The sequence below is a fragment of the Blastococcus sp. SYSU D00820 genome (assembly GCF_054050695.1).
In genome coordinates this window covers 172,068-229,738 of record NZ_JBJGZW010000001.1, presented here as the reverse complement: position 1 = coordinate 229,738, position 57,671 = coordinate 172,068, and the positions used below count along the sequence as shown (strand labels likewise).

Here is a 57,671-nt window from a genome sequence, read left to right as displayed (position 1 = left end):
GACGCCCCTCACCGGTGACTCCGGTGCCGTGGTGGGCGCCCTCTGCGTGTTCAGCCCGGGGCCGCGGACCTGGTCGGACACCGACGTCGCCACCCTCCGGCAGCTGGCCGCCTCGGTGGTGACCGAGCTGGAGCTCGCCGCGCTGACCGGCGAGTACGAGAACGACCGGGTGCGCCACCGGCTGGCCGCCGAGGCCGCCGGCGTGGGCACCTTCGACTGGGACCTGCGCACCGGCGAGCTGGTGTGGGACGCGCGGCTGATCCGGATGTTCGGCTACTCCCCCGAGACCTTCGACTCGACCATCGACGCCTTCAACGAGCGGCTGCACCCCGACGACCTCGTCCGGGTCACCGAGGCCCTGCGGGCGAGCATCGACACCCTCGGGGACTACGAGGCCGAGTACCGCGTCGTCCTCCCCGACGGCAGCACCCGCTGGGTCCAGGCGCGCGGACGCACCCTGGCCGACGACAACGGCACGGCGATCCGCGTGCTCGGGGTCGCCTACGACACCACCGAGGCGCGCGCGGTCGACTTCCGCGTCGCGCGGGTGCTGGAGTCCATGCCGGCCGGCTTCTACTCCCTCGACCACGAGTGGCGCTTCACCCACGTCAACGCCGAGGCCGAGCGGTTGCTGGGCCGCACGCGCGAGGAGCTGCTCGGCCGGGTGCTGTGGGAGGCCTTCCCCGCCGCCGTGAACAGCGCCTTCGAGGACAGCTACCGGGAGGCGGTGCGCACCGGGCGCCCGGTGTCCTTCGACGCCCACTACCCCGCTCCGCTGAACGGCTGGTACGAGCTGCGCGCGTGGCCGAGCCCGGAGGGCCTGTCGGTCTACTTCCTCGAGGTCACCGAGCGCCGGAAGGTGCAGGACCGCGCCGAGCAGGCCGCCCAGCGCCTGGCGCTGCTCGCCCAGGTCAGCGCCGAGCTCGCCGGCAGCCTCGACGCGCAGGTGGCGATCACCCGGCTGCCGCGGCTCGTGGTCCCGGCGCTCGCGGACTGGTGCATCGTCACGGTCGTCGACGAGGACGGCCGGCCCCGGGACGTCGGCTCGTGGCACACCGACCCGGCGATGCGCGGGCTGGTGGAGCGCTACGCCGCCGGCCGGCTCGACGTCATGCCCATGACCGGGCCGGTGCCCCGCGCGCTGCTGACCGGCGAGCCGGTGGCCGCGCCCGCGACCGACGTCCTGGCCCTGCTGCCGCCGGGCGAGGTCCGCGACGTGCTGACGGCGCTGCGCCCCGGCGGCGGCATCGCGCTCCCGCTGCGCGGACGGGGCCGGACGCTGGGCGTCCTGAGCCTGTTCCACCGTAAGGGCTGGCAGCCGCGCCAGGAGGACCTCGCCGCGGCCCAGGACGTCGCCGACCGCGCCGGGCTGGCGCTGGACAACGCCCGGCTGTACGCGCAGCAGCAGCAGCTGGCCGAGGGGCTGCAGCGCAGCCTGCTCACCGAGCCGCCGGAGCCCGATCACGCCGAGATCGCGGTGCGCTACCTGCCCGCGGCCGAGGCCGCCCGCGTCGGCGGCGACTGGTACGACGCCTTCCTGCAGCCGGGCGGGGCCACGATGCTGGTCATCGGGGACGTCGTCGGGCACGACACCGCGGCGGCCGCGGCCATGGGCCAGCTGCGCGGCCTGCTCCGGGGCATCGCGACCTACAGCGACGCCGCGCCGGCCGAGGTGCTGCGCGGCCTGGACGCCTCGATGGCCGTGCTCGACACCCGGGTGCTGGCCACCGCGGCCGTCGCCCGCTTCGAGCAGACCCCCGACGAGCTCGCCCGCGGCGTGACCCGGATGCGGTGGGCCAACGCCGGGCACCTGCCCCCGCTGGTGATCAACCCCGACGGCAGCGTGGCCGAGCTGGCGTCGTGGAAGGGCGACCTGCTGCTGGGCGTGGATCCCGGGGCCCGCCGGCTGGAGTCGGTGGTGACCCTCGACCGCGGCGCGACCGTGCTGCTCTACACCGACGGCCTGGTGGAGCGGCGCGACGCCGACCTCGACGCCGGCATGGTCCGGCTGCGCGAGGCGCTCCTGGAGTGCGCCGGGCTGCCGCTGGAGCAGCTGCTGGACGAGGTGCTCGAGCGACTCGTGGACGGCCGCCCGGAGGACGACGTCGCCCTGGTCGCCGTCCGGCTGCACCGGCAGGACCGGCCGCGACCGGTCGAGGCCGGCCCGAACGTCGTGCCCGACGTCGTCCCCCCGGACCTCGCGAGCTCCTGAACCTCTGCCAGGCTCGGGCGGTGAGCGACGACCTCTGCCTGCGCCCCGCGACCGAGCTGGCCGCCCTGCTGCGCACCCGGGAGCTCTCGGCCCGCGAGCTGCTGGAGGCCCACCTCGAGCGGATCGAGCGGGTGGACCCGGCGGTCAACGCGATCGTCACCCTCGACGCCGAGGGCGCCCGTGCCGCCGCGGACGCCGCCGACGCGGCGCTGGCCGGCGGCGAGCCGGTCGGCCCGCTGCACGGCCTGCCGGTGGCCCACAAGGACACCCACGCGACCGGCGGGATGCGCACGACCTGGGGCTCGCCGCTGCACGCCGACACGGTGCCCGAGCGCGACGAGCTCGTGGTGGAGCGGCTGCGCCGGGCCGGCGCCATCCGGATCGGCAAGACCAACGTGCCGGAGTTCGCCGCCGGCTCGCACACCTTCAACACCCTGTTCGGCGCCACCCACAACCCGTACCGGCACGGGCTGTCGGCGGGCGGGTCCAGCGGCGGGGCCGCCGCCGCGCTGGCTGCGGGGCTCGTGCCGCTGGCCGAGGGCAGCGACATGGGCGGCTCGCTGCGCAATCCGGCGGCCTTCTGCAACGTCGTGGGCCTGCGCCCGACGCCGGGCCGGGTGCCCACCTGGCCCGCGCCGCTGGCCTGGTCGACGCTGTCGGTGCAGGGCCCGATGGGCCGCACCGTCGCCGACGTCGCCCTCACGCTCTCCGCCCTGGCCGGCCCGGACCGGCGGGTGCCGATCGCCCTGGACGACGACGGCGCCGGGTTCGCCGCTCCCCTGCCGACGGAGCTGACCGGCCTACGCGTGGCCTGGGCGCCCGACCTGGGGGGCCGGGTGACCGTCGACCCCGCCGTGACCGCCACGCTCACCGCGTCGCTGGGCGTCTTGGCCGACCTCGGCGCGACGGTCGAGGAGGACTGCCCCGACCTGGGCGGCGCCGACGAGGTGTTCGGCACCCTGCGCGCCTGGCTGTTCGAGGCCTCGTTCGGGGAGATCTCCCGCCGCTCGCCGGAGCAGGTCAAGGAGTCCATCCGCTGGAACGCCGAGATGGGGGCACGGCTGACCGGGGCCGACGTCGCCCGGGCCGAGCAGCTGCACACGCAGCTGTACGAGCGGGTCGTCGGGTTCTTCGACCGCTACGACGTTCTCCTGGCACCGACCACCCAGGTGCTGCCCTTCCCCGTCCAGCAGGAGTACCCCACCGAGATCGCCGGCGTCCGGCTGGACAACTACCTGGAGTGGATGCGCTCCTGCACGCTGATCTCGGCCACCGGCTGCCCCGCGCTGTCGGTGCCGGGCGGGTTCACGCCCGACGGGCTGCCGGTGGGCCTGCAGGTGATCGGCCCGCCGCGGGCCGACCGGCGGGTGCTCGAGGTGGGGCACGCGTTCGAGCAGGCGACCGGCTTCGGCCGGCGCCACCCCGACCTCTGACGCCGTCTACGGCTCTCTAGCGGCAGGACGAGACAGGCGCAGACAGGTGCATCGAGGCGGCTACCGCCGTCTGGCGCCGTCTGGCCGCCTGGCTAGACGGCGCTAGAGATCCGCAGACGGACCTCGCTACGGCCCGTCCGACCCGGCCGGGTACTCCTGCAGCGGCACCTCCCCCGCCTCCCACGCGGCGAGGATCGGCTCGACGATCCGCCAGCACTCCTCGGCCTCGGTGTCGCTGATCGAGAGGGTGGTGTCGCCCGCCAGCAACTCCCGCAGGAGCAGCCCGTAGGCCGACAGCCGGGCCGGGGGCAGGTCGAAGTCCAGCGCGCGGCGCTCGAGGTCGAAGGGGTCCCCGGCGCCGTTGACGTTGATCTCCAGCGAGACGGCGTCGGGGTCCAGCCGCAACCGGAGGACGTCGGGCTCGGCCGGCTCGGCGAACGGCACGTGCGGCGCCGGCCGGAAGCGGAGGACGATCTCGTGCCGGTCCGCGCCCAGGGCCTTGCCCGAGCGCAGCCGGAACGGAACCCCGCGCCAGCGGTCGTGGTCGATGGTCACCGTGTACTCGGCGAGGGTCTCGGTGCCGCGGGCGGGGTCCACGCCCTCCTCGGCGGCGTAGTCGGGCAGCTCGCGACCGGCCACGGTGCCGGCCGTGTAGCGGGCGCGGAGGGTGTCCCGGGCCATGTCCTCCGGGGCGCGCACCGCGCGCAGCACCGCGGTCCTGGCCGCCGCCAGGCTGGGCCCGTCGACGGCGGCCGGCGGCTCCATCGCCACGACCGCGAGCTGCTGCAGCAGGTGGTTCTGCAGCATGTCCCGCAGGGCGCCGGCGGTGTCGTAGTAGCCGGCCCGCCCCTCGAGCCCGAGGGTCTCGTCGAAGACGATGTCCACCCGCTCGACGTGCTCGGCGTTCCACAGCGGCTCGAACACCCGGTTGGCGAACCGGAGCCCGAGGATGTTGAGGACGGTGGGCATGCCGAGGAAGTGGTCGGTGCGGAACACCCGTTCCTCGGGCACCAGCCGGTGCAGGACGGCGTTGAGCCGTACCGCGTCGGCCCGGTCGCGGCCGAACGGCTTCTCCACGGCGACGACGGCGCCCTCGGGGAGCCCGGCCTCCTCCAGTGCCTCCAGGGTGGGCAGGAAGACCGTGTTGGGCAGCGCCAGGTAGAGCACCGGCGCGGTCCCGGCGCGCTCGAGCGCCCGGCCCAGGTCGCCGGCGTCGGTGACGTCGCCCTCCACGTGGGACAGCCGGTCCAGCACCGCCTGCCGGACGTCCTCGGGCACGCGGCCGCCGTGCTCGGCCAGCCGGTCGGCGGCCCAGCCGCGGTACTCGCCGTCCGACCACTCCTCCCGGCTGACGGCGAGCACCGCCAGCCCGTCATCGAGGTCGCCGGAGCCGCAGAGCTCCGCGAGGCCGGGCAGCAGCAGCCGGCCGGTCAGGTCACCGGTGCCGCCGAGGACGACGAGCGTGCGTGTCACCCGGGCTGGCTGCCCATCCGTCGCACGTCCGAACCGGGGCGTTCCACCACCGCCTCCGCCGGCGGACGGCGCAGCAGGCGACGGCCCGGCGGAATGCCCGGCGAGGGCTCCCAGCAGATCTCCTCACCGGTGTCGGCCAGCCGCCACACCGAGACCGGCCGCCGTCCCCACCGGTCCACGTGCGCCGCTCGACCGGCCGGGCGAGCTGCGCGGCGAACCAGGCGTGCGCCTCGTCGGCCAGGGTCGCCGGGGTCCGCGACGCCCCGGCGAGGTCGACCTCCTCGAAGAGGTCCAGGGTGTATCCCCACGTCTCCCACGTCACCGCCCGGAACGGCCGGGCCACGTCCACGCCGACCTGGAGGGTCGGCCGGGCCTGCGTCGCCGTCAGGCCGGGGACCTCGACCACCACCGCCAGGCAGTCGAGGCGCTCGCAGACCTCCGCGCGGGTGGCCGTCGACGGTGCGTCGGCCAGGCCCCGCTCCGTGCACGCCGCCCGCAGCCGCGCGAGGAACGCCTCGTCGGCATCGCCGCGCCCCCGTCCGGCGAACCAGGGACCGGACACCGCCGGGCCTCAGCCGGTGCGGCGCAGGCCGCGCAGCGTCCGGACCGCGACGATCAGCTCGGCGAGCTCCTGCCGGTCCCCCGCGGCCAGTTCGGCCAGCTGTGCGGCGGCCCGGCGCTGGCCTGCGTCCCAGCCGTCCACCCACGCCGCGACCAGCCGCTCCGCCGACGCCTCCCCCGCCGCCCGGCCCACGACCTCCGCGGTGAGCGCCGCCTCCTCGCTCGACAGGTCGTCGCGCAGGCTGGCCCGGGCCATCGCCGGCCACCGGCGGTCCCGCGGCAGCGCGATCACCCGCTCCCGCAGCGGCACCAACCCGAGCCGCTCGGCCAGGCACTGCTGCACCTGCCCGGCGAGCTCGATCGGCGCCCCGGTGCGCTCGGCCACGACCGCGAGGTCCAGGGCCGCGGGCAGCAGCGGCGCGGCGGCGACCTCGGCGGCCAGCTCCGCCGGCACGCCGGCCCGCTCCAGCCGCGCCGACCGCTCGGCGTACCCGGCGGCCTCGGCCCCCAGCAGCCAGCCGGGCAGGCCGGCGCGGACCGTCGCCACCGCGGGGGCGAACCGGTCCGTCACGTCCCCGATCGGCGCGGGCTGCTCGGCGGCGAGCGCCGGCAGGCGCAGCAGCCAGCGGGTCGCCCGCTCGGCCAGCCGGGTCGCCTCGGTGCGCAGCTCCACCTGGACGGCGGCCGGCACCCGGTTGTCCAGCGGCCGGACGGCGTCCCACAGCCGGTCGACGTCGAAGACGGCCCGGGCGACGGCGTGCGCCCGCACCACCCCGGCCAGGCCCACGCCGGTCTCCTCGCGCAGCCGGAACAACCCGGTGATGCCCGCCGTGTTGACCGTCCGGTTGGTGAGGACGGTCGCGACGATCTCCCGGCGCAGGGGGTGCCCGGTCAGCTCCCGGGGGAAGCGCCGGCGCAGCGCCTCCGGGAAGTACTCGACCAGCAGGTGCTCCAGCGCGGGGTCGTCCGGGAGCTCGGAGGCGAGCACGGCGTCCCCGGTCTCGAGCTTGGCGTAGGCCAGCAGCACCGACAGCTCCGGCCCGGTCAGCGCCTGGCCGCTGCGGCGCCGCTCGGCCAGGGCCCGGTCGTCGGGCAGCGCCTCGACCGCGCGCACCAGCCGCCCGGAGCGCTCCAGCGAGCGGAGGAACCGCTCCCCCGCGTCCAGCAGGCTGCGCGCCGCGGCGACCTCGCCGGCCAGCGTGGCGTTCTGCGCGTGGTTGTCGGTGAGGACGGCGGCGGCCACCTCGTCGGTCATCTCCCCGAGCAGCGCGGCGCGCGCCTCGGCGTCCAGCTCCCCCCGGGTGACCGCGCCGTTGAGAGCGATCTTGATGTTCACCTCGTGGTCGGAGGTGTCCACGCCCGCGGAGTTGTCGATGGCGTCGGTGTTGACCTTCCCGCCGGCCAGCGCGAACTCGACCCGGCCGCGCTGGGTCAGCCCGAGGTTGCCGCCCTCCCCCACGACCCGCACCCGCAGCTCGCGGCCGTCGACCCGGACGGCGTCGTTGGCCTTGTCGCCGGCGTCCAGGTCGCTCTCCGTGGACGCCTTGACGTAGGTGCCGATGCCGCCGTTGAACAGCAGGTCCACGGGCGCCAGCAGCACCGCGCGGATGAGCTCGACCGGCGACAGGCTGTCGACGCCGGCCGGGAGGCCGAGGGCGGCGCGCATCGGCTCGCTGACCGGCACCGCCTTCGCCGTCCGCGGCCAGACCCCACCCCCGGGGCTGATGAGCGCGGGGTCGTAGTCGGCCCACGAGGACCGCGGCAGCCCGAACAGCCGCCGCCGCTCGGCGAAGGACGTCGCCGCGTCGGGCGTCGGGTCGACGAAGACGTGCCGGTGGTCGAAGGCGGCGACCAGGCGGATGTGCTCGGACAGCAGCATGCCGTTGCCGAACACGTCGCCGGACATGTCGCCGATGCCGACGACGGTGAACTCCTGGCTCTGCACGTCCAGGTCGAGTTCGCGGAAGTGGCGGGTCACCGACTCCCAGGCGCCCCGGGCGGTGATGCCCATGGCCTTGTGGTCGTAGCCGACCGAGCCGCCCGACGCGAAGGCGTCGCCGAGCCAGAAGCCGCGTTCCAGAGCGACGGCGTTGGCGAGGTCGGAGAAGGTGGCCGTCCCCTTGTCCGCGGCGACGACGAGGTAGGCGTCGTCCCCGTCGTGCCGGACGACGCGCTCGGGCGGCACGATGCGCCCGTCGACCATGTTGTCGGTCAGGGACAGCAGCGCGCCGATGAACAGGCGGTAGCAGGCCTGCCCCTCGGCGAGCACGGCGTCGCGGTCGCCGGAGGCCGGTGGGCGCCGGACGACGAAGCCGCCCTTGGCGCCGGTGGGCACGATGACGGTGTTCTTCACCATCTGCGCCTTGACCAGGCCGAGCACCTCGGTGCGGAGGTCCTCGTGCCGGTCGGACCAGCGCAGCCCGCCGCGGGCGACGGCACCGAAGCGCAGGTGGATGCCGGCCACCCGGGGCGAGCTGACCCACACCTCCCGCTCGGGCCGCGGCTCGGGGAGGTCGGGCACCTGCGCGGGGTGCAGCTTGATCGCCAGCGGGGCGGGCTGGGTGGCCGACATGGCGTAGTACGTCGTCCGCTGGGTGGCGAGGACGGCGGCCAGCAGCGAGCTGAGCACGCGGTCGGCGTCCAGCGACTCGACCCGGCCGATCGCCGTGCGCAGCGAGGCGACCAGCTCGTCCTGCCGGGCGGTCCGCCCGGCCCCGCGGTCGGGGGAGAACCGGGTCTCGAACAGCGCGACCAGCTGGGCGACGACGTCGGGGTGCGCGGCCAGGGTGGCCTCGACGTAGGCCATGCCGAAGGGCAGCCCCGCCTGGCGCAGCCACTGCACGTAGGCGCGGACCACGGTGACCTGCCGCCAGTTCAGCCCCGCCAGCGACACCAGCGCGCCGAGGCCGTCGTCCTCGGCGTCGCCGCGCCAGACGGCCTGGACCGCCTCGGTGAACCGCTCCGGCAGCGTCCCCGGGAACGGCAGCTCGCCCGCGGGCACGCTGAGGCCGAAGTCGTAGATCCAGGCCGGCGGTGCGCCGATCCGGTCGATCTCGTACGGCCGCTCGTCGACGACGTCCACGCCCATGTGCTGCAGCACCGGCAGGACGTCGGAGAGCAGCAGCCGCTCCCCCACCCGGTAGACGGTCAGCCGCGGCTCCCCGCCGCCGTCGCGCGGCCGGCGCAGCCGCATGCCGAGCTCGCCGGGCGGCAGGGCGTCGAGCCGGTCGAGGTCCTCGACGGCGGTCGCCGCCGAGAAGTCCTCCTGGTAGGCCGCGGGGAAGGCGTCGGCCACCCGGGCCAGCTCCCGCTCGGCGCCGGCACCGTGCCGGGCGGCCAGCGCGTCGGTGAGGTCGTCGATCCAGCTGCGGGCGGCCGCGGCGAGCCGGGCCTGCAGGTCCTCGACGTCGACCTCGGGCAGCGCCGGCACGCCGCGCCGGGGCACCGGCGGGCGGACGACGAAGTGCAGCCGGGCCAGCACCGACTCCGTGGACCGGGCGGTGAACTCGATGCTCGAGCCCCCGAGCCGCTCGAGCAGCAGCTGCTGCATCGCCAGCCGCACCTCGGTCGTGTACCGGTCGCGCGGCAGGTAGACCAGCGCCGACCAGAACCGGCCGAGCGGATCGCGGCGGAGGAACAGCCGGGTCTGGCGCCGCTCCTGCAGGTACAGCACGGCGAGCGCGACCGGCAGCAGCTCGTCGCTGCCCACCTGCAGCAGCTCGTCGCGCGGATGGGTCTCCAGGACGTCGAAGAGCTCCTTGCCGGTGTGGCTGTCGGCCGGCACGCCGGAGCGCGCGATGACCTGGGCGACCCGGCGGCGCACCAGCGGCACGTCGCGGACGCTGCCGGCGTAGGCCGAGGTGGTGAACAGGCCCACCAGGCGGTGCTGGCGCCGCGGACCGCCGTCCTTCCCGGGGAGGGTGACCGCGACCAGGTCCAGCCAGGCCCGGCGGTGCACGGTGGCCCGCAGGTCGGCCTTGGTGACGGTGAGCAGCGCGTCGCCCAGCCCCGCCGGCGCCTCCGGCAGGGCGGCGTCACCGGACATGTCGGTGTCGCTGCGCAGCATGCCCAGCCCGCTGCCCGGCACCGGCCGGGCCGCTCCCCCGCCGGCCGGCAGCTGCACCTCGCGGGCGCCCAGGAGGACGAAGGAGCCGCCGGTCAGCCAGCGCAGCAGAGCGGCCGCCTCGGCCGGGTCGGTCGCGGGATCGGCGTCGGGATCGGCCGGGCCGTCGGCGCACGCGGCCAGCCGGTCGGCCAGCTCCCGGGCGCGGGCGCGCATCCGGTCGGCGTCCTCGTCGACGGCGCGGACGTCGGCCAGCACGGTGCGCAGGCCGGCCACCAGGTCGCCGGAGGCCTCCTCGTCCAGCGGCCCGTCGAGGACGACGGCCATCCATGACTCGGCCAGCGCGTCGGGGCCGCAGCCGGCGGGCTGGGCGCTGTCGCAGAACGCGCGGATCCGGCCGGCGACGTCGCGGCGGACCACGACGATCGGGTGCACCACGTGCTGCAGCCGGAAGCCCTGCCGGACCACCTCGGCGGTCACCGAGTCGACGAGGTAGGGCATGTCGTCGGTGACCACCAGCACCATGGAGCGGCCGGCGGCCGTCCCGCCGGGCAGCGGGTGCACCTCCACCGTGGCCGAGCCCTGCGGCCGGACCGCCGCCACGCGCAGGTGGCGGAGCGCGAGGGCGGCGAGGTCGGCGGGGTCGTGGTCGAGGACCTCGGCGGCCGGCTCGCTCCAGTAGTAGCGCTGCAGCAGCGCCGGCACGTCGGCCGGGGTGCAGCCGGCCGGCAGCGAGCCGTCGGCACCGGCGACGGCGCCGGCCGCGGCCTGCTCCAGCAGCCGGCGCTTCTGCTCCTGGGCGGCCTCGAGGGCGGCCAGCTCGGTGGACTCGTCGGGATCGGCCGCGCCGGTGGTGCTGACCATGGACCGACGCTAGCCCCGCCGGTGGGCCCCGTCACTCGGGACGGGACGGCGCACCGGACCGGCGTCGTGCGCCGAACTGTCAGTCGCGGTCGAACAGCAGGTCGAAGGCCCAGCTGACCAGCGCGAGGACGAAGCCGCCCAGCAGCGCGGTGCCGAACCCGTCGACCTGCAGCCGGTCCGAGAGGGCCGCCGTGAGGCCCAGCATCGCCGCGTTGATCACCAGGTAGAACAACCCGAGCGTGAGCAGCAGGAACGGCAGCGACAGCAGCTTGAGCACCGGCTTCACCACCGCGTTGACCACGGCGAAGATGAGGGCGATCCAGAGGAAGGTGCCGGTGATGCCGAGCGGCGCGTCCTCGTTGCCCACCACGGTGATGCCGGTGAGGTACTGGGCCACGAAGTAGAACGCCGCGGCGAGGACGACGACCTTGAGCGCGAATCTGATCACTCGGCGCACGCTAGCGGGGCCGGAGCCGGCGACCGGCCGTGTCGGGGGATCTGGGGTTCTCTAGCTGGCACGCTAGACGGCCGCAGACGCCGGTCGAGAGGCTGCGGCGCGACACGCCCTACCCGGTTCTACCGATCTCTAGAGCCGCCGCTAGACGAGGCCATACGGTGCTCGACGTGGACCCCGTGCGGAACCCCTACGCCCCGGGCGCCGGCCAGCGCCCGCCCGAGCTGGCCGGCCGCGACGACGAGCTGTCGGCCTTCGACGTCGTCCTCGAGCGGATCGCCCGGGGCCGGCCGGAGCGCTCGCTGGTGCTCACCGGGCTGCGCGGCGTGGGCAAGACCGTGCTGCTCAACCAGCTGCGCTCGGCGGCGATCGGCCGCGGGTGGGGCACCGGCAAGATCGAGGCCCGGCCCGACCAGCCGCTGCGCCGGCCGGTGTCCTCGGCGCTGCACATGGCGCTGCGCGAGCTGCGCCACCCCGACCAGGAGTCGATGGACGCCGTCCTCGGGGTGCTGAAGGCGTTCGCGTTGCGGCAGGCGCCGGACGCCAAGGTGCGTGACCGCTGGCAGCCGGGCATCGACGTCGCCGCGGCCAGCGGGCGGGCCGACTCCGGCGACATGGAGATCGACCTGGTCGAGCTGCTGAGCGACGCCGCGGGGCTGGCCGCCGACGTCGGCAAGGGCGTGGCCCTGTTCATCGACGAGATGCAGGACCTGCAGGCCGACGACGTCTCGGCCATCTGCGCCGCCTGCCACGAGCTGTCGCAGCAGGGAGCTCCGCTGATCGTGGTCGGGGCCGGGCTCCCCCACCTGCCGGCGGTGCTCTCGGCGTCGAAGAGCTACTCGGAGCGGCTGTTCCGCTACCTGCGCATCGACCGGCTGGACCGCCCGGCCGCCGACCGCGCGCTCCTGGCGCCGGCCGAGCGGGAGGACGTCACCTTCGAGGCCGACGCCCTCGACGCGCTCTACGCCGCCGCGGACGGCTATCCCTACTTCGTGCAGGCCTACGGCAAGGTCACCTGGGACCTCGCCGCCACCTCCCCCATCACCGCCGCGGACGTCGCCATGGCCGCCCCGGTCGCCGAGGCCGAGCTCGCGGTCGGCTTCTTCGGCTCGCGCTACGACCGCGCGACGCCGGCGGAGCGGGAGTACATGCACGCGATGGCCGAGCTCGGCGGGCCGCAGGGCAGCGCGGTCGCGACGTCGGAGGTGGCGGTGTCGCTGGGCCGCAAGCCGGCCTCCCTCTCCCCCGCGCGGGACTCGCTGATCAAGAAGGGGCTGGTCTACTCCGCGGAGCGGGGGCAGATCGCCTTCACCGTCCCGCACTTCGGCCGGTACCTGCTCAGCCACCCCGACTGAGCAAGGACCTCCCTGCCCCCCACCGCTCGCACGCTCGCGGCGGGCCCCTGCAGGGAGGCCACGCAGGGATTCGGACGGCGGGCCCGCGGGCAGGGAGCCGCCCGTGCCGACGTGGGTGGAAGCAGGACTGTGGGGCCTGCTCGGCGGCGGTGCGCTCGTGCTGGGCGCGCTGGTCGCCTGGTTCGTGCGGGTGCCCCCGGCCGTCATCGCCACGGTGATGGCGTTCGGCTCCGGCGTGCTCGTCTCGGCGGTCGCCTTCGACCTGGTGCAGGAGGCCGCCGACACCGGCGGGCTGGGCGCCACGGCGATCGGCTTCCTGGGCGGCGCCCTGGCCTACGTGGGCGCCAACGCCCTGCTCGCCCGCCGCGGCGCCCGGCACCGCAAGCGGTCGGGCGGCCAGCAGCCCACCGAGGACGAGCAGTCCGGCAGCGGCGCGGCGATCGCGGTCGGCGCGCTGCTGGACGGCGTCCCCGAGAGCGTCGTCCTCGGGGTCGGGCTGCTGGCCGGCGGCGGGGTGAGCGCCTCGGTGCTCGCCGCGGTGTTCATCTCCAACGTGCCCGAGGGCCTGTCCAGCGCCGCCGGCATGAAGCGCAGCGGCCGGCCGGCCGGCTACGTCTTCGGGGTGTGGGGCGGCATCGCCCTGGTCAGCGGGCTGGCCGCGCTGCTCGGCTACGTCGCCCTGGGCAACGCTCCCCCGGAGGTCATCGCGGTCATCACCGCGGTGGCGGCCGGCGCCATCCTGACCATGATCGCCGACACGATGATCCCGGAGGCGTTCGAGGAGACCCGGACCTGGACCGGGCTGATCACCGGCCTCGGCTTCCTCGTGGCCTTCGCGATCGACGTGGCCGGCGGCTGAGCCGCCCGCTCAGCTCAGCAGCGCGGACGGGCTGCCGGCGGCGGTCACCACGGCGCCGGCGGGCACGCCGGAGGTGCGGACGGCGAGGACGGCGACGTCGTCCTCTGCCCCCTCCCCCAGCATCTCCGCCAGCAGCAGGTCGCACAGCTGGTCCAGCGGCGCCTCGCCGTGGCGGGCGAGCAGGGCGCGCACGCGGTCGCGGCCCTCGTCCAGCAGGATCCCGCGGCGCTCGAACAGGCCGTCGGTGAACAGCAGCAGGGTGCTGCCGTCGGGCAGCGGCGCCACGCCGTCGGCCCGCGGGCCGCGCCAGCCGATGCCCAGCGGCGGCCCGACGGGCGCGGAGAGGTCGCGCACCTCGCCGTCCGGCGTCAGCAGCAGGGGATCGGGGTGGCCGGCCGAGGACCAGCGCAGCGACCGGGCGCCGGTCACGTCGTGCTCGACCCGGCACACCAGCGCGGTGGCCATCGTGGCCACGCCCAGGCCGACCAGGGCGTGGTCGACGCGGCGCAGCACGCCGGCCGGCTCCTCGAGCCGGTCGAAGGCGATGCCCCGCACGAGGGTCTTCACCTGGCCCATGGCGGCGGCGGCCTCGATGTCGTGGCCCATGACGTCGCCGATGACCAGCACCGTGTCGCCGTCGGGCTGCAGGAAGGAGTCGTACCAGTCGCCGCCGACGGAGACACCGCGCGTGGCCGCCCGGTAGCGGACGGCGGTGTGCAGGTCCGCCTGCTGCACCGGCGGGGACAGCAGGCTGTGCTGCAGCCGCTCGGCGATCTGCTGGTTGGCGACGGCGAGCCGGGCGTTGTCCAGGGCGAGCGCGGCACGGCGGGAGGCGATCTCCGCGGTCCGCAGCTCCACCTCGGTGTGCGCGCCGCGGTCGGGGCCGTTGACGAGGGTCAGCGCCCCGAACACCTCCCCGCGGGCCACCAGCGGGAACGCCGCGACCGCCGCCGGGCGCAGCGGCTCGAGCTCGGCGCGGGCGCGCGGGTCGGCGACCATCTGCTCGACGTGGGCGCTGGTGAGCTGGGGGATGACCACCGGCCGCGCGCTGCGCAGCGCCGTGGGCACCGGTGCGGTCGGCCGGTTGGTGCGCACGCGGGCGTCGGCGTAGGCGTGCATGGCCGGGGCCAGCGCCGGGTCGCGGTGCGCGCGGCCGACGTCCCGGCGGGTGCCGTCGGGGTCGACCACGCTGACCAGGCACCAGTCGGCCAGCAGCGGCACGACCAGGTGGGCGAAGCGGGCGACGGCCTCGTCGGTGTCCAGGGTGGAGGTCATGGCCTGGCTGATGTCGCCGAGCAGCATCAGGTGCCGGCCGGTGCGCTCGGCCTCCGCGGCCGCCTCGGCAGCGGCCTGGGCGGCCGCCTCGCGGGCGGCGACCGCGGCGCTGCGCTCCTCCTCGGTGCGGCGCCGGGCGGTGACGTCGTCGTAGGTCACGACCAGCCCGGCGTCGGTCAGGAAGGCGGCGGCCTCGAACCACTTGCCCAGGGGCTCGAACCACGCCTCGGTGCTGCCGGACTCGCCGGTGGCCCGCACGCGGGCGTACAGCTCCTGGAACGGGCTGCCCACCGCCTCGGGGAACTCGTCCCAGACACCCCGGCCGACCAGCCCGCCGACGGTGCGCCCGAGGACGGCGGCACCGGCCGGGTTGATGTAGCGGAAGCGCCAGGCCTCGTCGAGGACGAAGAGGGGCCGGTCCATGCCCTCGACGGCCTGCACCAGCAGGTCGCCGGGCGGGAGCCCCGCCGTGTCCCCGTTCATGGGACCCACTGTGCCCCATGGAGTGCCGTATCCCGGCACGCCGCGACCGGACGGGCTGCGCGAGCACCCCGTGAGGGGGAGAGAACCGTCACGCCCGCTACCGATCCGGTACGCGCAGGGTTGAGCCCGCACACCGGTGGGCACCGAGGAAGCGGACCCAGACACCGGTTTCCGACGGGGGAGAGGCATGGCTCGCACTGCATGGCCACTGCGGCCGCTGCCCAACGGGCGCGGGGAGGTCTGGCGCTGGGAGCTCGGCTCGCTGGCCGAGCTCCCCAGGGCCCGGGCGGCCCTGCGCGGGCGGCTGGACGGCGTGGGCTTCCCGCCCGAGCCGGACGAGGCGGGGGAGCAGCTGATCCTCGCCTTCGACGAGCTGGCGTCCAACGCGCTGCGGCACGGTGAGCGCCCGGTGGTGGCCACGGTGATCGCCGGCAGCGGCGGGTGGCTGCTCGACGTCAGCGACCGGGCGTCGGACGTCATGCCCGCCCCGGCCGTCGACCGCGACCCGGCCCGCGGCGGCCTGGGGCTGCACCTGGTGGCCCGGCTGTCGGTGGCGCACGGCTGGTACGTCGACGACTCCTGCAAGCACGTGTGGGCCTGCCTGCCCACCACGATCGAGGACCGCGAGCCGGTCCTGGCCTGACCGGGCCCGGACGTACCGCGGCCCCCGACGCCTGAGGCTGTCGGGGGCCGCGGTGGCTCTGTGTCACGGGATGACGAGCGAGAGCCCACCCTTCCCGTACCCGGGGATCTCGACGGCGAGGTCGAGCCGGTTGAACGCGGCCAGCATGCCGGCGATGTCGCCGGGCAGCTCGTCGCCGGGGGCGTAGAGCTTGTACAGCTTCGAGTGCGGGGCGCCGGGCACGTTGAACAGCGCCGAGAGCACGTTGACGACCTCGTGCAGCGCCTCGGTGAGCATCGAGGTCAGCTCGCCGTCCTCCTCGACGGCGTCCTGGACGCCCCCGGGGGGCAGCATGGCCAGCGCGCCGCCGCTGTAGGCGGACAGGCCGAGGTCCATGACGCACAGGGCATTGATGGACAGCTGCGGGTCGACGTAGACGGCCACCGAGACCGGCGACTTCGCCGTCGGCGTGACCGGCGCGCCGGGGGCCACCGCCACCGGCTTGCCGACCAGGCCGGTCAGCATGTCCTTGACGTCCTTGTTGGCCGGGAGCACCACGGTGCCGGTGGTCATGCGATCACGCCCTCGAGCGCGTCCTGGAAGGTCTCCTCGTTGAACGGCTTGGCGATGAGGAACAGCGCGCCGGCGTCGGCCGCCTTCTCCCGCATCTCGGCCGAGCCCTCGGAGGTGACGAACCCGAACGGGACGGTCGAGCCGGAGGAGCGCAGCGCCTGCAGGCACTCCAGGCCGGTCATGTTGGGCATGTTCCAGTCCGACAGGACCAGGTCCGGGCCCTCGCTCCGGACCTTGTCGTAGGCGTCGCGGCCGTCCTCGGCCTCGACGATGTCGTGGCCGTCGTAGCCGGCCTGGCGGAGCGTGCGGATGACGATCTGCCGCATGACGCGGCTGTCGTCGGCGACCAGGATCTTCACAGGGACACCTCGTTCTGCGGGGCGGGGGACAGGGCACCGGCGGAGCCCTGCGCACGGATGGTCAGCGGCTGGCCGCGCCAGAGGACGTCGACGCGGCACGTGTCGGCCTCGGGGCCGGCGGGCGGGGTCGGCCCGACCTCGGGCAGGCCGAGGACGGACGGTCCGGGGAGGACGGCCTTGACGTTGCCGCCCACCACGTTGGCGATCTCGCCGAGGGCGTCCTCGACGTCCTCGGTCTCCAGCACCTCGGGCGCGTGCTCCTTGAGCATCGCCCGGGTGAGCTCGGCGGCGGTGTCGCGGCCACAGGTGACCACGACGCTGCCGTTCCACGGGCCGACGATCTCGACCCAGGAGCTCAGCGTCTCCGCCGGCAGCGGCGCCGGCAGCGGGACGAGCAGCTCCTCCTCGCCGACCAGGGCCGCCCACGCCTGCTCGGCGATCTCCTGGACGGTCGCCTCGTCGAGCAGCGCGCTGATCAGCGGGACGTCGGACACACTCACAGCGGAACCCCCTGGGGGAGCAGGCCGAGCAGCGCCAGCTTGTCGGCGATGGCGTCGGCGGTGAACGGCTTGATCACGTACTCGTGCGCGCCGGCCGCCAGCGCCCGCACGATCTGCCCGTGCTCGCCCTCGGAGGTGACCATCATCAGCGTCACCGCCCGCCAGGCGGGGTTGGCACGGACGGCGGAGACGAACTGCAGCCCGTCCATCACCGGCATGTTCCAGTCGATCGTGCACAGCTCGGGCACCCAGCCCTCCTGCAGCACGTCGAGCGCCTCGCGGCCGTGCCCGGCCTGGCGGGTCTCGTAGCCGAACCCCTCCAGGGTCCCGGACACGATCCGTCGCATGGCGCGTGAGTCGTCGATCACCAGAGCACGCACTGGTCAGGCCCCCTTCAGCGGGCGGTAGGCGGAGCTGCGGCCGATGACGACCCGCTCCCAGGAGTCGTCGACGCCGAGCGTGGTCTCGGCGGCTCCGAGGAACAGCCACCCGTCCGGGCGCATGAGCGCGCGGACGCGGCGGAGGATCGCCTGCTTGGTCGGCAGGTCGAAGTAGATGAGGACGTTGCGCAGGTAGACCACGTCGAACGGGCCCATCCGCGGCAGCGGCGCGGCGAGGTTGCACTCGCTGGCCGTCACCATGCGGCGCAGCGTCGGGGAGACCTCCCAGTCGGTGCCGGCCCGGGTGAAGTGCCGGACCAGCATCGGGGCGGGCAGGCCGCGGTTGACCTCGAGCTGGGTGAACCGCCCGGCGCGGGTGCGCTCGACCATCTCGCGGGAGAGGTCGGTGGCGGTGATGGAGACCCGGGCGCCGGCGTTGGGCAGCGCGTCCTCCAGCAGCATCGCGATCGTGTAGGGCTCCTGGCCGCTGGAGCAGGCCGCCGACCAGATCTGCAGCCGCTCGTGCGGGGAGCGGGCGGCCTGCAGCGCGGGCAGCACCGTGGTGGTGAGCGCGGTGAACGGGTCGCCGTCCCGGAACCACGAGGTCTCGTTGGTGGTGAGCGCCTCGACGATCCTCCGGGTGTTCTCCGGGTTCGGCCGGGTGCGGACGCTGTCGACCAGCGCGCCGACGTCGGCCATGCCCATCTGCCGGGCGATCGGCAGCAGCCGGGCCTCGACCAGGTACTCCTTGCCCGGCTGGAGCACGATGGCGCTCTCCCGGTGCACGACCTGGCGGACCCAGTCGAAGCTGGTGGCGGTGAGTGTCATCGGGTGCCTCCGGCGGCCAGCGGTGCCAGGCGGCCGGGAGCCGCGCCGGGGGCGGGCGCGATCCGGGGGCCGGTCAGGGAGCGGGTGATGGTCTCGGCGATCCGGTCCAGGGGGAGCACCTCGTCGGCGAAGCCGGCGGAGGCCACGGCTCCGGGCATGCCCCAGACGACCGACGTCGCCTGGTCCTGGACGACGACCGAGCCGCCGGCCTCGCGGATGCGCCCGGCGCCGAGCCGGCCGTCCGAGCCCATCCCGGTGAGGACGACGCCGAGCACGGCACCGTCGAAGGCGTCGACCGCGGAGCGGAACAGCGGGTCGACGGCCGGGCGGCAGAAGTTCTCCGGCGGGCCCTGGCTGAGCATGGTGGTCAGCCCGCGGGGGGTGTTCCGGATGGTCAGGTGGTGGTCGCCCGGCGCCAGGTGCACGGTGCCGGGGGCCAGCGGCGTGCCGTCGACGGCCTCGACCACGCGCAGCGCGCAGAGCCGGTCCAGGCGCTGGGCGAACTGGCGGGTGAAGACCGGCGGCATGTGCTGCACCAGCAGGATCGGCACGGGCAGCGTGGCCGGCAGGGCGGGGAGGACCTTGGCCAGGGCCTCGGGACCGCCGGTGGAGGAGCCGATGACCAGTACCGCCGGCGCCTTGGCCGGGCCGGAGCGGGGAGCCGCCGGGCGCGGGGGAGCGGCGGCGGGCGCGGGCCGGGCGGGGCCCGGGGTGACCGGGCGGCCGAGCAGCGCCTTGATCTTGGGGATCAGCTGCTCGCGGACGCTCTCCATCGACTGCGCGACGCTGCCGACGTTGGCCGGCTTGGTGACGTAGTCGTTGGCCCCGGAGGACAGCGCGTCGAGGGTGGCCGAGGCGCCGCGCTCGGTGAGCGTGCTGAACATGATGATCGGCACCCGGCTGCGGGTCGCCCGGATGGCGCGTACCGCCTCGATGCCGTTCATCTCCGGCATCTCGATGTCCATGGTGATCAGGTCGGGCTTGAGCTGGTCGAGCTTGCCCACGGCGATCCGGCCGTTGACAGCGGTGCCGACGACCTCGATGCCCGGGTCCTCGGACAGCACGTCGGTGACGATCTTGCGGACGACGACGGAGTCGTCGACCACCATCACCCGGATCGGGTTCATCCGTCCTCCTGCTCCTGTCGTGCCAGCCGACAGGGGCTGTTCGGTTGCTGTATCGGCACCAGTGACGGGCCCTTGAGACGAATCCCGGCCCGGTGCCGCGAACGTCCGGAGGCCGCTCGCTCTTCTCGCCTGTCCCAGGAGTTCTCGGCTGTCACAAACGTCTCCTGAACCGATGCCGCGCATTCGTTACGCGATTCCGCGCGACCGTTCCCCGCGGGGGCGCCTCGGCCATTTGTCGACAATTCCGGAAATGCGTCGACAGCGCGCTGAGCTGCGCGTACGCGGCCTCCGGCGGTCCGCCGCGCGTCGGTCAGCAGACCGCGGGGACGAGGTCGTCCGCGCACCACAGGAACGGTGCGGCAGGCGCTCGGCGCCCGGCGCCGCATCGGCGCACTCGGGCGGGTGCGACCTCAGCGGCGCCGGAGTGCGAGCACGAGACCGGCGGCGCCGCAGGTCCCACCCAGGACGGCGAGCGCGGCCAGCACCCACCCGAGGACGACGTCGCCCTCGGCGAAGGCGCCCGCGGCGGCGATCAGGACGCCGACGGCCATGACGACGGCTCCGAGACACAGGAGCCCGGGGCCGAGGCGGTCCACCGGCCGGGCGGGGATCAGGCGGCGGTGACCCGCCGCCACGGCGCGAGCAGCACGCCGAGCGCGCTGGCGTCGAGCAGGTCGGCCATGGCCAGGCCCTGCACGCACCCGGCGACGGCGTTCCACACGCCCTGGGCGCCGTCCCGGCCGTCGAAGCCGGCGTCGCCGAACGCCTGGACGGCGAGCAGCTGCGCGGCGGCCAGCGCGCGGGTGCGGCCGGAGACGTGCGCGGCCCACGAGGCCTCGTGCATCGCGGTCGCCCACGGACGGCGCTCCGCGCGGCCCTCGTCGACGGCCATCCGCCAGCGGTCGCGGCCGGCGGCGTCGGTGGCGGCCAGCGCGGCCAGCAGCCCGCGGACCTCACCGGTGGCCGGGCCCAGGTCGTGCTCGACGGCGGGCAGCGCACCGTCGGCCACGGCCAGCGCGAGCGGGCCGGTCAGCTGCCGGCGCACCAGCGGGGGCAGCACCTCGGCGGCCCAGGAGCCGACGGCGGCATCGGCCAGCACGTCGGCCGCGGCGTCGGCGACGTCCTCGTCGACCAGCCGCAGCGCCGGGTGCTCGGGGCCGAGGACGTCGTCGCGGAGGAGGCGCTCGAGCGCCGGCGCGTCGCCGATGGTGCCGCGCTCCAGCTGGTCGACCAGCACCGCGGCGCGGTCGGCCCCGGCCGCGGCGTTGCGCAGGTGGGGCACCGCGACGGCGAGCTCCCGCGCCCGGCGGCTGCGCACCGCGTGCACCGCCCGCTCCTCGCGCGGCCGGCCGGCCACGGGGTGCACCTGCGCCAGCGCGCCGAGCGTGGCCGCGTCGGCGCCGAGCCCGGTCAGCAGCACCTCGGCGACCTGCCGGCCGAGCGGCAGGCGGACCAGGTCGAAGCCGAGGGTCGCAGCACTGACGAGGGTGTAGGGCACGGTCGCCTCCAAGAGTGGGTCGACCCATGCTGTCCGTGATCGCCGGGACACGCCATGCCGCGGTCACCCGATCGCTGGAGCGCCCGGACGAACACTCTGCGTGTCCCCAGCACATCTGTCAGCATGCCGTCACGCGCAGTGAGCGGCTGCGCGTCCGGAACGCGCGAGACCCCCGCCGCTCCTCGGGTGGGAGCGACGGGGGTCTCGGCGGCCGCGGGTCAGGCGCTGACGGCCTTGTGCACGTCCAGGGCCAGCAGCAGCTGCCCGTCGAGCTTGAACGCCCCGCGGATCAGCTCGCGGGCGGTGCCGTCGAGGGTGTCCGGCGGTGCCTCGAAGTCGGCCGGGTCGACGTCGACGACGTCGGCGATCGCGTCCACCAGCAGGCTGACCGCCTCCCCGTGCAGCCGGACGACGATGACGACGGCGTCGGTGCCCTCGGGCCGCGGCGGGCGCCCGAGCCGCTCGCGCAGCTCGATGGCGGTGACCACCTGGCCGCGCAGGTTGATCAGGCCGGCGACGGCGGCAGGCGCCAGCGGCACCCGGGTCAGGCCCTGGCTGCGCAGCACCTCCTGCACGTGCGCCACCTCGACGCCGTACAGGTCGCCGTCCAGCCAGAAGGTGGCCAGCTGGCCCCCGACGGCGGGGGCGGCCGCCTCGGTCGCGGTGCTCACGTCAGACCTCCAGGAAGTGGGCCGGGACGGCGGCGGAGGCCGCGACGTCGGTGGGTGCGGTGTAGAAGGCCGGGTCGGCGGCGAGGATCGCGGCCCGGACGTCGAGCAGCTCGGTGACCTTGTCGCCGAGGACGGCGGAGCCCAGCAGCCCCATGTCGTCGATGTCGCTGCGGACCGCCGCCTCGCCGTCGACGATGTCGAGGATCTCCTCGACGACGATCGCGACGCTGCGGCCGTGGTCGCTGTAGACGATGACCTCGAGCACCTCGCGCTCGGTCTCGCCGTAGGCGCCCAGGTGCCGGTCCAGGCGGACGATCGGCAGGATCGCGCCGCGGTACTGGACCACCTCGCGGTTGCCGACCCGCTCGACGGACTCGGCGCGGACCTGCTCCAGGCGGGTGACGGTGTCCAGCGGGATGGCCACCCGCCGGCCGCCGCCGATGCTGGCCAGCAGCATCCGCTGCCGCTGCCCCTCGCGGTCCTGCGCGGCGGTCGCGGCGGCCACGCGGGCCTCCTGCCGCTCGGCGCTCTCGGTGCGCAGCGCCCGCCGGGCGAGGGCCTGGACGTCGAGGATCAACGCGACGGTGCCGTCACCGAGGACGGTCGCGCCCGAGTAGAGCCCGATCGCCTTGAGCTGGCCGCCGACGGCCTTGACCACGATCTCCTCGGTGTTGATGACCCGGTCGACCACCAGGCCGAAGCGCCGGCCCTCGGAGCGCAGCACGGCGATGACCACGTGGCCGTCGTGCCGGTCGGAGCGCAGGCCCAGGACGTCGGTGAGCCGGACCAGGGGGAGCAGCTCCCCGCGCAGCCGGTAGACCGGCGCGCCGCCGACCTCCTCGACCGCGGTGGCGGCCTTCTCGGCGTCCAGGCTGACCAGCTCCTGCAGGCTGATCTGCGGGATGGCGTACCGGTCGCCGGCGCACTCGACGGTCAGCGCCGGGACGATGGCCAGGGTCAGCGGGATCCGCAGCCGGCAGACGGTGCCGCGGCCGGGCTCGGACTCGACCTCGATCGTGCCGCCGATCGACTCGATGTTGGTCTTGACCACGTCCATGCCGACCCCGCGGCCGGAGACGTTGGTGACCGCGGCGGCCGTGGAGAACCCGGGCAGGAAGATCATCTGCAGCACGTCCTGCGCGCCCATGCGGGCGAGCTGGTCGGCGGTCACCAGCCCGCGCTCGACGGCCTTGGCGCCGATCCTGGCCGGGTCGATGCCCCCACCGTCGTCGGCGACCTCCACCACGACCTGGCCGCTCTCGTGCTTGGCCCGCAGGGTCAGCACGCCCTCGGCGGGCTTGCCGGCCGCGCGGCGGCGGTCGGGGCTCTCGATGCCGTGGTCGACGGAGTTGCGGACCAGGTGGGTCAGCGGGTCCTTGACCGCCTCGAGCAGGGTCTTGTCCAGCTCGGTGTCCTTGCCCTCCATCTCCAGCCGCACGGTCTTGCCGCACTGCAGGCCCAGGTCGCGGACGACGCGGGGGAGCTTGGACCAGATGTGGTCGATCGGCTGCATGCGCGTCTTCATGACGCCCTCCTGCAGCTCGCTGGCGATGAGGTTCAGCCGCTGGGAGGCGCGCAGCAGATCGGTGTCGGTGGAGCGGCCCACGTACTGGACGATCTGGTTGCGGGTGAGCACCAGCTCGCCGACCAGGAGCATCAGCTCGTCGAGCAGGTCGACGTCCACGCGGATGGTGCTGTCGGCGACCGCGCGGCGGGCCTGCCCGCCGCCCTCGGTGGCGGGGTGCTCGGCGGCATCGTCGGCCGGCTCGGCCGCCGCGCGGGGGGTGGGGACGACGGCGGCGGGCACGGGGGCCGGCGCGACGACGGGCTCCTCGACCTCGACCGCGGACAGCACGACCTCCTCCACGACCTCTTCCACGACGTCGTCCTCGACGGGCTCCTCCGCGGCCGGCACCTCGACCACCGGCACCTCGACCACCGGCGGCACAACCGCGGCGGCCGGCTGGTCCTCCATGGCGGCGCTGATGTCGGCGACCACGTCGGACACGTCGACCGAGCCCTCGCCGCCGGTCGCCTCGATCGAGGCCAGCAGCGAGCGGACGGTGTCGACCATGCGCAGCAGCACGCTGGTGCGGGCCGGGGTCAGCTCGAGGGCGCCGTCCCGCAGCCGGGAGAGCATGTTCTCCCCGACGTGGGTGACCTCCTCCAGCCGGTTGAACGCCAGGAAGCCGCTGGTGCCCTTGATCGTGTGGATCGTCCGGAAGATGCTCGACAGCCGCTCGCGCGAGTCGGGCTCCTGCTCCAGGGCGACCAGGTCGGTGTCCAGCTGGTCGAGGTTCTCGTGACTCTCGACCAGGAACTCCTCGACGATGTCGTCCAGACCGTCCACGGGGTTGCCTTCTCTCTCGCTGCGACGGGACTGCGCGTCCCGTGGGTCTTCGGCGCCCGGCCTGCCGTTGTTGAGGTGAACGGCGGCCGACGGGCGTCCGGATCGGTTATCGGCACCCGTCCCCGGCAGCCGGCATCGCCGGCCGCCGGGCGGGTGGTGGATCAGTAGGTGAAGCGGCCGACGGTGGTGCGCAGGTCGGCGGCCATGCGGGAGAGCTCGTCCACGGCGGTCCGGGTCTGGGTCAGGGCCTGGGTGGTGGACTCGGCAGCGGTGGAGACGCCGGTGATGTTGGCGGCGATCTCGCCGGTGCCGCCGGCCGCTTCCTGCACCGACCGCGACATCTCGTTGGTGGTCGCCGTCTGCTCCTCCACCGCGCTGGCGATCGTGGTCTGCCGGTCGGAGATCTGCGCGACGATCTGCGAGATCTCCCCGATCGCCGTGACGGCATCGCCGGTGTCGGCCTGGATCGCCTGCACCCGCCGCGCGATGTCCTCGGTCGCCTTCGCCGTCTCCTGCGCCAGCTCCTTCACCTCGTTCGCCACCACCGCGAAACCCTTCCCGGCCTCACCGGCCCGGGCCGCCTCGATCGTGGCGTTCAGCGCCAGCAGATTGGTCTGCTCCGCGATGCTGGTGATCACCTTCACCACGTTGCCGATCTCCGCCGAGCTCTCCCCCAGCTTCGCGACGGTGGCCGTCGTCGTCTCCGCCGCCGTGACGGCGCGCGCGGCCACCTCCGACGCCTCCGCGGCGTTGGTCGCGATCTCCCGGATCGAGGCACCCATCTGCTCGGCACCCGCGGCCACGGTCTGCACGTTCCGGCTGACCTCCTCGGCCGCCGAGGACACGACACCCGACTGCGCCGAGGTCTCCTCCGCCGACGCCGAGATCTGCGCCGACGACGCCGACAGCTCCTCCGAGCTGGCCGCCACCGCGTCCGCCGAGGCCACCACCGAGGCCATCACGCCGCGCAGCTCGACCAGCGCCGCGTCGAGGGACGCCGCCATCTGGCCCACCTCGTCGCCCTGCTGGACGCCGGTGTGCACGGTGAGGTCGCCGGCGGCCAGGCGCTCGGCGGACCACCGCACCCGGGCGAGGCCGGCCGAGACGCCCCGGCTGATCAGGACCCCGGCGAGGACCGCGGCCACGATGCCGAGGGCCAGCACCACCACGAGCACCAGGCGCGTGTCCGTGTAGGACTCGTGCGCCGCCTGGGCGCTGTCCTCCGCGGCCTGACGCTGCCGCTCGACCAGGTCGCGGAGACCGGTGTCCACGGCCTCCGACAGCGGCTGGTACTCCTCGACGATCACCTGGTTGGCGGTCACCACGTCGCCCACGGCGTAGGCCGCCGCGATCCGGTCCCGGGCGTCGAAGTACGCCGTCACGTCGTCGGACAGGGCGTCCAGCTGGGTCAGCTCGGACTCCGGGGCGATCCCGCGGAGCTCGTCCAACGCCGCCAGCACCCCCTCCTCGGCGACCCCCGCGGCCGCCATCTCCGCCTCGGCGTCCACGTCGGGCAGCAGCGACTGCACGTTGTGGAACTGGTTGTTCAGCATCTGGAAGCGGGCCTCCTGCGCGGCGGCACTGCCGAGCAGGTTGGTCTCGTACAGCTCCTGCACGGAGTCGGCGGTGCTGCTGAGGGCGGTCAGCCCCAGGACGCCGACGGTCGTGGCCGCGACGGCGCCGACCAGGGCGACGCCCAGGACCTTCACCGAGACGCGCACGTTCTTCAGGCTCAGCCGGGTGGAACTCATGGCACGGGGTCTCCGTCGTCCGGGGTGGGGGATCAGTAGGTGAAGCGGCCGACGGTGGTGCGCAGGTCGGCGGCCATGCGGGAGAGCTCGTCCACGGCGGTCCGGGTCTGGGTCAGGGCCTGGGTGGTGGACTCGGCAGCGGTGGAGACGCCGGTGATGTTGGCGGCGATCTCGCCGGTGCCGCCGGCCGCTTCCTGCACCGACCGCGACATCTCGTTGGTCGTGGCCGTCTGCTCCTCCACCGCGCTGGCGATCGTGGTCTGCCGGTCGGAGATCTGCGCGACGATCTGGGAGATCTCGGCGATCGCGGTCACGGCGTCGCCGGTGTCGGCCTGGATCGCCTGCACGCGGCGGGCGATGTCCTCGGTCGCCTTCGCCGTCTCCTGCGCCAGCTCCTTGACCTCGTTCGCGACCACCGCGAAGCCCTTCCCGGCCTCACCGGCCCGGGCTGCCTCGATCGTGGCGTTCAGCGCCAGCAGGTTCGTCTGCTCCGCGATGCTGGTGATCACCTTGACGACGTTGCCGATCTCCGCCGACGACTCGCCGAGCTTCGCGACGGTCGCGGTGGTGGTCTCCGCGGCGGTGACGGCGCGCGCGGCGACCTCGCTGGCCTCCGCGGCATTGGTCGCGATCTCCCGGATCGACGCACCCATCTGCTCGGCACCGGCCGCCACCGTCTGCACGTTCCGGCTGACCTCCTCGGCCGCCGAGGACACGACACCGGACTGCGCCGAGGTCTCCTCCGCCGACGCCGAGATCTGCGCCGACGACGCCGACAGCTCCTCCGACGACGCGGCCACCGCGTCCGCCGAGGCCACGACCGTGGCCATGACCGCGCGCAGCTCGCCGACCGCGCCGTCCAGCGCCCGGCCCATCCGGCCGAGCTCGTCGTCGGTGGTCAGGCCGCTGGTGACGGTCAGGTCGCCCGCGGCGAGGGCCCGGGTGACCTCCTCGACCCGGCGGGTGGAGCGTGAGATGCCGGCGGCGACGAACCAGCCGAGGCCGGCGGCGACGGCGATGCTCACGACCATGAGGATCAGCGCGAAGGTGCGCTGGGACTCGTAGTCCGCGCGGATCCCGTCCCGGGCCGCGGCGGCGTCGGCCATCTCGATGTCCCGGAGCTCCTGGAGGTCCGCGGTGACCTCGTCGACCACCGGGCCCACCTGGGTGTCGTTGGCGGTGACCCAGCCGCGGACGTCGGTGGCCAGGGCCAGCGGACCGAGGACGTCCTCCTGCAGCGTGTAGTACTCCTGCATCCCGGACTCGACCTCGTCGACCAGCCGGGCGCGCTCACCCCCCAGACCGGTGGCGGTGTACGCCTCGAGCGCGGCCGCGAAGTCCTCGCGGTACCCGTCGACGATCGCGAACTTCTCGAGGGTCTCGTCGGGCGTCGCCGCCAGCAGCGCGTTGCGGGTGGCCACCCGCATGTCGCTGAGGATGCCGTCGACGTCGGCCGCGGCGACCGCGCCCTGCAGGTTGCTCTCGTAGAGGCTGTCCGCGGCGTCGGCGGAGCCGCTGAGCGCCTGCATCCCGAGGACGCCGACGGCGGTGGTGGCGACCGCCCCGATGGCGACGGTGCTCAGGACCTTGGTCCGCAACCCTCGGTCACCCCACCAGGAGCTGCCGGGACGCCGGGCCGGGGGAGCGGCGGCTGCCGGGGGAGGGGTGGGGCGGTTCATGACTGTCTCCTGCGCGGGAAAGGCCGGGGAAGGGCCGGGGGGGGTCGGGCTCACGACGAGAATGGAGGGGCTACAGCAATTCCGGGGGACGCCCGTAATCGCGTGTCGTTAACGATTCGGACACGGGCGGAATCGGCCCGATGAACGGTGGCCGACGCATTGCCCGCGGCATGTCGACATGCGGCCACCGCCATTCCAGCAACCATTCCGGCGAATTGTCGACACGGCGACCCGGGCGTCGGTCAGTAGGTGAACCGGCCCACCGTGGTGCGCAGGTCGGTGGCCATGCGGGACAGCTCGTCGACGGCGACGCGGGTCTGGGCGAGCGCCTCGGTCGTCGTCTCGGCGGCGGTGGAGACGCCGGTGATGTTCTCGGCGATCTGCCCGGAGCCGCCGGCGGCCTCCTGCACCGACCGGGCCATCTCGCTGGTGGTGGCCGTCTGCTCCTCCACCGCGCTGGCGATGGTGGTCTGCCGGTCGGCGATCTGGCCGACGATCGAGCTGATCTCGGCGATCGCGCTCACCGCCGCACCGGTGTCGCCCTGGATGGCCTGCACCCGCCGGGCGATGTCCTCGGTCGCCTTCGCCGTCTCCTGGGCCAGCTCCTTGACCTCGTTCGCGACCACCGCGAAGCCCTTCCCGGCCTCGCCCGCGCGGGCGGCCTCGATCGTGGCGTTCAGCGCCAGCAGGTTCGTCTGCTCCGCGATGCTGGTGATCACCTTGACGACGTTGCCGATCTCCGCCGAGCTCTCGCCCAGCTTGGCCACCGTCGCCGTCGTCGTCTCCGCCGCCGTCACCGCCCGCGCCGCCACCGCGCTCGCCTCGGCCGCGTTCTGCGAGATCTCCCGGATCGACGCACCCATCTGCTCGGCGCCGGCCGCCACCGTCGCCACGCTGCGGGATACCTCCTCCGCCGCGCCCGACACCACGCCGGACTGGACGCTGGTCTCCTCCGCGGACGCCGCGATCTGCGTCGAGGAGGCCGACAGCTCCTCCGAGCTCGCCGCCACCGCCTGCGCGGATGCGTCGACCCCGGCCATGACGGCCCGCAGCTGCTCCTGCGCGGTCGCCAGTGCCGCGGCCATGCGGCCCAGCTCGTCGGCCGACCGCACCTCCGGGAGGACGGTCAGGTCTCCCGAGGCGAGCGCCTCGACCGATCCCTGCACCGAGCGCACGGTGCGCACCAGGCCGCGCACCACCACGACCGCCAGGGCGCCGGAGACGAGGATGCCGACCCCGACGAGGACGATGATCGTCCACACGGCGCGCGTGGCGACGGCCGCGTCGGCCGCCACGCCGACCGCCGCGGCCTCGGCCTGGGCGGAGCTCTCGCTCTTGATGCCGTCGAGCGCGTCGTCGCCGATGCCGCGCACCGACGACTGGTACAGCGCGCCGAAGGCGGCCGCCTGACCGGCGTCGGCGAGCGGGAACAGCTGGGTCGTCGCGGCGTCGACGAAGGCTTCCGCCTCCTCGCCGAGGGCGTCGACGGCGGCCGGCTCCTGCGCGTGCGGCCGGTAGGCCGCGAGCCCGTCCTCGAACTGCGCGTAGCGGTCCTCGACCTCCTGGCGCAGCGTCGCCCGGACGTCGGGCGCGGCCACCCCGTACTGCAGCACCCGCGCGCGGATGCCCTGCAGGTCCCGCTGGACGGTCGCGAGCTGGTCGGCCGGCGCGATGTGCTCCTCGTACATCGCGTGCTGGGAGTCGCTGAGCGAGGTCACCTGCTCGGCCGCCACGGCGGCCGTGGTGAGCCCGACGACGGCGAGCAGGCCGAGCGCGGCGCCGAGCTTCACCCCGACCGGGCGGTCGGCGAGCCAGCCGCCGGAGCGGTGCGGTCGGGACGGGAGGGCGGATGCGGTCATGACGGGACCCCGGATCGAGGAAGGAGGGAGGAGGGGGAGCCCGGTCCCGCGGCGGCGCGGGCATCGACGAGCGGTTGTGCGTGGGGAATGTAGGTCCCCGACCATTCCGTCCGATGCCGATCCGACGGCGTGTCGGATCGGCATCGGGGAAATGCCGGTGACCGTTTCCACCGGTGTCGACTTGGCGATGTCACGCCGTTCCGGGGACCGGTTCCGACCATTCCGGAACGCGCTGGGAATGGTCGGGTCCGCCCCGGCGGCCGGCCGGGGCCGGCCGCCGGGGAACGGGTCAGTGGACGAACGTGCCGACGGTGCTGCGGAGGCCGGCGGCCATCCGGGAGAGCTCGTCCACCGCGGCCCTGGTCTGGGTCAGCGCCTGGGTGGTGGCGTCGGCGGCGGTGGAGACGCTGGTGATGTTCTCGGCGATCTGCCCCGAGCCGCCGGCGGCCTCCTGCACCGACCGCGACATCTCCTGCGTGGTGGCCGTCTGCTCCTCCACGGCGCTGGCGATGGTGGTCTGGCGGTCGGCGATCTGGCCGACGATCGAGCTGATCTCGGCGATCGCGGAGACGGCGTCCCCGGTGTCGGCCTGGATCGCCTGGACGCGGCGGGCGATGTCCTCGGTCGCCTTCGCCGTCTCCTGCGCCAGCTCCTTCACCTCGTTCGCGACCACCGCGAAGCCCTTCCCGGCCTCACCGGCCCGGGCGGCCTCGATGGTGGCGTTCAGCGCCAGCAGGTTCGTCTGCTCGGCGATCGAGGTGATCACCTTGACGACGTTGCCGATCTCCGCCGAGCTCTCGCCCAGCTTGGCCACCGTCGCCGTCGTCGTCTCCGCCGCCGTGACCGCCCGCGCGGCCACGGACGAGGCCTCGGCCGCGTTCTGCGAGATCTCCCGGATCGAGGCACCCATCTGCTCGGCGCCCGCGGCCACCGTCGCCACGCTGCGCGACACCCCCTCCGCCGCGCCGGCGACGACACCGGACTGCGCCGACGTCTCCTCGGCCGACGCCGAGATCTGCGCGGAGTTGGCCGACAGCTCCTCCGAGCTCGCGGCGACCGCATCGGCGGAGGCCCGGATCTCGGCGACGGTGCCCGCCATGGTCGCTGCGGCGGTGTTCAGCGCACCGGCCATCTGCCCCAACTCGTCCCGGCCGCGGACCTCGAGCCGGGTGGTGAGGTCACGGGCGGCGAGCCGCTCGAGCGCCCGCTGGACGCGCCGGACGCCGCCGACGATGCCGCGCGACACGAACCAGGCGAAGCCGCCTCCGAGGAGGAGGGCGACGGCGGAGACGACCAGCGACACGGTGATCGTCTCGGACTCGGCCGCCTGGGCCTCCGCCCGGGTGCTCGCCACGCGGGCGTCCACCGAGTCGACCAGCTCGGTCATCGCCTGGTCGAGGACGTAGAACACGTCCCACTTCTCACCGGTGGAGACCGCGTCGCCCTCGTCCAGCCGGCCGGCCGCCCAGAGCTGGAAGATCTGGTCGTTGTAGTCGCTCATCTGCGCCCAGTTGGCCTCGATGGCGTCCAGGCTGTCGCGGCCCTGCTGGTCGAGCAGGTCGCGGTCGAGGTCGAACAGCCGCTCGAAGCCCTCCGCCCCGTCGCGGTAGTTGGGCACGTTGTCCCCGGTGGGCGCGGCGGCCACGGCGCCGCCGTCGACCCGGGCGCGCCAGGCGGTGATGTTCTGCCAGTTGGCCGCCCAGAGCAGGTCGTAGCGCGCCGTCTCGACGGTGCGCTGGACGTCCACGGCGGCGGTGGCCTGCGCGTCGAGGTCCGCGATCCGGGAGGCGCCGACGATGCCGGTCACCGTCGCGGCGATCAGGCCGCAGACCAGCGCGGCGCTGACCGCGGCGATCCGGGTCGCGATGCCCCGGTCGCGGTACCAGTGGCGGGCCGGCGGCCCGGTCGGGATGGTCACGGTGGGAGGTCTCCTCGGGGATCAGTAGGTGAAGCGGCCGACGGCGGTGCGGAGGCCGGCGGCCATCCGCGAGAGCTCGTCGACGGCGACGCGGGTCTGGGTCAGGGCCTGGGTGGTGGACTCGGCAGCGGTGGAGACGCCGGTGATGTTGGCGGCGATCTCGCCGGTGCCGCCGGCGGCCTCCTGCACCGACCGCGACATCTCCTGGGTGGTGGCGGTCTGCTCCTCGACGGCCGAGGCGATGGTGGTCTGGCGGTCGGAGATCTGGGCGACGATCTGGGAGATCTCCCCGATCGCGGTCACGGCGTCGCCGGTGTCGGCCTGGATCGCCTGCACGCGCCGTGCGATGTCCTCGGTGGCCTTGGCCGTCTCCTGGGCCAGCTCCTTGACCTCGTTGGCCACCACCGCGAAGCCCTTCCCGGCCTCACCGGCCCGGGCGGCCTCGATGGTGGCGTTCAGCGCCAGCAGGTTCGTCTGCTCCGCGATGCTGGTGATCACCTTGACCACGTTGCCGATCTCCGCCGAGCTCTCCCCGAGCTTGGCCACGGTCGCGGTGGTGGTCCGCGCGGTGGTCACCGCCCGGGAGGCGACCTGCGAGGCCTCCGCGGCGTTGCTGGCGATCTCCCGGATCGAGGCACCCATCTGCTCGGCACCCGCGGCCACGGTCTGCACGCTGCGGGAGACCTCCTCGGCCGCGCCCGAGACGACACCGGACTGGGCGGCCGTCTCCTCGGCCGACGCCGAGATCTGCGCGGAGTTGGCCGACAGCTCCTCCGAGCTCGCGGCGACGGCGTCGGCGGAGGCGCTCACCCCGGCGAGGACCTCCCGCAGGCGGCTCCGGGCGGCGTCGAGGGACGCGGCCATGCGCCCCACCTCGTCCCGGGACCGCACCCCGGAGGCCACCGTCAGGTCGCCGGCCTCGAGCGCCTCGGCGACCCGCTGCACCCGGCCGAGGGTCCGGGCCATGGACCGCGCCACGAGCCAGCCGATCAGGCCGGCTCCGACGGCTCCCGCGGCGAGGAGGACGACCAGCACGGTCCGGGTGTCGGCATACCGCTCGTCCGCGTCGACCACCGCGGTGCGCCCGGCGGCGGCCTCCGCCTCGGTCAGCCCGGCGAGCAACTCCTGCACCCGCGTCATGTGCGGCGTGAGGAACTCGTCGCGCGCGGCGAAGTAGCCGCGGGTGTCGCCGGCAGCACTGAGCGGGAACGCGTGGGCGACGACCCCGTCGGCGAAGGCCGCGTACTCCGCCTGCACCTCGTCGATCGCGGCGGGATCGCCGGTCTCCGTGTGCCCGGCGTAGGCGGTCACGGCCTCGGTGAACGCGGCCGCGCGGGTGTCGAAGTCCTCGGCCCACCGCTGCTTGAACGCGGGGTCGAGCGAGAACGCGTGGCTGGTGACCGCCAGCTGCGACTGCGTCATCGCCAGCTCGGCCGCGGCCAGGTCGGCCGTGCCGGCGAGGTTGTGCTCGGCGAGGCTGCTCGTGGCGTCGTGCGTGGTGGCGAGGGCGCCCAGGCCGACGACGCCCACGGTGACGGCGACCGCCGTCGACACGCCCACCGCGCTGAGGATCTTCACCGCGACCGGGCGGTCGCTGAACCAGCCGGACCGCCGGCCGGGCGTCGGGGTGGGGGACATGGCGGGACCTCCTGTGCTCGAGGCGCTGGATCGCGGTCGTGAGGGGGGGTGCGCCTCGGTGCACGGGAACGGCAGTTCCCGGTGTTACTCGTGGTGCGGAAGGAATCCTGCGCCATTGCGGATCGTCCCGATCCGCTTTCCGGGGGCGTGTCGCGATCCCCGCCGAGAATGGTCGGCGACCGTTTTCGACCCGTCGTCATGTCGACACGGAGGGCCTGCGAGGAATGGCTGCGGAATGGCGGGAGCCCACGACCCCCCGCCAGGGTCGTGGGCTCCCGTCAGGAACGGTCGAGCAAGGACTCAGAAGGTGAACCGCCCCACCGCGGTGCGCAGGTCCGAGGCCATCCGGGACAGCTCGTCCACCGCGGTCCGGGTCTGCCCCAGGGCCTGGGTGGTGGAGTCCGCGGCGGTGGACACGCTGGTGATGTTCACCGCGATCTGCCCGGTACCACCGGCGGCCTCCTGCACCGACCGCGACATCTCGTTGGTCGTGGCCGTCTGCTCCTCCACCGCGCTGGCGATCGTGGTCTGCCGGTCGGAGATCTGCGCGACGATCTGCGAGATCTCCCCGATCGCGGTCACGGCGTCGCCGGTGTCGGCCTGGATCGCCTGCACGCGGCGGGCGATGTCCTCGGTCGCCTTCGCCGTCTCCTGCGCCAGCTCCTTCACCTCGTTCGCGACCACCGCGAAGCCCTTGCCGGCCTCACCGGCCCGGGCGGCCTCGATGGTGGCGTTCAGCGCGAGCAGGTTCGTCTGCTCGGCGATCGAGGTGATCACCTTGACGACGTTGCCGATCTCCGCCGAGCTCTCGCCGAGCTTGGCCACCGTCGCCGTCGTCGTCTCCGCCGCCGTGACCGCCCGCGCCGCCACCGCGCTGGCCTCGGCCGCGTTGCTCGCGATCTCCCGGATCGACGCGCCCATCTGCTCGGCACCGGCCGCCACGGTCTGCACGTTCCGCGACACCTCCTCCGCCGCGCCGGCCACCACACCCGACTGCGCCGAGGTCTCCTGCGCCGAGGACGAGATCTGCGCCGACGACGCGGCGAGCTGCTGCGAGCTGGCCGCCACGGCGTCCGCCGAGGCCACCACCGAGGTCAGGACCGAGCCCAGGCTCCGCTGGGCGGCGGTCAGCGCCGTCGCGACCCGGCCGGCCTCGTCCTGCGGGTGCTCGCCCGCCGAGACGGTGAGGTCGCCGGCCGCCATCGCCTCGGCGGCGGTCTGCACGGCCCGCAGGCTGCGCACCATGCGCCGGACGACCACGACGGTGAGGCCCGCGACCAGGACGACGGCGACGCCCGAGGTGAGCAACAGGGTGGTGATGGCGCTGCTCGCCGCCTCGTCGGTCTCCGCGTTGCGGGCTGCCGCCTCGGCGGACTGGGCCACGCCCTCGGCCTCCAGACCGTCGGCGATCTGGGTCAGCAGCGGGCTGGAGACCTCGCGGTAGAGCTGGGCGTAGGCGGCCAGGTCGCCGCGGTCGGCGGCGGGGAAGAGCTGGGTGGCGTTGGTGGCGAGGAACTCCTCGCGGGCCGCGGCGTAGGACTCCATGGCGGCCTCGTCGACGACGTAGGGGGCGTAGTCGGCCATGGCCGCCTCGATGTCGGCGTTCTTCTCCTCCATCTCGCCGAGCAGCTCCTGGCGCCGCGCCTGGTCGGAGACGGCGTACTCCAGCACCCGGGCGCGGTGCGCCGCGGTCGCCCGCTGGACGGCGGAGAGGGCGTTGAGCGGCTGCAGGTTCTCCGCGTAGATCTCCTCCTGCCCGGCGCGCATGTCGCTGATCCGCCAGACCGCCAGCAGGTTGGTGGCGAGGACGACGACGGCGAGCAGACCGACGAGGACGCCGATCTTCACGCCGATCGGGCGACCGGCGAACCAGCCGCCCTGCCGGCCGGGCGGGGCGGGGGTGGGGGAGGGGGACATGCGCGTTACTCCTGGTGCCAGCGGGAAGCGGGGGTGCTGCCCGACACGGTGGACCATTCCGCGCCGGTCGGAACCGTTTCCCCGGGTGTGTCGCGCACCATTCCGAGAATGGTCGACGACCGTTTTCCGCCGATCGTCATGTCGACACGGTCGGCGCCGGGCGGAATGGTCCCGGAAATGGCGGGAGCCCACGACCCCCGCCAGGGTCGTGGGCTCCGCCAGGAACGGTCGCGCAGGGATCAGAAGGTGAACCGGCCCACCGTGGTGCGCAGGTCGGCCGACATCCGGGACAGCTCGTCGACGGCGACGCGGGTCTGCGTCAGGGCCTGGGTGGTGGCGTCGGCGGCGGTGGAGACGCCGGTGATGTTCTCGGCGATCTGCCCGGTGCCGCCGGCGGCCTCCTGCACCGACCGGGCCATCTCGCTGGTGGTGGCCGTCTGCTCCTCCACGGCGCTGGCGATGGTGGTCTGCCGGTCGGCGATCTGGCCGACGATCGAGCTGATCTCGGCGATCGCGCTCACCGCCGCACCGGTGTCGCCCTGGATGGCCTGCACGCGGCGGGCGATGTCCTCGGTCGCCTTGGCCGTCTCCTGGGCCAGCTCCTTGACCTCGTTGGCCACCACCGCGAAGCCCTTGCCCGCCTCACCGGCGCGGGCGGCCTCGATCGTGGCGTTCAGCGCCAGCAGGTTCGTCTGCTCCGCGATGCTGGTGATCACCTTCACCACGTTGCCGATCTCCGCCGAGCTCTCACCCAGCTTGGCCACCGTCGCCGTCGTCGTCTCCGCCGCGGCCACCGCCCGCGTGGCCACGGACGAGGCCTCCGCCGCGTTCTGCGAGATCTCCCGGATCGACGCACCCATCTGCTCGGCACCGGCCGCCACCGTCGCCACGCTGCGGGAGACCTCCTCCGCCGCGCCCGACACCACGCCGGACTGCACGCTCGTCTCCTCCGCCGACGCCGAGATCTGCGCCGCGGACGCCGAGAGCTCCTCCGAGCTCGCCGCCACCGCGTCGGCGGTGCCGGCCACCGAGGCCAGGACCGTCCGCAGGTTCTCCTGCGCCACGTCCAGCGCGGCGGCCATCTGGCCCACCTCGTCGTGGGAGCGGACGCCGGTCGGCACGGTGAGGTTCCCGGTGGCGAGGGCGTCGAGGGCCGCCTTGACCCGCTGCACCGGGCGGGTCACCGAGCGCATGGTCAGCCAGCTGAGCAGCAGGACGACGGCCAGGGCGGCGACCGCCACCACGATCGACACCGTCTCGGCCTCGGCGATGGTGTCCGCCAGCTCGACCGCCGCGTCCTCGGTCGCGGCGGCGAGGGCGTCCTTCGCCGCCGAGACGGCGCCGTCGGTGAGGTCGTTGGCGGCCTGGATGCTCTCCCACTGCGCGCGGGCCGCGGCCTGGTCGGCCACCGCGCTGTCGACGAAGGTCCTGATGCCCTCCGTGTAGTCGCCGAAGCTCGCCTGCAGCTCCGCGACCGCGGCGGCCGGCTCCCCGCTCAGCTCGATCTCGGCCAGCTCGGCGAGCAGGCCCTCGGGGGTGGCGATGTCCTCGGACAGCTCCTGCAGCTGGGTGGCCGGGTCGGCGCGGACCAGGGCCTTGAACCCGTCGACCTTCAGCTCGCTGGCCCGGGTGTCGAGCTGGAGCACGAGCACCTCGGCGTGTGCGAGGGAGTCCAACTGGACCTGGGCGTCGCGGACGGCCGCGTTCCCGACGAGCGTGCTCGTCAGCAGGCCCCCGAAGGCGAGGACGACGACGCCCACGAGGATGCCGAACTTGACGCCGAGCGGGCGGTCGGCGAACCAGCCGGCCCGCGGGCCGGGCGGCTGGCGCAGGGAGGTCGTGCTCATGGGGACTCCAGGGGAGGGGCGGCTGGGACGGCTGGTGCACGAGGAGTGTCGCGAAGCCGGCGCGCGCACCACCGGAGCCCGAAACTCGATCGGACGGATCGTTGTACGTCCGGGGGGTCACCGTCCCCGGACGTCCGACATGTCGACGTCCTCCCGTGCTGCTGCACCAGCCGGTCCGCCTGCGTCCCGGGTGGAGCCGCAGGTCACGGGGGAGGAGCAGTCGACCGGTCGACGGCCCGGACGGCCGGCGCCCGCACCGGGGAGTGCGGTCGTCCCCGGAGGCAGGCCGACACGCGCCCGGGATCAGGCCAGGAGATCGGCCAGCCGGTCGAGCAGGACGACGACCTCGGAAGGGCCGGCCACGCGGGCGCGCGCGGCGGTCTCGCCGTCCCCCACCTTGACCGTGAGGTCCCCGGGCTCCAGGGCCCGGAACCCGTCCTCGTCGGTGACGTCGTCGCCGAGGTACATCGCGGCGGACACCCCGAGCTCCGCGCGCAGGCGGCGCAGCGCGCTGCCCTTGTCCGCGTCGGTGACGGCCAGCTCGAGCACGGCCTTGCCGGGCTTGCGCGTCAGTGACGGATCGGCCAGGGCATCGGCCTGCGCCAGCAGCTGGGCGGCCATCGCCGGATCGGCGACCTGGCGCACGTGCACCGCCACGCTGGCCGGCTTGACCTCGAACCGGGCGCCGGGCACCGCGGCCACCACGGGCGCCAGCTGCGCGGCGACGGCGTCCCGCCGGCCGGCGAGCTCGCCGGTCAGCGGGCCGTCGTACTCCGCCCCGTGGCTGCCCACCCACCGGAAGGCCCCGGACAGGCCGCTGGTGCGCTGCAGGTCGGCAACCCCGCGGCCGCTGACCAGCGCGACCGTCACGCCCTCGACGGCGGCGAGCCGGCCCAGCGCCTCGGCCACCCCGGGCTGGGGCACGGCGGCGGAGGGATCACCGACCAGCGGCGCCAGGACGCCGTCGTAGTCGCTGGCCACCAGCAGCGGGCGGGCAGCGGCCAGCCCGGCCAGCGCCTGCTCGAGGTCGGCCGGCAGGGTCACGCCTGGGCCTGGAGCGCCGCGAAGAACGAGCTGGCCCAGTGCTCGAGGTCGTTCTTCGCCAGGTACCGGCGCATCGCCCGCATCCGCTTGGCGGCCTCGGCCGGCTCGATCCGGAGCGCCCGCACGAGCTGGTTCTTCAGCCCGGCGATGTCGTGCGGGTTGACGAGGAAGGCCTGCTTGAGCTCGGCGGCGGCCCCGGCGAACTCCGAGAGCACCAGGGCGCCGGCGAGGTCACCGCGCGCGGCGACGTACTCCTTGGCCACCAGGTTCATGCCGTCGCGATAGGGGGTGACGAGCATGACGTCGGCGGCGCGGTAGAGCGCGGCCAGCTCCTCGCGCGGCACGGACTGGTTTATGTAGTGGACCGCCGGGGTGCCGAGCGATCCGAAGACGCCGTTGATGTGGCCGACCTGCTGCTCGATCGTCTCCCGCATGTGCACGTAGTGCTCGACCCGCTCGCGGCTGGGCGTGGCCACCTGCACCATGACCGTCTGCGGCGCCTCGACGACGCCGTCCTCGAGCAGCTCCTGGAAGGCGTTGAGCCGCACGCCGATGCCCTTGGTGTAGTCCAGCCGGTCGACACCCAGGATGATCTTGTCGGGGTCGCCGAGCTCCTTGCGGATCTCCGCCGCGCGGGCGACCACCTCGGGGGAGGCGGCCAGCTCGTCGAAGGCGGCGACGTCGATCGAGATGGGGAAGGCGCGGGCGGTGACCGTCCGGCCGTCGTACTCGATCTGCGGGCCGCGCGTCGGCAGGTCGTGCAGCCGGCGGGCCAGCTGGACGAAGTTGGTCGCCGCGCTGGGCCGCTGGAAGCCCACCAGGTCGGCGCCGAGCAGGCCCTCCACGATCGCCGAGCGCCACGGCAGCTGGGTGAACAGCTCGTAGGGCGGGAACGGGATGTGCAGGAAGAAGCCGATGGTGAGGTCGGGCCGGCGCTGCCGCAGCATCGCCGGCACCAGCTGCAGCTGGTAGTCGTGCACCCAGACGATCGCGCCCTCGGCGGCGACCTCGGCGGCCCGGTCGGCGAACCGCTTGTTGACCTGCACGTAGGCGTCCCACCAGGTGCGGTGGTACTCCGGCTTCTCCACGACGTCGTGGTACAGCGGCCACAGCGAGGCGTTGGACATGCCCTCGTAGTAGCGGTCGACCTCCTCCTCGGAGAGCTCGACCGGGATCAGCTGCATCCCGCCGGACTCGAAGGGCTCCGGTGCCGGACCGGCCGAGCCCGACCAGCCCACCCAGGCACCGCCGCGGCCGGCGACGAACGGCTCGAGCGCCGTCACCAGCCCGCCGGGACTGCGCTGCCACCGCGTGCTGCCGTCGGCCTCGGTGACCTGGTCGACCGGCAGCCGGTTGGCCACGACGACGACCGGGCTGTCCGCCCTGTCCTGTGCACTTCCGCGCTCAGCCATACCGGTGCGACCCTACCGACCCCGCGCGCTCAGAGCGCACGGGCCAGCGCGAACCCGCCCGCCGCGGCCCCCAGGCCGAGCACCACGGTGGCCGCCAGGTAGGCCACGGCCCTCGCCACCCGGCGCTGCTCCACCAGCGCGACGGCGTCGGCGCCGAAGGTGGAGAAGGTCGTCAGCGTGCCGCAGAAGCCGGTGCCGACCAGCGCCAGCACCCACCCGGGGACGGCGGCGGCACCCAGCAGGACGCCGAGGACGGCGCTGCCGGCCACGTTGACCACCAGCGTGCCCCGCGCCGGATCCCCGCCCCGCCGGCCGGCCAGGCGGACGGCCAGCAGCCGCAGCGGCGCCCCGGCGAGCGCTCCCGCGACGACCAGCAGGGGCGTCACGCGGCCGGCTCCCCGGTCAGCGCCCGACCGGCCCGCAGCCCGGCGACCACGGCCAGCAGCCCGCCGACGACCGACGCCAGCACGTACCCGGCGGCCAGCAGCGCCGCGCCGCCGTCGGCCAGCCGGACCACCTCGACGGCGAACGCCGAGTACGTCGTGTAGCCGCCGAGCACGCCGACGGCGAGGAACGGCCGCGGCCAGCCGGCGGCGGGGGAGCGGGCGGCGAGCACGGCGGTGAGCAGGCCGATCGCCAGGCAGCCGGTGAGGTTGACCAGCAGCGTCGCCCAGGGCCAGCCGCCGTCGGGGACCGGGAGCGCGAGGGTGACCGCCCAGCGCGCCAGCGCGCCCAGCGCGCCGCCGAGCGCCGCGAGGACGTAGGCCACGGGCGGTTCCCTCTCAGGCATAGGAGGCTCTACGCACGTATCGAGCCGTCAGACGTGCGCAAAGCCTCCTATGCCCACGCTCCTTCAGCGGCGGCGTGTCTCGGGGAACAGCAGGTCGACGAACCGCTCCACCGTCGGCTGGGGCTCGTGGTTGGCCAGCCCGGGCCGCTCGTTGGCCTCGATGAACACGTGCTCGGGGCCCTCGACGTCGGGCACCAGGAAGTCCAGGCCGGTGACCGGGATGCCGATCGCGCGGCTGGCCCGCACCGACGCCTCGGCGATCGCCGGGTGCAGCCGGTCGGTGACGTCCTCGATCGTGCCGCCGGTGTGCAGGTTCGCCGTCCGCCGCACCCGGATCCGCTGCCCGCTGGGCGGGACGTCGTCCATCGCGTAGCCGGCCTCGGCGACCACCGCGGCGGTGGTGTCGTCCAGCGGGATCCGCGACTCCCCGCCGGTCGCCCGCTCCCGCCGCTGGCTGGTCCAGCGGATCAGCTCCTCGACGGTCCGCCGGCCGTCGGCGACCACCTCGGCCGGGCGGCGCACGGCGGCGGCGACCACCTGGTGGTCGATGACGACCACCCGCAGGTCGTCGCCGGCCACCAGCTCCTCGACCAGCACCTCGGGGCAGAACTGGGCGGCCAGCGCGACGGCCTTCTCCAGGGCCTCGGGGGTGCGGACGCCGACGGTGATGCCCTTGCCCTGCTCGCCGCGGGCGGGCTTGACCACGACGTCGCCGAGCTCGTCCAGCAGCGCCCGGGCCTCGGCGAGGTCGCCGTCCAGCACGACCGCGCCGCGGGCGACCCGCACGCCGGCGCGCTCCATGATCCGGCGGGTGACCCGCTTGTCGTCGCAGCGGCTCATCGCCACCGCGCTGGTGAACTCCGACAGCGACTCGCGGGTCAGCACCGTCCGGCCGCCGAGCGACAGCCGCATCTCGCCCCACGCGCCGTCGGTGACCTCGACGCGGACGCCGCGGCGCAGCGCCTCCTCGGCGATGATCCGCGCGTAGGGGTTGAGGTCCTCCAGCCCCGGCGGGCGGGAGGCGAACAGCGGGGTGTTGATCGGGTTCTTGCGCTTGACGCAGACCGCCGGCGTGCGGCCGAACCCGAGCTTGCGGTACAGCGCGATCGCCCCGCTGTTGTCGTGCATGACGGAGAGGTCGAGGTAGGCGCGGCCGCGGCCGACGTAGCGCTCGGCCAGCACCCGCACCAGCGCCTCGCCGGTGCCGGGCGGCGCGTCCTGCGCGTGCACGGCCAGGCACCACAGGCTGGCGCCGTTCTCCGGATCGCCGAAGGCCAGCACGTGGTCGACGCCGGTGACCGTGCCGACGATCCGGCCGGTGCGCTGGTCCTCGGCCACCAGGTAGGTGAAGTCACGCGTGCGGTGGTTCTCCCACATGGTCACCGGGTCGCCGGTCACCATCCCGTTGCGGGCGTAGATGTCGTTGACCATCTGCATCTCGACCTCGCTGGTCACCGTGCGCACGAAGACCCCGCGGATCAGCTCGTGCCGCGGCCGGTAGCGGTGCAGGTCGAGCCGGTAGGTGAAGCTCGGGTCGATGAACAGCTCGTCGGGCGCCAGCGACACCAGCACGTGCGGGTCCCGCGGGTAGATGCAGATGTCGCGCCGGTCGGTCTCCTCGGCGCGCAGCGCGTCGACGATGCCGCGCAGATCGGAGAAGGTCTGCCCGAAGACCAGCCGCCCCCAGCCCATGTCGAGGACGACGTCGGTCGCCATGCCGCGGCGCTGGTGGGCCGAGGGCTGCTGCCAGGGACGGCTGGTGGAGGTGGGGACGTCGGCCACCGCGGTGCGGCGGCGGTGGCCGGCCAGCCGGGGAGTCACGGTCCGCCCTCCTCAGACCCCGTGGTCCTGCAGCCAGAGCTCCAGCAGCCCGAGCTGCCAGAGCTTGTTCCCCCGCAGCGGGGTGAGCTCCCCGTTGGGGTCGGCCAGCAGCCCCGAGACGTACTCCGGCCGGAACAGCGCCCGCTCGCGGGCGGCGTCGGAGGTGAGCGCGTCGCGGACCAGGTCGAGCACCTTGCCCTGCAGGTGGGTGATCGCCGGCACCGGGAAGTAGCCCTTGGGCCGGTCGATGACCTCCGGCGGGATGATCCGCCGGCCGATGGCCTTGAGCACCCCCTTGCCGCCGTCGGCCAGCTTGAGCTCCGGCGGGCAGGCGGCGGCCAGCTCGACCAGGTCGTGGTCGAGGAAGGGCACCCGGGCCTCCAAGCCCCAGGCCATGGACATGTTGTCCACGCGCTTGACCGGGTCGTCGACGAGCATGACCTCGCTGTCCAGCCGCAGCGCGGCGTCGACGGCGGTCTGCGCGCCGGGCGCGCCCATGTGCTGACGGACGAAGTCCAGGCTGGCGTCGCTGTCCAGCGCGTAGCGGTCGCTCACGACCTGCAGCAGGTCGGCGTGCGAGCGGTCGAAGAACGCGGCGGCGTAGCGCTCGACGGCCTCGTCGCGGCCGACGTCGGCCAGCGGCGGGTACCAGTGGTAGCCGGCGAACACCTCGTCGGCGCCCTGGCCGGACTGGACCACGCGGATGGACTGGCTGACCCGCTCGGACAGCAGGTCGAACGCGACGACGTCGTGGCTGACCATCGGCTCGGCCATGGCCCCGATCGCGTGGCCCAGCGCGCCGGCCAGCTCGTCGGAGGAGACCCGGATGCGGTGGTGGTCGGTGGCGAAGTGCTCGGCGATGACGTCGGAGTACTGGAACTCGTCGCCCTCGCGGCCGCCGACGGACTCGAAGCCGATGCTGTACGTGGCCAGGCCGGTCTGCCCCTCCTGGGCCAGGAGGCCGACGATGAGGCTGGAGTCCAGGCCGCCGGAGAGCAGCACGCCGACCGGGATGTCGGCGACCAGCCGGCGCCGGACGGCCGTGCGCAGCGCCTCCTCGATCGCGTCCTCCCAGTCGCGGGCGGACCAGCCGGCGTGCTCGCTGCGCCGCTCGTAGGCCGGCTGCCAGTAGCGGTGCTCCCGGCTGCTGCCGTCGGCCTCCACGATCCGCACGGTCGCCGGGGGCAGCTTGCGGACGCCGTTCAGCAGCGTGCGCGGCGCCGGGACGACGGCGTGCCAGGTCAGGTAGTGGTGCAGCGCCACCGGGTCGATGGAGGTGTCGACGTCGCCGGCGCGCAGCAGGGCCGGCAGCGTCGAGGCGAACCGGAGCCGGCCCGGCGTCTCGGCGAGGTAGAGCGGCTTGATCCCCAGCCGGTCGCGGGCCAGCACCACCCGGCCGGTGTCCCGCTCGTGGATCACGAACACGAACATGCCGTGCAGGTGGTCGACGACGTCGGCGCCCCAGTGGTGGTAGCCCTTGAGGATCACCTCGGTGTCGCTGGTGGAGAAGAAGCGGTAGCCGTGCCCCTCGAGCTCGGCGCGCAGCTCCCTGTAGTCGTAGATGCAGCCGTTGAAGACGGCGGTCAGGCCGAGCTCGTTGTCGACCATCGGCTGCCCGCCGGCGGCGGACAGGTCGATGACCGACAACCGGCGGTGCCCGAAGGCCACCCGCCCCGCGCTCCACATGCCCTGGCCGTCGGGGCCGCGGGGGACCAGCTGGTCGACCATCCGCCCGACGGCGGTGGTGTCGGCCAGCGTCCCGTCGAACCGGATCTCACCGGAGAGCCCGCACATGCATCATGATCCAACCCGAACCCCCGGCTCCCCGCTCGGCGAGCGGCGGGGGAGGTGGCCCACCTCACCGCGGTTCCACGTGGAACCGCCCGGTCAGCGCAGCGCCGCCACCGCGGCCACCACGTCGACCAGCCCGGTGCCCTTGTCCGGCGACGTCACGTACCCGCCGGTCGACGCGTAGGCGGCCCCGTCGGCGTACCGGTACGCGGTGCTCTTCAGCGCCGCCTCGATCTCCGCAGGCGTCGCCGCCGGGTCGGCCTGGAACAGCTGGGCGACGATGCCGGCCACGTGCGGAGCGGCCATCGACGTCCCGCTGATGGTGTTGAAGGTGCCGACGTCGAGCAGGCCCGGGCCGTGCTGCGGAGCCAGGCCGGTCGCGCAGATCGGGAGGTAGGGCCGGCAGGACGACGTGATGGTGTCGCCGGGCGCGGAGAGGTCCGGCCAGGTCGAGGGGTCGGCCGCGGCGCCGCGGGAGGAGAACTCGCTGACCACGCCGTCGCGGGTGCCGGTCTCCTGGTCGGAGTAGGAGGCCACCGAGATGATCCCGCCGGTCGGGTCCTGGCCGGGCGGGTTGGTCAGCGACGCCGAGCCGTCGCCGCCGTCGTTGCCGGCCGCCCACACGGTGACCACGCCCTCGGCGGCCAGCGCCCGCTGCAGCTTCACCGTGGCCGACTCCGGGTCGAACGCCCCGCCGCCCGAGGGGCCGTAGGAGTTGTTCGTGACCCTGATCGGGGGGCAGACGTCGGCGGGGACGCCCGCGCCGCACGGGTGCTCGTGGTTCTCCAGCACCCAGTTCAGCGCCGAGTCGGCGCCGACGATGAGCAGCACCGCGCCGGTGGAGATCGACACGATGCTCGCGCCGGGCGCGGCGCCCTGCAGCCGGGTGCCGTCGGACAGGACCGTGGGCCGGCCGGCGACGATCCCGGAGACGTGCGTGCCGTGCCCGCCGACGGCGAGGGTGTCGGTGTCGACCGCCGCCGGCACCGGCACCACGCAGTCGGGGGAGGTGCTGGCCTCGACCAGGCAGAGGCTCTTCAGGTTCGCCACGACCGCAGCGCCACCGCCGGCGTCGCGCAGGTAGGGGTGCGTGGGGTCCACGCCGGAGTCGATGACGGCGACCGAGACGCCGCGGCCGTCGAGCGGCTGCCCGTCGGCGCCGGTGAGCGTCGCGACCGCCTCGGCGCCGCGGGTGGCGGTGTGCGAGGTCGCGTCGGCGAACTCGATGGGGGTGTTGCCCTCGAGGTAGGTCACGCCGGGCTCGGACCGGACCGCCTCGACCTGCGCCGCGGTGCCGCTGGCGACGACGACGCCGATCCGCTCGAACTCGGTGACGGTGCGCATCCCGGTGGCCGCGACGGCGGCGCGCGCGGCGACGGCGTCCTCGCCGTGCACCAGGACGGTCGTCGTCCCGGTCAGCGTGGCCAGCTGGTCGGCCAGGAAGGGCTGCACGCGGGCCGGCAGGGGAGCGGGGGCGGCAGCGGCGGGGCCGGCGGCGAGCACCAGCCCCGCGACCAGCGCGGCCAGGCTCCCTCCCCCCAGGCGGCGGGCGGACCGGGTCATGGGCTCTCCTCGGCGCTGGGGCGAGCGGACACGTCCCCCTACCGAACGAGCCCGGCCGCGATGGGTCACGCCCGGCCGCCGTCCTCCCTGACCGCACGGCGTCCTCCCCGGCGGCGCACGGCCCGGGAGGACCCCACACGATCAGGGCCCCTGATCGTGTGCGCGGGGCGCCCCCTCCCGGATCAGGACCAGGGCACGCCGATCCGCCGCCCGGCCAGCTCGTGCACCTCGACCTCGACGTCGAAGACCTTGCGCAGCAGCTCCGGCGTCATGAGCTCGTCGGTGGGCCCGTCGGCGAGCACCCGGCCGTCCCGCATGGCGACGATCCGGTCGGAGTAGCAGGAGGCGACGTTGACGTCGTGCACCACCAGCACGACCGTGCGGCCCAGCTCGTCGGCCAGCCGGCGCAGCATCCGCATCATCTGGACGGCGTGCCGCATGTCCAGGTTGTTCAGCGGCTCGTCCAGCAGCACGTAGTCGGTGCCCTGGCACATCACCATGGCCACGTAGGCGCGCTGCCGCTGGCCGCCGGAGAGCTGGTCGAGGTGCCGGTCGGCCAGCGCCCCGAGCTCGAAGTACTCGATCGCCTCGTCGACGTGCCGGCGGTCCTCCGCGGTCAGCCGGCCCCCCGAGTGCGGGAACCGGCCGAAGGCCACCAGCTCGCGGACGGTCAGCCGGACCGACATCGAGTTGTCCTGGCGCAGGACGGCCAGCCGGCGGGCGAGCACGGGCGACGGCGTCGTCGCCACGTCCATGCCGTCGACGGTGATCCGCCCCGAGTCCGCGGGCAGCAGCCGGGAGACGACCGACAGGAGGGTCGACTTCCCCGCGCCGTTCGCGCCGATCAGCGAGGTGATGCCGCCGGACGGGATGGTCAGGGTGACGTCGTCCACGACCCGGACGCCGCCGTAGGACTTGCAGACGGACTCGATCTCGATCACAGCCGCGACTCCCGGATGAGCAGGGCGATGAACACGATGCCGCCCACGAAGTTGATGACGACGGAGAGGGTGGTGGTGAGGCCGAAGACGCGCTCGAGCACCAGCTGCCCGCCGACCAGCGCCAGCACGCCGATCAGTGCCGCGCCCGGCAGCACCCAGGCGTGCCGGAAGGTGCCGAGCAGCTGCCGGGCCAGGTTGGCCACCAGCAGGCCGAGGAAGGTGATCGGCCCGACGAGGGCGGTGGCGACCGCGACCAGGACCGCGACGGCCAGCAGTGCGCGGTTGACCACCCGCCGGTGCTCCACGCCCAGACCGATCGCGGTGTCCCGGCCGAGCGCGACGACGTCCAGCTGCGGCAGCAACCGGACCACACCCAGCGTCACCAGGCCGACGACGACGGCCGACAGCGCGAGCAGCTGGCGGTCCACCGTGGTGAACGAGGCGAACAGCATGTCCTGCAGCGTGAGGAACTCGTTGGGGTCGATCAGCCGGGAGACCAGCAGGGTGAGGCTGGTGAACAGGGTGCCGAGCACGATCCCGACCAGCACCAGGACATAGAGGTCGCGCGCGGTCCGGCCGAACAGCAGGCGGTAGAGCCCGGCGCCGAAGAGCACGAGCGCGACGACCTCGAGGGCGAAGCGCAGCCGCGGGTCGGTGGTCGTGACCGTGGCGGCTCCGAGGAAGAAGACCCCGACGGTCTGGATGAGCACGAACAGGGCGTCGAAGCCCATGATGCTGGGCGTCAGGATCCGGTTGTTCGTGACCGTCTGGAACAGCACGGTGGAGACGGCGACCGCCACGGCGACCACCACCATGGCGCCCACCCGGCGGCTGCGCTGCTGGAGCGCGTACTCCCAGGAGCCGGCCACGTCGACGGTCATGAAGGCGGCGACGGCGACGAGGGCGAGCACCCCGAGGACGAGGAGCACCCGGCCGGTGCGCGGCCGCCGGCCGGACGCGGTCCGCACGGTGCCACCGCCGGGCTCCGCGACCCGGGTCACGCGACACCCCGCGTGCGGGCCCGCAGGAGCAGGGCGATGAACAGGACCCCGCCGACGACGCCGCCGACGGTGCCGACCGGGATCTCGTAGGGGTAGCGGATGGTGCGGCCGATGACGTCGCACACCAGCACGAAGGCCGCCCCCGCCACGGCGGTGACGGGCAGCACCCGGCGCAGGTTGTCACCCATCGCCAGGGTGACCAGGTTGGGCACGACCAGGCCGAGGAACGGGATCGAGCCGACGGTGACCACGACGACGGCGGTCACGACCGAGACCAGCGCCAGTCCGACGGTCACCACGCGGGTGTAGGCGATCCCGAGGTTGATCGCGAAGCTCTCGCCCATGCCGGCGATGGAGAAGCGGTCGGCGTAGAGGTAGGCCACCACCGTGGCGCCGAGGACGATCCAGAGCAGCTCGTAGCGACCGGCCAGCACGCCGGAGAAGTCGCCGTTGGTCCAGGCGTCGAGGCTCTGCAGCAGCTCGTACCGGTAGGCCAGGAACGTGGTGCCCGCGCTGACGACGCCGCCGAGCATGATCCCGACCAGCGGCACCACGATCATGTCGGTGAAGACGATGCGCTGGAGCAGGTAGAGGAAGAGGAAGGTGCCGACCAGCGAGAAGGCGATCGCGATCGACATCTTCCCGAACAGCGAGGTGCTGCCGAAGGCCAGCGTGGCCACCACGATGCCCAGGCCGGCCCACTCGGTGGTGCCGGCGGTCTGCGGGGAGACGAACCGGTTGCGGGTGAGGTGCATCATCACCAGCCCCGCCACCGACATCGCCGAGCCGGCCAGCAGGATCGCCAGCAGCCGCGGCACCCGGCTCTCCCACAGCACCAGCGCCTGGTGGTCGTCGGGATCGAGCAGGTCCAGCGGGGTCAGGTCGCTGATGCCGATGAACAGCGAGGCGGCGGCGCCGAGGACGAGCAGCAGCAGGGCGGCGGCGACGTGCCAGCGCTGGACACCGCGGCGACGCCGCGCCCGCTGGTCGGCGGGCGCGGCGTCGGTGGTGGTGCCTGGTGCGGTGGTGCTCATGCCGGTGTCGTCACTCGACCGCAGCAGCGATCTCCTCGACCATCGTCTCCACCGACGGCAGGCCGTTGGGGGCGATGTACCAGACGGTGGAGTCGAGGTAGTGGACGTCGTCGTTCTGCCAGGCGGTGGTGCCACGGACCAGCTCGGTGTCGAGCACCTGCTCCGCCGCCGTCCCGGACTCGCCGATGGCCGCGTCGCGGTCGAGCACGAAGAGGATGTCGGGGTCGGTCTCGGCGAGGTACTCGAAGGAGATCGCGTCGCCGTGGTCGGCGGCGGTGAGGTTCGCGTCGGCGGCGGAGACGCCCAGCTCGTTGTAGACGAAGCCGAAGCGGGTGTCGGGGCCGTAGGCGGAGAGCTCCCCGGCGTTGGTCATGACGAACAGCGCGTCGCCGGCCCCGCCCGCGGCCTCGTTCACCTCGGCGATGCGGGTCTCGAGGGCGTCGAGCCGCTCTGCGACCTCGTCCTCCTGGCCGAAGATCTCGCCGAGCGTCGCGGCGCGCTCGCTGAAGGAGGCGAAGAAGTCACTGTTGTCGACCGTGAGGTCGACGGTGGGGGCGATCTCGGCCAGTTCGGGGTACACGGCGGCGGAGCGCCCGGCGACGATGATCAGGTCTGGCTCCAGGGCGCTGACCGCCTCGTAGTCCGGCTCGAACAGCGACCCCACCTTGGCGACGTCGTCGCTCGCGTACCGCTCCAGCGACTCGGGGAAGACGGCGTCGGGCACGCCCGCCACCTCGACGCCGAGGCTGTCGAGCGAGGAGATGACGCCCACGTCGAAGACGACGACCGTCTCCGGGGCGACCGGCACGGTGGTCTCGCCCTGCGCGTGCGTCACCGTCACCTCGGTCGCGGACGACCCCGCGTCGGCACCGGCCTCCGCCTCGCCGCCGCAGGCGGAGAGCGCGAGGGCGGCGGTGACGGACAGGGACAGGGCCGCGAGCGGCCGGGGCGCGGTACGCATGGTTCTCCAGGCAGGTGAGGTTTACCTAAGTGAGTGGAGGCTAACCTGCCATACCGGCTCAGCATCGTCCACGTCGGGGGTCCCGGGCCCCGGTTGGCGGCCGCCGCCGCGGGGCACTCCCGGGGCCATGCAGATGCGCACACTCGGCGACCTGACCGTGCCCGCCATGGGGCTGGGCTGCATGGGGATGAGCGAGTTCTACGGCACCGGCGACCAGGCCGAGGCCGAGGCGACGATCCGGCGGGCGCTCGACCTCGGCGTCACCTTCCTCGACACCGCCGACATGTACGGGCCCTTCACCAACGAGCGGCTGGTGGGCCGGGCGATCGCGGGCCGGCGGGACGAGGTCGTGCTGGCCACCAAGTTCGGCAACGAGCGCGGCGAGGACGGCTCGTTCCGGAGGATCAACGGCCGCCCGGAGTACGTCCGCGCCGCCTGCGACGCCTCGCTGCAGCGGCTGGGCGTCGACGTGATCGACCTCTACTACCAGCACCGCGTCGATCCCACCGTGCCGGTCGAGGACACCTGGGGCGCCCTGCGCGAGCTGGTCGAGGCCGGCAAGGTCCGGCACGCCGGCATCTCCGAGGCCGCGCCGGAGACGATCCGCCGGGCCCACGCGGTGCAGCCGGTGACGGCGGTGCAGACCGAGTACTCGCTGTGGACCCGCGATCCCGAGGACGACGGCGTCCTGGCCACCTGCGCCGAGCTCGGCATCGGGTTCGTGGCCTACTCCCCGATCGGCCGCGGCTTCCTGTCCGGGCAGATCCGCAGCGTCGACGACCTCGCCCCCGACGACTTCCGGCGGCGCAACCCGCGCTTCCAGGGGGAGGCCTTCCAGCAGAACCTGCGGCTGGTGGACCGGGTGCGCGAGATCGCCGAGGAGCGGTCGGTGACCGCCTCCCAGCTGGCGCTGGCGTGGGTGATGGCGCAGAGCGGGCGCGCCGGCGGTCCGGCGGTCGTGCCCATCCCCGGCACCAAGCGGGTGGCCTACCTCGAGGAGAACGCCGCCGCGGCGGAGATCGAGCTCGGCGACGACGACCTCCGCCGGCTGGACGAGGCCGCGCCGGTCGGGGCGGCGGTCGGCGACCGGTACCCGGACATGTCCACCGTCCACCGCTGAGCGACGGCGGTCAGCCGGCCGCCAGCACCGCCGCGACGTGCGTCCGGGCCGGCCCGACCAGCCGGTCGGTGACCGCCGTCCAGGCGTCGGCGACGTCCTGGCCCGGCCAGCCGGCCGGGCGCAGCGCCTCGGGCAGCACCGGATCGGCGGCCAGCAGCCGGCGGAGCTCGGCCAGCAGGCCCAGGTGCAGCGCGAGCGCGGTCGGGCCGTCCGGCGCCGGTGCCGCGGCGACCTCGCGCAGCCGCGGCACCATGCGCCGCCAGGCCGCGGCCACCGCGTCCAGGTCCCAGCAGCGGGCCGCGAGCTCGGGGTCCGAGCCGCTGCCGGGGCTCACCCGCGCGGTGAACAGGTCCAGCCGGGCCACCGGCTGCCCGGCCAGCTCGGCGCGGACCTCCTCCAGCGCGCTGCCGTGCGGGGAGACCCAGGTGGCCGGGGCGAGCGGGCCGAAGCCGTGCCGGGCCAGCGTGCGCCGGACCCGCTCCCGGGCGGCCCGGTCGGTCTCCGGCACGGTGTAGGTGACCATGCGCCAGCGGCCGTCCCACGGGGCCAGCCGCCGCTCGAGCCGGGCCCGGCGGTCGCGGACGTCGGCGCGCTGCCGCTCGGTCGGCGTGTAGAGCGTCTCGCGGCCCTGGCGGGACGCGCGCAGGCGGCCGCTGCGCCGCAGCTGGGCCGTGGTGACCCGCGTGGTCGGCTCGGCGACGCCGAGGTCGTCGAGCAGGCGGACCAGCGAGCGCAGCCGCACCGGCTCCGCGGTGACCGCGTCGACGTGCTGGGAGAAGAGGTCGGCGACGGAGTCGCGGACGGTCATCCCCGGACTCCTCTCGGCCTCGGGCGGGGGCGGGCGCCGAGCGCACCGTAGCGGGCGGGAGGATGGACGCCGTGGCGCGCGTCGGGGCCCCGGGCGGGGAGCGGTGAACCAGGGGCTGGTCGTCGCCATCACCGTCGTCTCCGCCGTGGTCACCCTCGCCGGCCTGGCCTCCACGCTGGCCCGCCGGCGGATCGGGCTGGTGCACCTCGCGCTGGCCGGCCTGCTGGAGGCGCTGCTCGTGCTGCAGGCGGTGCTCGCCGGCATCGCGCTGGCGGGTGGCACTCGCCCGCCGGAGACGGCGACCTTCCTCGGGTACCTGTCCGGGGTGCTGCTGCTGCCGGTCGCCGGTGCCCTGTGGGCGCGGACCGAGACCAGCCGGTGGGCGGGCGCGGTGCTGGCCGTCCCCGCGGCGGCGGTGTCGGTCATGATCTGGCGGCTGCTCCAGCTCTGGGAGGCCACCGGTGGCTGACCGCGGCGCGCTCGGCGGCCCCGCCGAGCCCGGCTCGGCCGAGGGCCCGGGCCGGGTGCTGGTGGCCGTCTACGCCGTCTTCGCCCTGGCCGCGGGCGCGCGGGCGGTGGTGCAGCTGGCCACCCGCTTCTCCGAGGCGCCCGTGGCCTACGTGCTGTCGGCGCTGGCGGCCGCGGTGTACGTCGTGGCGACCGTCGGCCTGGCCCGCGGCGGGCGGGGCGGGCGGCGCACGGCGGTGCTCGCCTGCTCGGTCGAGCTGGCCGGCGTGCTCGCCGTCGGCACGCTGTCGCTGCTGGACCCGGCCGCGTTCCCCGACGAGACGGTCTGGTCCGGCTTCGGCCAGGGATACGGCTTCGTGCCGCTGGTGCTGCCGGTGCTCGGGCTGCTGTGGCTGCGGCACCAGGCGGAGGTCGCCGGCGGGGAGCCCACCGGCGACGGCGGGCCCGAGCCCGGCGCCCGCTGAGCCGCGGGCGCCGGGGTCAGAAGTCCCCGCCGCCGAAGTCCCCGCCGAAGTCGCCCCCGCCGAAGTCCCCGCCGTAGTCGCCCCCGCCGTAGTCGCCGCCGCCGTAGTCGCCCCCGCCGTCGCCTCCGCCGTAGTCGCCTCCGCCGTCGGCCATCTCGCCGTCCTGGAAGCCCTCGGCGTAGGCCTCCTCGTCACCGCCGCCGAACAGCCCGCCGTCCCCGAGGCCGGTGTCGAACAGCGCGTCGGCGACCGCGGTGCCGATGACCAGGCCGCCCACGGTGCCGAGCAGGCTGGCGCCGATCGCGCTGCCCATGCCCATGCCGCCCATGCCGAAGCCGCCGCCGTAGCCCCGCCCGTAACCGGGGCCGGGGCCGTAGCCGGGGCCGTAGCCGCCGCCGTAGCCGGGACCCGGCCCGTAGCCGGGGCCGTAGCCGCCGAGCGCCCGCTCGAGGGTGCCGGGCTGGCGCAGCTCGGCCCGGGTGGCCGCGCGGGCGAGGGTGCGCGGGTCGTCGGAGCGTGGCCGCTCCGACGACGGCACCGCTGCGGCCAGTTGCACCAGCACCTGCTGGCGCTGGTCGGGGGTGAGCTGCTCGAAGGCCTGCGCGTGCGCCTCCTCGATCTGGTCCGGCGGGGCGGTGCGCAGCAGGTAGCGGTAGCGCTCGATGGCCTGCTGGTCGCTCAGCTGCCCCTGCGCCGGCCGAGCGGCCGGGCGGGGCGCCGGGTACCGGTCGTCGTAGCGGTCGTCGTAGCGGTCGTCGTAGCCGCTGTCGTAGCGCTGGTGGCCGTCGTCGTACGAGCGCCGGGATCGGCCGAAGAGCCGGTCGAGCAGTCCCATGGCCTTCCTCCTCCTGCCGGGCCCGGGGGACGAGCCGCGCCAGGAGGTGGTTCCCGCTGCCGGCCCCGCCACACCTGATCGCGCCCGGACGGGGAAAGGCGCTGGTGGAGGCGGAGTCCGTGGTCCGGGCGCGCGGGTGGCCGGTACCGTCGGAGCCGTGCCGCAGGACCGGGACCGAGCAGGGACGACGGCGCCGGACCGGCAGCAGCAGGAGGGTCTGGTGCGCGTGGCCAGCGCGCTGGCCACCTCGCCGGACACCCACGCCTCGGCCGCCCTGCCCGGCGTCCTGGCCGACGTCCCGGTCGCCGTCCTGGTCATCGACCGCACCGACGCGTCGGTCACCTACGCCAACACCGCGGCGGTGGAGATGGCCGGCAACGTCCGGCTCCCGGTACCGGTCGACGTGTGGGGGGCCGCCGCCGGGCTGACCGACCTCGGCGGGGAGCCCCTGGCCGCCAGCAGCGGTCCGCTGTCACTGGTCGCCCAGGGCCAGCCGGTCGCCGGCGAGGCCGTGCGCCTGGCCCCCGGCCGCAGCACCGTCCACGCCCGGGCGGAGGCCGACGACGGATCGCAGGACCGGGTGCTGTGGGTGACCGGCTTCCCGCTCGCCCCGCCCGGCACGGGTCAGCAGCTGTCGCTGGTGGTCTTCCTCGAGGTCGAGGGGCCGGCGGACGCCGACGATCCGGAGGCGGCGCTGCAGGCCCTGCGCGAGCGGGCCGTCGTCGCCACCGACATCGCCTTCACCATCACCGACCCCCGGCAGGAGGACGACCCGCTGGTCTGGGTGAACCCCTCGTTCACCCGCATCACCGGCTACTCCTACGAGGAGTCGATCGGCCGCAACTGCCGGTTCCTGCAGGGGCCGGCCACCGACGCGGCAGCGGTGGCCGAGCTGCGGGAGGCGCTGCGGGAACGCCGTCCGATCACCATCACGCTGCTCAACCACCGCCGCGACGGCACCGCGTTCTGGAACCAGCTGTCGATCAGCCCCGTTTTCGACGGCGAGGGCGAGCTGGTCAGCTTCGTGGGCGTGCAGACCGACGTGACCGAGCGGGTGCGCGTCGAGGGCGAGCGCGAGGCCGCCTTCGCCGCCGAGCAGATCGCCCGGCAGGAGGCGGAACTGGCCCGGGCCACCGCCGAGCAGGCCCGCAGCGACGCCGAGGGCGCCCGGGTGCTGGCCGAGCAGGCGCAGAGCCGCCTGGCGCTGATGGCCGAGGCCACCAGCACGCTGATCGCCACCCTGGACATGCCCGAGGTGCTCGACCGGCTGGCCGGGCTGTGCGTGCCGCTGCTGGCCGACTGGGTGTTCCTCACCCTCGTCGACGAGCACGGCAGCACCGTGGAGACCGCCTACCGGCACCGCGACGGCCACGAGGAGCTGCTCGCCGCCTTCAGCGAGGCCCACGCCCGGCACCTGCCCGACGGATCGCCCAGCCGGCAGAGCATGCGCAGCTCGCAGCCGGTGCTCATCGACCGCGACCCGGCCCGCATCGACGCCGCGTTCACCTCGCCGGCCGCCCGCGAGGCGTTCGACCGGCTGGGCGGCCACTCGGCGCTGACCGTGCCGATGGTCGCCCGGCGGCGGACCCGCGGGGCGATGGCGCTGGTGCTGGCCGACGAGTCGCGCTCCTTCAGCGGGGACGACGTCGAGCTGGCCGTCGACCTCTGCCGCCGCGCGGCCCTGGCGCTGGACAACGTGCGGCTCTACCAGCAGGAGCACGCGGTCGCCGACACCCTGCAGCGCTCGCTGCTGCCGGAGCTGCCGGACATCCCGGGCGTCACCGCGGCGGCGCACTACGTGAGCGCGTCGGTCGCCGCGGACGTCGGCGGCGACTTCTACGACCTGCTGCACCTCCCCGACGGGGCGGTGGGGATGGTCGTCGGGGACGTCGTCGGCCACGACGTCGCCGCGGCGGCGGCGATGGGTCACCTCCGCGGGATCATCCGGGCCTGCGTCTGGGACGCCCCCGACCCCGATCCGGGCGCGGTGCTCGGGCGGATCGACCGGCTGGTGCAGGGCCTGCGGATCGCCGCGATGGCCACGCTGGTCTACGTGCGCGCGCTGCCGCCGGCCGCGGCCGGCGGGCCCTGGCGGGTGCACGTGGCCAGCGCCGGGCACCCGCCGCTGCTGGTGCGCACCCCCGACGGGGCGGTGGAGGTGCTCGACCGGGCCACCGGCCTGGTGGTCGGGGTCGACGACGGCGCCCGGCGCGACCCGGTGGTGCTGGACCTGCCGGCCGGCAGCACCCTCCTGGCCTACACCGACGGGCTGATCGAGCGCCCCGGCGTCGACCTCGACGCGGGGATCGCCGAGCTGGTCGGGCGGATCGCCGGCACCCCCGCCGGCGCCGGTCCGCAGGAGCTCATCGACGCCGCGGTCGCCGCCGGCCTCGACGGCCGGGACGACGTCGCGCTGCTCGCGCTGCGGCTGGACTGAGCGGCCGCTCCCGGGAGCGGGGCGGTCAGCCGCCCTGCAGGCCGAAGGCGCCGCGGTGGAACACCAGCGGCCGGCGGCCGGGATCGGCGCCGAGGTCGAGCACCCGCGCGGCCACCAGGGTGTGGTCGCCGCCGTCGTACTCCGCCCACAGCGTGCAGTCGATCCAGGCGACGACGTCCTCCAGCACCGGCGCGCCCTGCCGGCTGGGCCGCCAGCGGACGCCGGCGAACTTGTCGGCGCCGGAGCGGGCGAACGCCGACGCCGTCCCGGACTGGTCCTCGGCGAGCACGTTGACGCAGAACCGGCCGATCTCGCGCAGCCGCGGCCAGCTGGTCGAGGTGCGGGCCGGGGCGAAGACCACCAGCGGCGGGTCCAGCGACAGGGAGCTGAACGACTGGCAGGTGAAGCCCACCGGCCCGTCGGGGCCCACGGCGGTCACCACGGTGACCCCCGAGGCGAAGTTGCCGAGGACGTCGCGCATCACCCGCGGATCGATGACCTCCACGGGACCCTCCGGATGGGTGTCGGCCGGGCTCACGCGCCCGAGTCCATCACGCAGGGGTCGCGGCCCGGGCCGGGGCACCCGCCGACCGGGACACCGAGCGCCCGCCGGCGCGGTACAGCGAGCTGGGCAGGGCGTGCCCGACCGCCTGCTCGGTCACCCGGGCGGCGCCGAGGACGGCGTCGAGGTCCAGGCCGGTGCGCACGCCGGACTCCTCCAGCATGTAGACCAGCTCCTCGGTGGCGATGTTGCCGCTCGCACCGGGGGCGAAGGGGCAGCCGCCGAGCCCGCCGACCGACGAGTCCAGCTGGGTGACCCCGGCCTGCACGGCGACCAGCGCGTTGGCCTGGCCGGTGCCGCGGGTGTCGTGGAAGTGCACGCCCACCGGCACGCCGGGGCACACCCGCCGGACGGCGGACAGCAGCTGGACCACGCGCCCGGGTGTCGTCGTCCCGATCGTGTCGCCCAGGCAGAGCCGGTCGGCGCCGGCGGTGACCGCGGCCCGCGCGACGTCGACGGTGCGGGTCACCGGGGTGCGGCCGTCGAAGGGGCAGTCCCAGGCGGTGGCGACGACCACCTCCAGCGAGCCGCCCGCGGCGTGGGCCAGGCCGGCGATCTCGCCGACCGCGCCGACCGCCTCGGCGGTGGACCGGCCGGCGTTCGCGCGGCTGTGCCCGTCGCTGGCGGAGACGACGTACTCCAGGTCCGGGATGCCGGCGTCGACCGCCCGCACCGCGCCCCGGGCGTTGGCCACCAGCGCCGACCACGCGACGCCGTCCCACCGGCCGAGCTCGGCGGCCAGCCGGTCGGCGTCGGCGAGGGCGGGCACCGCCTTCGGGGACACGAAGGAGGTGACCTCGATCCGCCGGACGCCGGTGGCCACCAGCGCCTCCAGCATCGACAGCTTGGCCGACAGCGGCAGCGGCTCCTCCAGCTGCAGCCCGTCACGCATCCCGACCTCGCGGATGTCCACGTCGGTCGGCAGCACCAGGTCGAAGTCGTGCCCGTCGAACCCGTCCATGGCGGCTCCCCTCGTCGGCGTCCATCCTCCCCCGTGACCAGCGGAACCACTCCAGCAGGTTCCACGTGGAACCGGTGCGGGCACAACCGGGGCGGCGGTGGCACGCGAACCGTCGGTGGGGGAGCAGAGGATGCTCCGCGGGAGGTGAGAGGAGTGAGCCAGCTGGTCGAGACCTCGCCGTCGGCCGGGCCGCGCAGCGCCTTCACCCATGCTCCGCTGGGGATCGCGCTGGCGACGCCCGACGGCGTGCTGGTCGACGTCAACCCCGCGCTCGAGGAGCTGCTGGGCCGGTCGGCCGCGACGCTGCACGGGGAGTCGCTGTTCGCCTTCGCCCACCCCGACGACGTCCCCGCCGCCCGCGACGCCTTCTCCGGGTCGCACCTGGCCCGGCACCGGCACGCCCGGCACGAGACCCGGCTGGTGCGGGGCGACGGCAGCACCGTGCCGGTGCAGGTGACCACCTCGTGGGTGGAGCCGGAGGCCGGCGGGGAGGTGCCCCACCTGGTGATGATCCTGGAGGACATCACCGAGCGGAAGGCGCTCGAGGCGCAGCTGGTGCACCGCTCGCTGCACGACCCCCTGACCGGCCTGGCCAACCGGATCCTGTTCACCGACCGGCTGCGGCACGCCCTGGAGCGCGGGCACCGGGAGGGCACGCCGACCTGCGTGCTGATCGTCGACCTCGACGGCTTCAAGGCGATCAACGACGAGCACGGTCACCCCATGGGCGACGCGGTGCTCGTGGCCTTCGCCGAGCGGCTGACCTCGGTGCTCCGGGCCAGCGACACCGCGGCCCGCCTCGGCGGCGACGAGTTCAGCATCGTCTGCGAGAACACCGAGCTGGCCGAGGCCGAGGTGCTGGCCCAGCGGCTGCGGACCACGGTCACCGAGCCGCTGACCATCGGCGGCACGACCGTGGCCCTGGGGATGAGCGTGGGCATCGGCACCGCCGAGCCCGGCGCCGACCCCGACGAGGCCTGCGACCGGGTGGTGCGGGCCGCCGACGACGCCATGTACGCCGACAAGGCCCGCACCCGCTGAGCACCGGGCCGGCCGGGGTCAGGCCCGCTGGTCGGCCAGCCAGCCCAGCGTGGTCGGGTGGCGGGCGA

The 57,671-nt window shown here is 74.7% G+C and carries 48 protein-coding genes (2 of these 48 cut by a window edge); 10 read left to right on the top strand and 38 right to left on the bottom strand.

Annotated elements, in window-relative coordinates:
* Both ACI79R_RS01025 and ACI79R_RS01020 read left to right on the top strand, forming a co-directional pair.
* A protein-coding gene (locus ACI79R_RS01025; protein WP_456571710.1) for a SpoIIE family protein phosphatase crosses the window boundary here: on the top strand, positions 1–2,212 show its 3' portion. It extends 371 nt beyond the left edge of the window; the window shows 2,212 of its 2,583 coding nt (coding positions 372–2,583); its start codon lies beyond the left edge, outside the window; the stop codon is at positions 2,210–2,212.
* Positions 2,213–2,232: 20 nt separating this feature from the next.
* On the top strand, positions 2,233–3,645 hold the full coding sequence (locus ACI79R_RS01020) for an amidase (RefSeq protein WP_456571709.1): 1,413 nt from the start codon (positions 2,233–2,235) through the stop codon (positions 3,643–3,645).
* Positions 3,646–3,771: 126 nt separating this feature from the next.
* Here the strand turns inward: ACI79R_RS01020 and ACI79R_RS01015 are convergent, their stop codons facing one another.
* From ACI79R_RS01015 to ACI79R_RS01000, 4 genes are all read right to left on the bottom strand, one after another.
* The gene (locus ACI79R_RS01015) at positions 3,772–5,118 is read right to left on the bottom strand and encodes a glucose-6-phosphate dehydrogenase (protein WP_456571708.1); all 1,347 of its coding nucleotides are present in this window, start codon (positions 5,116–5,118) and stop codon (positions 3,772–3,774) included.
* Positions 5,081–5,680, bottom strand: coding sequence for a hypothetical protein (locus ACI79R_RS01010; protein ID WP_456571707.1), 600 nt, complete (start codon positions 5,678–5,680; stop codon positions 5,081–5,083). The genes ACI79R_RS01015 and ACI79R_RS01010 overlap by 38 nt, the downstream gene beginning before the upstream one ends.
* 9 nt (positions 5,681–5,689) lie before the next feature.
* Positions 5,690–10,606 (bottom strand): NAD-glutamate dehydrogenase, encoded by a 4,917-nt coding sequence (locus ACI79R_RS01005; protein WP_456571706.1) that lies wholly within the window; start codon positions 10,604–10,606, stop codon positions 5,690–5,692.
* A gap of 79 nt (positions 10,607–10,685) precedes the next feature.
* Positions 10,686–11,054: a phage holin family protein gene (locus ACI79R_RS01000; protein ID WP_456571705.1), complete on the bottom strand. Its 369-nt coding sequence runs from the start codon at positions 11,052–11,054 to the stop codon at positions 10,686–10,688.
* A gap of 176 nt (positions 11,055–11,230) precedes the next feature.
* Between ACI79R_RS01000 and ACI79R_RS00995 the strand changes: the two genes are divergently transcribed.
* Both ACI79R_RS00995 and ACI79R_RS00990 read left to right on the top strand, forming a co-directional pair.
* Complete coding sequence (locus ACI79R_RS00995) at positions 11,231–12,415, top strand: AAA family ATPase (protein WP_456571704.1); 1,185 nt, start codon at positions 11,231–11,233, stop codon at positions 12,413–12,415.
* 103 nt (positions 12,416–12,518) lie between these two features.
* Entirely contained in the window at positions 12,519–13,274 is a 756-nt protein-coding gene (locus tag ACI79R_RS00990) for a ZIP family metal transporter (protein ID WP_456571703.1), read from the top strand.
* 9 nt (positions 13,275–13,283) lie between these two features.
* Here ACI79R_RS00990 and ACI79R_RS00985 read toward each other — a convergent pair whose 3' ends face one another.
* Positions 13,284–15,032 (bottom strand): SpoIIE family protein phosphatase, encoded by a 1,749-nt coding sequence (locus tag ACI79R_RS00985; protein ID WP_456571702.1) that lies wholly within the window; start codon positions 15,030–15,032, stop codon positions 13,284–13,286.
* A 187-nt stretch (positions 15,033–15,219) separates the two neighbouring features.
* Here ACI79R_RS00985 and ACI79R_RS00980 point away from each other — a divergent pair, with 187 nt between their 5' ends.
* Positions 15,220–15,675 (top strand): ATP-binding protein, encoded by a 456-nt coding sequence (locus ACI79R_RS00980; RefSeq protein WP_456571701.1) that lies wholly within the window; start codon positions 15,220–15,222, stop codon positions 15,673–15,675.
* Between the two features lie 63 nt (positions 15,676–15,738).
* On the opposite strand, the gene ACI79R_RS00975 is transcribed toward ACI79R_RS00980, so the two are convergent.
* The 28 genes from ACI79R_RS00975 to ACI79R_RS00840 all read right to left on the bottom strand — a co-directional run bounded on the left by ACI79R_RS00975 (position 15,739) and on the right by ACI79R_RS00840 (position 48,907).
* Positions 15,739–16,227: a hypothetical protein gene (locus ACI79R_RS00975; protein ID WP_456571700.1), complete on the bottom strand. Its 489-nt coding sequence runs from the start codon at positions 16,225–16,227 to the stop codon at positions 15,739–15,741.
* On the bottom strand, positions 16,224–16,586 hold the full coding sequence (locus ACI79R_RS00970) for a response regulator (RefSeq protein WP_456571699.1): 363 nt from the start codon (positions 16,584–16,586) through the stop codon (positions 16,224–16,226). The genes ACI79R_RS00975 and ACI79R_RS00970 overlap by 4 nt, the downstream gene beginning before the upstream one ends.
* On the bottom strand, positions 16,583–17,080 hold the full coding sequence (locus tag ACI79R_RS00965; protein ID WP_456571698.1) for a chemotaxis protein CheX: 498 nt from the start codon (positions 17,078–17,080) through the stop codon (positions 16,583–16,585). The genes ACI79R_RS00970 and ACI79R_RS00965 overlap by 4 nt, the downstream gene beginning before the upstream one ends.
* Positions 17,081–17,082: 2 nt before the next feature.
* Positions 17,083–17,454 (bottom strand): response regulator, encoded by a 372-nt coding sequence (locus ACI79R_RS00960; protein WP_456571697.1) that lies wholly within the window; start codon positions 17,452–17,454, stop codon positions 17,083–17,085.
* 15 nt (positions 17,455–17,469) lie between these two features.
* Positions 17,470–18,294 carry a CheR family methyltransferase gene (locus ACI79R_RS00955; protein WP_456571696.1) on the bottom strand — a complete coding sequence of 275 codons (825 nt, stop codon included), beginning with the start codon at positions 18,292–18,294 and terminating at the stop codon, positions 17,470–17,472.
* Entirely contained in the window at positions 18,291–19,421 is a 1,131-nt protein-coding gene (locus tag ACI79R_RS00950) for a protein-glutamate methylesterase/protein-glutamine glutaminase (RefSeq protein WP_456571695.1), read from the bottom strand. The genes ACI79R_RS00955 and ACI79R_RS00950 overlap by 4 nt, the downstream gene beginning before the upstream one ends.
* A 410-nt stretch (positions 19,422–19,831) precedes the next feature.
* Positions 19,832–19,972: a hypothetical protein gene (locus tag ACI79R_RS00945; protein ID WP_456571694.1), complete on the bottom strand. Its 141-nt coding sequence runs from the start codon at positions 19,970–19,972 to the stop codon at positions 19,832–19,834.
* Positions 19,973–20,031: 59 nt separating this feature from the next.
* On the bottom strand, positions 20,032–20,919 hold the full coding sequence (locus tag ACI79R_RS00940; RefSeq protein WP_456571693.1) for a hypothetical protein: 888 nt from the start codon (positions 20,917–20,919) through the stop codon (positions 20,032–20,034).
* Positions 20,920–21,137: 218 nt separating this feature from the next.
* Positions 21,138–21,590 (bottom strand): chemotaxis protein CheW, encoded by a 453-nt coding sequence (locus tag ACI79R_RS00935; RefSeq protein WP_456571692.1) that lies wholly within the window; start codon positions 21,588–21,590, stop codon positions 21,138–21,140.
* A 1-nt stretch (position 21,591) separates the two neighbouring features.
* Positions 21,592–23,940, bottom strand: coding sequence for a chemotaxis protein CheA (locus tag ACI79R_RS00930; RefSeq protein ID WP_456571691.1), 2,349 nt, complete (start codon positions 23,938–23,940; stop codon positions 21,592–21,594).
* A gap of 161 nt (positions 23,941–24,101) precedes the next feature.
* Positions 24,102–25,691 carry a methyl-accepting chemotaxis protein gene (locus ACI79R_RS00925; protein ID WP_456571690.1) on the bottom strand — a complete coding sequence of 530 codons (1,590 nt, stop codon included), beginning with the start codon at positions 25,689–25,691 and terminating at the stop codon, positions 24,102–24,104.
* Positions 25,692–25,723: 32 nt separating this feature from the next.
* Positions 25,724–27,370, bottom strand: coding sequence for a methyl-accepting chemotaxis protein (locus ACI79R_RS00920; RefSeq protein ID WP_456571689.1), 1,647 nt, complete (start codon positions 27,368–27,370; stop codon positions 25,724–25,726).
* 242 nt (positions 27,371–27,612) lie between these two features.
* Positions 27,613–29,229: a methyl-accepting chemotaxis protein gene (locus ACI79R_RS00915; protein ID WP_456571688.1), complete on the bottom strand. Its 1,617-nt coding sequence runs from the start codon at positions 29,227–29,229 to the stop codon at positions 27,613–27,615.
* 289 nt (positions 29,230–29,518) lie between these two features.
* The gene (locus tag ACI79R_RS00910; protein ID WP_456571687.1) at positions 29,519–31,147 is read right to left on the bottom strand and encodes a methyl-accepting chemotaxis protein; all 1,629 of its coding nucleotides are present in this window, start codon (positions 31,145–31,147) and stop codon (positions 29,519–29,521) included.
* 21 nt (positions 31,148–31,168) lie between these two features.
* Positions 31,169–32,785: a methyl-accepting chemotaxis protein gene (locus ACI79R_RS00905; protein WP_456571686.1), complete on the bottom strand. Its 1,617-nt coding sequence runs from the start codon at positions 32,783–32,785 to the stop codon at positions 31,169–31,171.
* Positions 32,786–33,085: 300 nt separating this feature from the next.
* Positions 33,086–34,702, bottom strand: coding sequence for a methyl-accepting chemotaxis protein (locus ACI79R_RS00900; RefSeq protein WP_456571685.1), 1,617 nt, complete (start codon positions 34,700–34,702; stop codon positions 33,086–33,088).
* A gap of 239 nt (positions 34,703–34,941) precedes the next feature.
* The gene (locus ACI79R_RS00895) at positions 34,942–36,549 is read right to left on the bottom strand and encodes a methyl-accepting chemotaxis protein (protein WP_456571684.1); all 1,608 of its coding nucleotides are present in this window, start codon (positions 36,547–36,549) and stop codon (positions 34,942–34,944) included.
* Between the two features lie 303 nt (positions 36,550–36,852).
* A complete protein-coding gene (gene otsB, locus ACI79R_RS00890) occupies positions 36,853–37,593 on the bottom strand; it encodes a trehalose-phosphatase (protein WP_456571683.1) in 741 nt (246 codons plus the stop codon).
* On the bottom strand, positions 37,590–39,005 hold the full coding sequence (locus ACI79R_RS00885) for an alpha,alpha-trehalose-phosphate synthase (UDP-forming) (protein WP_456571682.1): 1,416 nt from the start codon (positions 39,003–39,005) through the stop codon (positions 37,590–37,592). The genes otsB and ACI79R_RS00885 overlap by 4 nt, the downstream gene beginning before the upstream one ends.
* Before the next feature lie 29 nt (positions 39,006–39,034).
* Positions 39,035–39,391: a fluoride efflux transporter FluC gene (locus tag ACI79R_RS00880; RefSeq protein WP_456571681.1), complete on the bottom strand. Its 357-nt coding sequence runs from the start codon at positions 39,389–39,391 to the stop codon at positions 39,035–39,037.
* Positions 39,388–39,774, bottom strand: a complete 387-nt coding sequence (locus ACI79R_RS00875) for a fluoride efflux transporter FluC (protein ID WP_456571680.1) — start codon at positions 39,772–39,774, stop codon at positions 39,388–39,390. Before ACI79R_RS00875 ends, ACI79R_RS00880 begins: the two co-directional genes overlap by 4 nt.
* A gap of 84 nt (positions 39,775–39,858) precedes the next feature.
* On the bottom strand, positions 39,859–41,616 hold the full coding sequence (gene ngg, locus ACI79R_RS00870) for an N-acetylglutaminylglutamine synthetase (protein ID WP_456571679.1): 1,758 nt from the start codon (positions 41,614–41,616) through the stop codon (positions 39,859–39,861).
* 12 nt (positions 41,617–41,628) lie between these two features.
* Positions 41,629–43,410, bottom strand: coding sequence for an N-acetylglutaminylglutamine amidotransferase (locus tag ACI79R_RS00865; protein ID WP_456571678.1), 1,782 nt, complete (start codon positions 43,408–43,410; stop codon positions 41,629–41,631).
* Between the two features lie 93 nt (positions 43,411–43,503).
* Positions 43,504–44,970: a S8 family serine peptidase gene (locus ACI79R_RS00860; protein ID WP_456571677.1), complete on the bottom strand. Its 1,467-nt coding sequence runs from the start codon at positions 44,968–44,970 to the stop codon at positions 43,504–43,506.
* A gap of 182 nt (positions 44,971–45,152) precedes the next feature.
* Complete coding sequence (locus ACI79R_RS00855) at positions 45,153–45,911, bottom strand: iron ABC transporter ATP-binding protein (protein ID WP_456571676.1); 759 nt, start codon at positions 45,909–45,911, stop codon at positions 45,153–45,155.
* Complete coding sequence (locus tag ACI79R_RS00850) at positions 45,908–46,912, bottom strand: iron chelate uptake ABC transporter family permease subunit (protein ID WP_456571675.1); 1,005 nt, start codon at positions 46,910–46,912, stop codon at positions 45,908–45,910. Before ACI79R_RS00850 ends, ACI79R_RS00855 begins: the two co-directional genes overlap by 4 nt.
* The gene (locus ACI79R_RS00845) at positions 46,909–47,946 is read right to left on the bottom strand and encodes an ABC transporter permease (RefSeq protein ID WP_456571674.1); all 1,038 of its coding nucleotides are present in this window, start codon (positions 47,944–47,946) and stop codon (positions 46,909–46,911) included. The genes ACI79R_RS00850 and ACI79R_RS00845 overlap by 4 nt, the downstream gene beginning before the upstream one ends.
* Positions 47,947–47,956: 10 nt before the next feature.
* Positions 47,957–48,907, bottom strand: coding sequence for a siderophore ABC transporter substrate-binding protein (locus tag ACI79R_RS00840; protein ID WP_456571673.1), 951 nt, complete (start codon positions 48,905–48,907; stop codon positions 47,957–47,959).
* Positions 48,908–49,034: 127 nt separating this feature from the next.
* Between ACI79R_RS00840 and ACI79R_RS00835 the strand changes: the two genes are divergently transcribed.
* The gene (locus ACI79R_RS00835) at positions 49,035–50,027 is read left to right on the top strand and encodes an aldo/keto reductase (protein WP_456571672.1); all 993 of its coding nucleotides are present in this window, start codon (positions 49,035–49,037) and stop codon (positions 50,025–50,027) included.
* A gap of 10 nt (positions 50,028–50,037) precedes the next feature.
* Here ACI79R_RS00835 and ACI79R_RS00830 read toward each other — a convergent pair whose 3' ends face one another.
* Positions 50,038–50,835, bottom strand: a complete 798-nt coding sequence (locus ACI79R_RS00830; RefSeq protein ID WP_456571671.1) for a PaaX family transcriptional regulator C-terminal domain-containing protein — start codon at positions 50,833–50,835, stop codon at positions 50,038–50,040.
* Positions 50,836–50,938: 103 nt separating this feature from the next.
* Here ACI79R_RS00830 and ACI79R_RS00825 point away from each other — a divergent pair, with 103 nt between their 5' ends.
* Positions 50,939–51,304, top strand: coding sequence for a hypothetical protein (locus tag ACI79R_RS00825; RefSeq protein ID WP_456571670.1), 366 nt, complete (start codon positions 50,939–50,941; stop codon positions 51,302–51,304).
* Positions 51,297–51,767 carry a hypothetical protein gene (locus tag ACI79R_RS00820; RefSeq protein WP_456571669.1) on the top strand — a complete coding sequence of 157 codons (471 nt, stop codon included), beginning with the start codon at positions 51,297–51,299 and terminating at the stop codon, positions 51,765–51,767. The genes ACI79R_RS00825 and ACI79R_RS00820 overlap by 8 nt, the downstream gene beginning before the upstream one ends.
* A 16-nt stretch (positions 51,768–51,783) precedes the next feature.
* Here ACI79R_RS00820 and ACI79R_RS00815 read toward each other — a convergent pair whose 3' ends face one another.
* A complete protein-coding gene (locus ACI79R_RS00815; protein WP_456571668.1) occupies positions 51,784–52,602 on the bottom strand; it encodes a hypothetical protein in 819 nt (272 codons plus the stop codon).
* A 157-nt stretch (positions 52,603–52,759) separates the two neighbouring features.
* On the opposite strand from ACI79R_RS00815, the gene ACI79R_RS00810 reads away from it, so the two are divergent.
* Positions 52,760–55,039 (top strand): SpoIIE family protein phosphatase, encoded by a 2,280-nt coding sequence (locus ACI79R_RS00810; RefSeq protein WP_456571667.1) that lies wholly within the window; start codon positions 52,760–52,762, stop codon positions 55,037–55,039.
* 25 nt (positions 55,040–55,064) lie between these two features.
* On the opposite strand, the gene ACI79R_RS00805 is transcribed toward ACI79R_RS00810, so the two are convergent.
* Entirely contained in the window at positions 55,065–55,577 is a 513-nt protein-coding gene (locus ACI79R_RS00805; RefSeq protein WP_456571666.1) for a flavin reductase family protein, read from the bottom strand.
* 13 nt (positions 55,578–55,590) lie between these two features.
* Positions 55,591–56,562 carry a hydroxymethylglutaryl-CoA lyase gene (locus ACI79R_RS00800; RefSeq protein WP_456571665.1) on the bottom strand — a complete coding sequence of 324 codons (972 nt, stop codon included), beginning with the start codon at positions 56,560–56,562 and terminating at the stop codon, positions 55,591–55,593.
* A 153-nt stretch (positions 56,563–56,715) separates the two neighbouring features.
* Between ACI79R_RS00800 and ACI79R_RS00795 the strand changes: the two genes are divergently transcribed.
* On the top strand, positions 56,716–57,603 hold the full coding sequence (locus ACI79R_RS00795; protein WP_456571664.1) for a diguanylate cyclase domain-containing protein: 888 nt from the start codon (positions 56,716–56,718) through the stop codon (positions 57,601–57,603).
* A gap of 18 nt (positions 57,604–57,621) precedes the next feature.
* Here the strand turns inward: ACI79R_RS00795 and ACI79R_RS00790 are convergent, their stop codons facing one another.
* A protein-coding gene (locus ACI79R_RS00790; RefSeq protein ID WP_456571663.1) for a hypothetical protein crosses the window boundary here: on the bottom strand, positions 57,622–57,671 show its 3' portion. Its footprint extends 586 nt past the window's final position; only the last 50 of its 636 coding nucleotides appear in the window; its start codon lies beyond the right edge, outside the window — the gene reads right to left on this strand; it ends in the stop codon at positions 57,622–57,624.

Bases quoted from the DNA above. Each gene is read 5' to 3' on its own strand.
- ACI79R_RS01005 (WP_456571706.1), bottom strand. From the start codon at position 10,606: ATGGTCAGCACCACCGGCGCGGCCGATCCCGACGAGTCCACCGAGCTG.
- ACI79R_RS00985 (WP_456571702.1), bottom strand. From the start codon at position 15,032: ATGAACGGGGACACGGCGGGGCTCCCGCCCGGCGACCTGCTGGTGCAG.
- ACI79R_RS00980 (WP_456571701.1), top strand. From the start codon at position 15,220: ATGGCTCGCACTGCATGGCCACTGCGGCCGCTGCCCAACGGGCGCGGG.
- ACI79R_RS00975 (WP_456571700.1), bottom strand. From the start codon at position 16,227: ATGACCACCGGCACCGTGGTGCTCCCGGCCAACAAGGACGTCAAGGAC.
- ACI79R_RS00955 (WP_456571696.1), bottom strand. From the start codon at position 18,294: ATGACACTCACCGCCACCAGCTTCGACTGGGTCCGCCAGGTCGTGCAC.
- ACI79R_RS00950 (WP_456571695.1), bottom strand. From the start codon at position 19,421: ATGAACCCGATCCGGGTGATGGTGGTCGACGACTCCGTCGTCGTCCGC.
- ACI79R_RS00945 (WP_456571694.1), bottom strand. From the start codon at position 19,972: ATGGCCGTCGGCGTCCTGATCGCCGCCGCGGGCGCCTTCGCCGAGGGC.
- ACI79R_RS00925 (WP_456571690.1), bottom strand. From the start codon at position 25,691: ATGAGTTCCACCCGGCTGAGCCTGAAGAACGTGCGCGTCTCGGTGAAG.
- ACI79R_RS00920 (WP_456571689.1), bottom strand. From the start codon at position 27,370: ATGAACCGCCCCACCCCTCCCCCGGCAGCCGCCGCTCCCCCGGCCCGG.
- ACI79R_RS00915 (WP_456571688.1), bottom strand. From the start codon at position 29,229: ATGACCGCATCCGCCCTCCCGTCCCGACCGCACCGCTCCGGCGGCTGG.
- ACI79R_RS00905 (WP_456571686.1), bottom strand. From the start codon at position 32,785: ATGTCCCCCACCCCGACGCCCGGCCGGCGGTCCGGCTGGTTCAGCGAC.
- ACI79R_RS00900 (WP_456571685.1), bottom strand. From the start codon at position 34,702: ATGTCCCCCTCCCCCACCCCCGCCCCGCCCGGCCGGCAGGGCGGCTGG.
- ACI79R_RS00895 (WP_456571684.1), bottom strand. From the start codon at position 36,549: ATGAGCACGACCTCCCTGCGCCAGCCGCCCGGCCCGCGGGCCGGCTGG.
- ACI79R_RS00885 (WP_456571682.1), bottom strand. From the start codon at position 39,005: ATGGCTGAGCGCGGAAGTGCACAGGACAGGGCGGACAGCCCGGTCGTC.
- ACI79R_RS00865 (WP_456571678.1), bottom strand. From the start codon at position 43,410: ATGTGCGGGCTCTCCGGTGAGATCCGGTTCGACGGGACGCTGGCCGAC.
- ACI79R_RS00860 (WP_456571677.1), bottom strand. From the start codon at position 44,970: ATGACCCGGTCCGCCCGCCGCCTGGGGGGAGGGAGCCTGGCCGCGCTG.
- ACI79R_RS00845 (WP_456571674.1), bottom strand. From the start codon at position 47,946: ATGAGCACCACCGCACCAGGCACCACCACCGACGCCGCGCCCGCCGAC.
- ACI79R_RS00840 (WP_456571673.1), bottom strand. From the start codon at position 48,907: ATGCGTACCGCGCCCCGGCCGCTCGCGGCCCTGTCCCTGTCCGTCACC.
- ACI79R_RS00835 (WP_456571672.1), top strand. From the start codon at position 49,035: ATGCAGATGCGCACACTCGGCGACCTGACCGTGCCCGCCATGGGGCTG.
- ACI79R_RS00830 (WP_456571671.1), bottom strand. From the start codon at position 50,835: ATGACCGTCCGCGACTCCGTCGCCGACCTCTTCTCCCAGCACGTCGAC.
- ACI79R_RS00815 (WP_456571668.1), bottom strand. From the start codon at position 52,602: ATGGGACTGCTCGACCGGCTCTTCGGCCGATCCCGGCGCTCGTACGAC.
- ACI79R_RS00800 (WP_456571665.1), bottom strand. From the start codon at position 56,562: ATGGACGGGTTCGACGGGCACGACTTCGACCTGGTGCTGCCGACCGAC.